The sequence below is a fragment of the Salinispora sp. H7-4 genome (genome assembly GCF_013416675.1).
Classification (GTDB): Bacteria; Actinomycetota; Actinomycetes; order Mycobacteriales; family Micromonosporaceae; genus Micromonospora; species Micromonospora vitiensis.
Genome location: NZ_JABZED010000078.1, coordinates 1 through 44,053, shown reverse-complemented (window position 1 = coordinate 44,053; position 44,053 = coordinate 1). Strand labels below are relative to the sequence as shown.

29 protein-coding genes are annotated in these 44,053 nt (G+C 69.0%); 15 read left to right on the top strand and 14 right to left on the bottom strand.

Annotated elements, in window-relative coordinates:
* Together H0524_RS24220 and H0524_RS24215 are read left to right on the top strand one after the other, a co-directional pair.
* The coding region (locus tag H0524_RS24220) for an SDR family NAD(P)-dependent oxidoreductase (protein WP_180200717.1) at positions 1-4,427 on the top strand (4,427 nt) is incomplete at its 5' end.
* A gap of 216 nt (positions 4,428-4,643) precedes the next feature.
* The gene (locus H0524_RS24215; RefSeq protein WP_018219215.1) at positions 4,644-4,910 is read left to right on the top strand and encodes a hypothetical protein; all 267 of its coding nucleotides are present in this window, start codon (positions 4,644-4,646) and stop codon (positions 4,908-4,910) included.
* A 113-nt stretch (positions 4,911-5,023) separates the two neighbouring features.
* On the opposite strand, the gene H0524_RS24210 is transcribed toward H0524_RS24215, so the two are convergent.
* Positions 5,024-5,611: a TetR/AcrR family transcriptional regulator gene (locus H0524_RS24210; RefSeq protein WP_180200716.1), complete on the bottom strand. Its 588-nt coding sequence runs from the start codon at positions 5,609-5,611 to the stop codon at positions 5,024-5,026.
* Between the two features lie 83 nt (positions 5,612-5,694).
* On the opposite strand from H0524_RS24210, the gene H0524_RS24205 reads away from it, so the two are divergent.
* The 5 genes from H0524_RS24205 to H0524_RS24185 all read left to right on the top strand — a co-directional run bounded on the left by H0524_RS24205 (position 5,695) and on the right by H0524_RS24185 (position 16,095).
* Positions 5,695-7,476 carry an MFS transporter gene (locus tag H0524_RS24205; RefSeq protein ID WP_180200715.1) on the top strand — a complete coding sequence of 594 codons (1,782 nt, stop codon included), beginning with the start codon at positions 5,695-5,697 and terminating at the stop codon, positions 7,474-7,476.
* A 387-nt stretch (positions 7,477-7,863) separates the two neighbouring features.
* Complete coding sequence (locus H0524_RS24200; RefSeq protein ID WP_180200714.1) at positions 7,864-8,640, top strand: thioesterase II family protein; 777 nt, start codon at positions 7,864-7,866, stop codon at positions 8,638-8,640.
* 1,108 nt (positions 8,641-9,748) lie between these two features.
* Positions 9,749-12,589, top strand: a complete 2,841-nt coding sequence (locus H0524_RS25520) for a LuxR family transcriptional regulator (protein ID WP_180200713.1) — start codon at positions 9,749-9,751, stop codon at positions 12,587-12,589.
* Positions 12,590-12,727: 138 nt separating this feature from the next.
* Positions 12,728-13,531, top strand: coding sequence for an ABC transporter ATP-binding protein (locus H0524_RS24190; RefSeq protein WP_026323121.1), 804 nt, complete (start codon positions 12,728-12,730; stop codon positions 13,529-13,531).
* On the top strand, positions 13,531-16,095 hold the full coding sequence (locus H0524_RS24185; RefSeq protein ID WP_180200712.1) for an FtsX-like permease family protein: 2,565 nt from the start codon (positions 13,531-13,533) through the stop codon (positions 16,093-16,095). Before H0524_RS24190 ends, H0524_RS24185 begins: the two co-directional genes overlap by 1 nt.
* Positions 16,096-16,193: 98 nt before the next feature.
* Here the strand turns inward: H0524_RS24185 and H0524_RS24180 are convergent, their stop codons facing one another.
* Both H0524_RS24180 and H0524_RS24175 read right to left on the bottom strand, forming a co-directional pair.
* Positions 16,194-16,856 carry a response regulator transcription factor gene (locus H0524_RS24180; RefSeq protein ID WP_018728887.1) on the bottom strand — a complete coding sequence of 221 codons (663 nt, stop codon included), beginning with the start codon at positions 16,854-16,856 and terminating at the stop codon, positions 16,194-16,196.
* Positions 16,820-18,223, bottom strand: a complete 1,404-nt coding sequence (locus tag H0524_RS24175) for a sensor domain-containing protein (RefSeq protein ID WP_180200711.1) — start codon at positions 18,221-18,223, stop codon at positions 16,820-16,822. The genes H0524_RS24180 and H0524_RS24175 overlap by 37 nt, the downstream gene beginning before the upstream one ends.
* Before the next feature lie 289 nt (positions 18,224-18,512).
* Between H0524_RS24175 and H0524_RS24170 the strand changes: the two genes are divergently transcribed.
* Positions 18,513-19,352 (top strand): metallophosphoesterase, encoded by an 840-nt coding sequence (locus H0524_RS24170; RefSeq protein ID WP_180200710.1) that lies wholly within the window; start codon positions 18,513-18,515, stop codon positions 19,350-19,352.
* A gap of 186 nt (positions 19,353-19,538) precedes the next feature.
* On the opposite strand, the gene H0524_RS24165 is transcribed toward H0524_RS24170, so the two are convergent.
* The gene (locus H0524_RS24165; protein ID WP_180200709.1) at positions 19,539-20,018 is read right to left on the bottom strand and encodes a VOC family protein; all 480 of its coding nucleotides are present in this window, start codon (positions 20,016-20,018) and stop codon (positions 19,539-19,541) included.
* A 51-nt stretch (positions 20,019-20,069) separates the two neighbouring features.
* Positions 20,070-20,870 (bottom strand): glycine betaine ABC transporter substrate-binding protein, encoded by an 801-nt coding sequence (locus tag H0524_RS24160; protein ID WP_180200708.1) that lies wholly within the window; start codon positions 20,868-20,870, stop codon positions 20,070-20,072.
* A gap of 542 nt (positions 20,871-21,412) precedes the next feature.
* On the opposite strand from H0524_RS24160, the gene H0524_RS24155 reads away from it, so the two are divergent.
* Together H0524_RS24155 and H0524_RS24150 are read left to right on the top strand one after the other, a co-directional pair.
* Entirely contained in the window at positions 21,413-21,823 is a 411-nt protein-coding gene (locus H0524_RS24155; RefSeq protein WP_255436216.1) for a hypothetical protein, read from the top strand.
* Between the two features lie 208 nt (positions 21,824-22,031).
* On the top strand, positions 22,032-22,445 hold the full coding sequence (locus H0524_RS24150) for a nuclear transport factor 2 family protein (protein WP_180200707.1): 414 nt from the start codon (positions 22,032-22,034) through the stop codon (positions 22,443-22,445).
* 483 nt (positions 22,446-22,928) lie between these two features.
* Here H0524_RS24150 and H0524_RS24145 read toward each other — a convergent pair whose 3' ends face one another.
* The 8 genes from H0524_RS24145 to H0524_RS24110 all read right to left on the bottom strand — a co-directional run bounded on the left by H0524_RS24145 (position 22,929) and on the right by H0524_RS24110 (position 39,381).
* Positions 22,929-23,102, bottom strand: a complete 174-nt coding sequence (locus H0524_RS24145) for a hypothetical protein (RefSeq protein WP_180200706.1) — start codon at positions 23,100-23,102, stop codon at positions 22,929-22,931.
* Positions 23,103-23,151: 49 nt separating this feature from the next.
* A complete protein-coding gene (gene mraY / locus H0524_RS24140) occupies positions 23,152-24,255 on the bottom strand; it encodes a phospho-N-acetylmuramoyl-pentapeptide-transferase (RefSeq protein WP_180200705.1) in 1,104 nt (367 codons plus the stop codon).
* Positions 24,256-24,616: 361 nt separating this feature from the next.
* The gene (drmC, locus tag H0524_RS24135; RefSeq protein ID WP_180200704.1) at positions 24,617-25,327 is read right to left on the bottom strand and encodes a DISARM system phospholipase D-like protein DrmC; all 711 of its coding nucleotides are present in this window, start codon (positions 25,325-25,327) and stop codon (positions 24,617-24,619) included.
* Positions 25,317-27,383, bottom strand: a complete 2,067-nt coding sequence (locus H0524_RS24130; RefSeq protein WP_309225221.1) for a DUF1998 domain-containing protein — start codon at positions 27,381-27,383, stop codon at positions 25,317-25,319. Before H0524_RS24130 ends, drmC begins: the two co-directional genes overlap by 11 nt.
* Positions 27,380-31,081: a DISARM system helicase DrmA gene (gene drmA / locus H0524_RS24125; protein WP_180200703.1), complete on the bottom strand. Its 3,702-nt coding sequence runs from the start codon at positions 31,079-31,081 to the stop codon at positions 27,380-27,382. Before drmA ends, H0524_RS24130 begins: the two co-directional genes overlap by 4 nt.
* Positions 31,078-35,142: an Eco57I restriction-modification methylase domain-containing protein gene (locus H0524_RS24120; protein WP_218942553.1), complete on the bottom strand. Its 4,065-nt coding sequence runs from the start codon at positions 35,140-35,142 to the stop codon at positions 31,078-31,080. The genes drmA and H0524_RS24120 overlap by 4 nt, the downstream gene beginning before the upstream one ends.
* Positions 35,142-38,282, bottom strand: coding sequence for a DISARM system SNF2-like helicase DrmD (gene drmD, locus H0524_RS24115; RefSeq protein WP_180200702.1), 3,141 nt, complete (start codon positions 38,280-38,282; stop codon positions 35,142-35,144). The genes H0524_RS24120 and drmD overlap by 1 nt, the downstream gene beginning before the upstream one ends.
* A 361-nt stretch (positions 38,283-38,643) precedes the next feature.
* Entirely contained in the window at positions 38,644-39,381 is a 738-nt protein-coding gene (locus tag H0524_RS24110; RefSeq protein WP_180200701.1) for a class I SAM-dependent methyltransferase, read from the bottom strand.
* Between the two features lie 48 nt (positions 39,382-39,429).
* Between H0524_RS24110 and H0524_RS25230 the strand changes: the two genes are divergently transcribed.
* The 4 genes from H0524_RS25230 to H0524_RS24090 all read left to right on the top strand — a co-directional run bounded on the left by H0524_RS25230 (position 39,430) and on the right by H0524_RS24090 (position 42,226).
* Positions 39,430-39,621, top strand: coding sequence for a hypothetical protein (locus H0524_RS25230; RefSeq protein WP_255436215.1), 192 nt, complete (start codon positions 39,430-39,432; stop codon positions 39,619-39,621).
* Positions 39,618-40,160 carry a DUF6817 domain-containing protein gene (locus H0524_RS24100; RefSeq protein WP_180200700.1) on the top strand — a complete coding sequence of 181 codons (543 nt, stop codon included), beginning with the start codon at positions 39,618-39,620 and terminating at the stop codon, positions 40,158-40,160. The genes H0524_RS25230 and H0524_RS24100 overlap by 4 nt, the downstream gene beginning before the upstream one ends.
* A 129-nt stretch (positions 40,161-40,289) precedes the next feature.
* The gene (locus H0524_RS24095; RefSeq protein ID WP_180200699.1) at positions 40,290-40,880 is read left to right on the top strand and encodes a helix-turn-helix domain-containing protein; all 591 of its coding nucleotides are present in this window, start codon (positions 40,290-40,292) and stop codon (positions 40,878-40,880) included.
* Positions 40,877-42,226, top strand: a complete 1,350-nt coding sequence (locus tag H0524_RS24090; protein ID WP_180200698.1) for an MFS transporter — start codon at positions 40,877-40,879, stop codon at positions 42,224-42,226. Before H0524_RS24095 ends, H0524_RS24090 begins: the two co-directional genes overlap by 4 nt.
* Positions 42,227-42,392: 166 nt before the next feature.
* Here the strand turns inward: H0524_RS24090 and H0524_RS24085 are convergent, their stop codons facing one another.
* Entirely contained in the window at positions 42,393-43,076 is a 684-nt protein-coding gene (locus H0524_RS24085) for an alpha/beta fold hydrolase (protein WP_180200697.1), read from the bottom strand.
* Positions 43,077-43,179: 103 nt separating this feature from the next.
* Between H0524_RS24085 and H0524_RS24080 the strand changes: the two genes are divergently transcribed.
* Positions 43,180-44,053: IS982 family transposase (locus H0524_RS24080; RefSeq protein WP_180200696.1), on the top strand; the 874-nt coding region annotated here is incomplete at its 3' end.

Sequence of the window (44,053 nt, the reverse complement as noted above, 5' to 3'; positions counted from 1 at the left end):
CGCTGCATGTTGATGAGCCGTCTCCGCAGGTCGATTGGTCGGCCGGGGAGGTGCGGCTGCTGACCGAGGCGCAGCAGTGGCCGGTGCTGGACCGGCCTCGCCGCGCTGGTGTCTCATCGTTTGGCATCAGCGGCACCAACGCCCACGTCATCCTCGAACAGGCACCCCCGGCCGACGCAACCCCGGCCGACGCAACCCCGGCCGACGCACCCCCGAACGATGCCACCACCGTCGAAGCACCTTCGACCGGCGTCGCCCCGGCCGACGAGCCGCTGACCGACGCGCCCGCCGTCGAAGCACCTTCGACCGACGCCACCCCCGCCGTCGCGCCGCCCGTGCTGCCCTGGCTGCTGTCCGCCCGCTCGGCGGAGGCGTTGCGTGCCCAGGCCGACCTGGTCGCCGGCACCGCGGGTGCGCTCGACGTGGCCTACTCGCTGGCCACCACCCGCACGGCCTGGGAACGCCGGGCCGTCGTGGTCGCCGCGGCCGGGGACGACGCGATCCGCGCCCTGCGCGCCGTCGCCGAGGGAGCCGACGCCGCCGAACTGGTGCAGGGCTCCCCGTCCGCCGGCAAGCTGGCCATGCTCTTCACCGGGCAGGGCGCCCAGCGTCTCGGCATGGGCCGCGAGTTGGCCGCGGCGTACCCGGCCTTCGCGGAGGCGTTCGCTGAGGTCTGCGGACACCTGGACGCACAGCTCGAACGGCCGCTGCGGGAGGTGCTCTACACCGAACCGGACGTCGCCGACGCCGCGCTGCTCGACCAGACCGCTTACAGCCAGAGCGCGCTCTTCGCCATCGAGGTGGCGCTGTTCCGCCTGCTCGACTCCTGGGGCATCCGACCCGAGCTGGTCGCCGGGCATTCCATCGGTGAGATCACCGCCGCCCACGTCGCCGGGGTGCTGTCGTTGCCCGACGCTGCCACCCTGGTCACCGCCCGGGGTCGGCTCATGCAGGGTATGCGCGAGGACGGCGCGATGGTGGCGGTCGAGGCGTCCGAGGCAGAGGTACGCCGGGAACTGGCCGGTCGGGAAGCGGAGTTGGGCATCGCGGCGGTCAACGGCCCGCTCTCGGTGGTGATCTCCGGCGATGATGACGCCGTCGGCGCGGCCGCCGACGGCTGGCGGGCGCGGGGCCGCCGGACCAAACGGCTGCGGGTCAGCCACGCGTTCCACTCGCCGCACATGGAGCCGATGCTGGCCGAGTTCCACCAGATCGTGGCCGGCCTGGCCTTTGCCCCGCCGAGGGTGCCGGTGGTGTCCAATCGGACCGGTCGGCTCGCCGACCCCGACGAGATCTGCACCCCCGAATATTGGGTGCGGCACGTGCGGGAGGCGGTGCGGTTCAGCGACGGCATCGCCACCCTGCAGGCCACCGGGGTCACCACATTCCTGGAGGTTGGGCCGGACGCCGTGCTCACCACGATGGGTCGGGACTGCGTCACCGACATGGCGGACGCCGCCCTGGTGCCGGTGTTGCGCAGTGGCCGGCCGGAGGCGACGACCCTGTTGACGGCCGTCGCCACGCTGCACACCCGGGGCGTCCCGGTCGACTGGCGAGCCTGGTTCGCGCCCACCGGAGCCCGGGTCACCGACCTGCCGACGTACCCGTTCCAGCGTCGCCGGCTCTGGCTCGACGCTCCGGCGGGCAGCGGGGGCGATGTGCCCGGCCTCGGCCAGCGCGCCGCCGCCCACCCGTTGCTCGGCGCGGTAATCGGGCTGGCCGGTGCCGACGGCACGGTGCTGACCGGTCGGCTGTCGTTGCGGACTCACCCGTGGCTGGCCGAACACGCCCTCGCCGGGACGGTGCTGCTGCCCGGCACGGCGTTCATCGAACTGGCCGTCCGCGCCGGCGACCAGGTCGGCTGCGGCCTGGTGGAGGAGCTGACGCTGGAGGCCCCGCTGATCGTTCCCGCGCAGGGCGGTGTGGACCTCCAGGTGGTGGTCGGGGTGCCCGACGAGGCGGGGCGCTGCCCGGTCACCGTGCACTCCCAGCCGGACGACCGCGTCCCGGGATGGACCCGGCACGCCAGCGGTGTGCTCGCCCCGGTGGCCGCCACCCTCCCCGCCGTGCCGGCAGAGGGCGCCTGGCCACCGGCCGGCGCCGTCCCCGTCGATCTCGACGGGCACTACGACCGGCTTGCCGACTCCGGCTACCACTACGGCCCGCTGTTCCAAGGGCTGCGGGCCGCCTGGCGTCGGGATGACGAGGTGTACGCCGAGGTGGCGCTCCCGGAGGACGTCTGGTCCTCGGCCGAGCGGTTCAGTCTGCACCCGGCGCTGTTCGACGCGGTGCTACACACCCTCGACCTGACAGGGAGGGACCCGAGCGACGACGACCTGCTCCGGCTGCCGTTCGCCTGGCGAGGTGTTGCCCTGCATGCCACCGGGGCGGCGGCGCTACGGGTGCGGTTGCGCCGGATCGGGCCGGAGGAGGCCTCCTTCGAGCTGGCCGATACCGCTGGCGTACCGGTCGCCTCGGTGGCCTCGCTGGTGGTCCGGCCGCTGGCCGCCGACCAGCTTGCCAGGGCGCGGACCGGCCATCGCTCGTCGTTGTACCAGGTGGCCTGGACCCCGGTGCCGGCCCCGGAGACCGCCACGAACGACGCGACGGTGGTCCTCGGCGACGACGACCTCGGCCTCGGGGTGCCCCGTCACCCGGATTTTGCGGCGCTCGCGGCGGACATCGAGCGGACCGGTGCCGCGCCACGGACCGTCGCCGTCGCCTGGCGTACCACGTCGGACTCGACCGTGGCGGCGGCGACCGGGGCGCTCGCCCTCGTGCAGGGGTGGCTCGCCGACGAGCGGTTCGCCAGCAGCCGGTTGGCGGTGGTAACCACTCGGGCGGTCGCGACGGCCGAGGGCGAGGACGTGCCCCGACCGGTGGACGCCACCGTCTGGGGTCTGGTCCGGGCCGCGCAGGAGGAGAACCCGGGCCGGTTGGCCCTGGTCGACCTGGACGGGGCGGACCCGACCGGGCTGCAGGCCGCGCTGGCCGTTGACGCCGAGCCACAGCTGGTGGTGCGCCGGGCTGAGCTGTTCGCGCCCCGGCTCGCACCGCTGCCGGTACCCGACGGCGAACTGCCGGTCGATCCGGACCCGGAGGGCACGGTGCTGGTCACCGGCGGCACCGGAGGGCTGGGCCGGCTGGTCGCCGAGCACCTGGTCACCCGGCACGGCGTACGGCGACTGTTGCTGGCCAGCCGGCGGGGCCCGGCGGCCCCGGGAGCGGAGGAGTTGGTCGCCCGCCTGGCGGCGGCCGGTGCCCAGGTCACTGTGGTGGCCTGCGACCTGGCCGACCGGGCGGCGGTGGCAGCCCTGCTCGACGGGGTGCCCGCCGCGCACCCGCTGGTCGGGGTGATCCACGCGGCGGGTGTGCTCGACGACGGGCTGGTGGCCACGTTGACGCCCGAGCGGGCGGCGGCGGTGCTGGCCCCCAAGGCGGAGTCCGCCCGTCACCTGCACGAGCTCACCCTGGATCGGTCGCTGCGCTGGTTCGTACTGTTCTCGTCGGTGGCGGCCACTCTCGGCGGTGCCGGCCAGGCCAGCTACACCGCTGCGAACGCCTACCTGGACGCCCTGGCCCAGCACCGGCGAGCGCACGGGCTCGCCGGCATCTCACTGGCCTGGGGCTTGTGGGCCGAGCCGGGTAGCGGGATGACCGGCCACCTCGGCGAGGTGGACCTGCGCCGGATGGGCCGATCCGGGGTGGTCGCGCTGTCCACCGGGGATGCATTGGCGCTGTTCGATGCAACTGTCCCGGCGGGACCGGCGCTGGCCCTGCCGGTCCGGCTCGACCTGGCCGCGGTCCGGGCACGAGCGGAGGGCGTGCCGCCGCTGCTGCGGGGCCTGGTCCCCGCCCCGACCCGGCGGACGGCGGCCGGTGCGGCCGGTCCGGCCGCCGGTGAGCGGTCACTGGCCGACCGGCTGGCCGGGCTGACGCCGGATGACGCGGACCGGATGGTCACCGAGCTGGTCTGCGCCCGTGCCGCCGAGGTGTTGGGGCATGACCGTCCGCAGGCGATCGATCCGGACAAGGGCTTTCTGGAACTCGGCTTTGATTCCCTCGCGGCCCTGGAATTTCGTAACAGCATCGGGGCGGCCAGCGGGCTGCGCCTACCGGCGACGCTCATTTACGATTATCCCAGTCCGGCGGCGGTGGCTCGCTTCGTCCGGTCGGAGTTGACCGGTGTCCTGGGGGGCACCCCGTCGTTGGAGGCCGAGTTGGCCCGGCTTGAGGCGTTGATGGACGACACCGTGCCGGACGAGGGGGAGCGGGGCCGGATCACCGTCCGGCTCCAGGCGCTGATGTCTCGGTGGAACGCCACCTACGGCGCGGCCGGTGCGGAGCCGGCCGCCGGGGACCTGACGTCGGCCACTGCGGACGAACTGTTCGAGATCCTCGACGACGAACTGCAGGGGTCGGACTGATCATCCGATCCCGGGATCTGAGGTCCGTTGGCGCCCACGGGTGGCCGGCAGACCTCGGGTCTCCCTCGCGCGGATGGGTGGGCCTTGGTCCACCTTCGGCGTGGGTCCATGACCGTATCGCGTAACCGTTCGACATCATACGGTAGTGGCCAGCTGGGTGAACGTCAGATTCGCCGGTGGCCACCACCAGGGGTGGACACGGGAGAGGCAGGGAGGATGCGGGTGCGACTCGAAGAGGGGATCGTCGCCAAAGTCACCCGGAACGGACAGCTTGAGCTTGTCTCCGAACGCAGCGGGTTGCGATACCGGTTCGGTGCGACCGCCGCCGCGATGTGGATCGCGCTGCAGCAGCAGGGCGGCTCGCTGGAGCGGGCGGCCGGCGTCCTGGCCTGGCAGTGGTCGGCCGATCCGGCGGCCACCCGACGGGACTTCGACGTCTGGCTGGAGGACATGCTCCGCGCCGGTCTGGTCCGGGTGGAGTGACGCGGTGGCACCAGGCGGCTCGGCGGTGGGGTGACCCCTATCGAGCCCCCTGTCCCTGCGCCGGGAAGGTCGTCTGGTCGGGGAGCGGCGGAACCCCTGGCCGGTGGGCGGCGTCAGGCGCTGGCCGTGTGGTTGACCGCGCTGATGATCAGCCGGAGCGCCTCGGCAAGCTCCTCGCCGGACGGGGCGGCCTCGGGGTCGAGCAGCCGCTGCACCGTCAGCCCGGTCATCAGTGCCAGCAGGAATGAGCCGACGGCCTTGCGGGTCTCGTCCGCGACGTCCTCGCCGCCGTCGCGGATGACGAAGGCGGCCAGGGCCGGGCGGGCGCGGGCGTAGCTCTCCGCCAGTTGCTCCCGTAACTCCGGCAGGCGCTCGGCCAGCGCGAACGCCTCAATCCCGGCGACCCAGAGCGGCCGTTGCGTGGCGAACGACTCGACCAGGCCGGTCCACATCGATTCCAGTCGGTCCATCAGGTCGGGCTGGGTGCCGTCGCGCAGCACCCGGTCAATCTCGACGCCCCACTCCTCGAAGGCCTGCACCAGCGCTGCGGTCAGCAGCGCCTCCTTGGAGCCGAAGTGGTAGCCGATCGACGCCAGGTTGGTGTCCGAAGCGGCAACGATGTCGCGGGCGGTGGTGTGCGTGTAGCCGCGTTCGTAGAGGCAGTTCCTGGCCCCTACCAGCAGACGTTCCCGATGACCCACGGGCGTCACCCTACTCGGAACCACCCCCTTATTCACCCCACCAGATCTATACGCGCGTATAAAACTCGGGGTAGCTTTCGGTCATGGCTACAGCGCAGGCAAAGGCCGGCCGCCGCGAGTGGACCGGTCTCGCGGTACTCGTCATGGTGACACTGATCATCAGCATGGACATGACCGTGCTGTCGTATGCCCTGCCGTTCATCACGGCGGACCTTGAGCCAACCAGTAGCCAACTCCTCTGGATCACGGACGTCTACGCCTTTGTACTGGCTGGCCTGTTGATTCCGATGGGGACGCTGGGGGACCGGATCGGGCGTCGGCGGCTGCTGATGATCGGCGCGGCGGTGTTCGGTGTGGCGTCCGTGGCGACGGCCCTCTCCACCAGCCCCGGCATGCTGATCGGCACCCGGGCGGTGATGGGCGCCGCCGGTGCGACGCTCATGCCGTCGACCATGTCCCTGATCCGCAACATGTTCCACGACGAGAACGAGCGACGGGCCGCGATCGGGGTCTGGGCGGCCGGCTTCTCCGCCGGTGGGGTCATCGGCCTGGTGGCCGGCGGCGCGCTGCTCCAGTACTTCTCCTGGGGCGCCGTCTTCGAGATCAACGTACCGATCATGCTGCTCCTGCTGATCCTGGCACCGTTGCTGCTGCCCGAGTTCCGCAACGCGGCCACCGGGAGACCCGATCTGCTGAGCACGGTACTGGCGTTCGTCGCGGTGCTGCCCATGATCTGGGGTGTCAAGCAGTTCGCCGAGGACGGCATCAACTGGCCGCCGGTGGCTGGTGTGGCCGCCGGACTGATCTTCCTGGCCGTCTTCGTGCTGCGTCAGCGACGCCTCACCGACCCGGTGATCGATGTCCGGTTGTTCCGGGCCCCGGCGTTCAGCGCGGCGGTGGTGATGAATGTGCTCGCCAACTTCGCGCTGGTCGGGTTCATGTTCTTCATCAGCCAGTACCTCCAGTTGGTGCTCGGGCTGCGCCCGTTCACCGCCGGCCTGTGGTCACTGCCGGCCGCCGGTGCGGCGGGCATCGGCGCGGCCGTGCTGGCCCCGATGCTCGCCCAGCGCTTCAAGCGCGCCTACGTCGCCGCCGGTGGCCTGCTGGTGGCGACCGCCGGTTGCGTGGTGCTCGCCCAGGTCGGCGACGAGTCGGGCCTGGCCCCCGCGGTGCTCGGCCAGGCGTTGATGGCGGGTGGCGTCGCCATGGTGCTGACGCTGAGCGCCGAGCTGATCGTCTCTACCGCGCCCCCGGAGCGGGCCGGCGCCGCTGCCGGACTCTCCGAGACCGGCAGCCAGTTCGGTGCGGCGCTGGGCGTCGCGATCCTCGGCAGCATCGGCGCGTACGTCTACCGGCGGGAACTCTCCGGCGAAGCACCGGACGGGGTGCCATCGCAGGCATGGGCCGCCGCCCGGGAGACTCTGGGTGGCGCGGTGGTGGAAAGCCGGACGCTCTCCACCACGGCAGCGGAAACCCTGGTGACGCTGGCGCGGGCGGCCTTCACCGACGAGCTGCGGGTCGCCGCGATCGTCTCGGCCGGCATCCTGCTGGTGACGGCGTTCCTGGCGGCCGTGCTGCTGCGCAACGTGGGCGTATCGGTGCCCGGGCCGGGCCCGTCCGACGGGTCCGGCGACGCGACCCCCTCGACGGCCGACTGCGCGACCCACGTCGAGGGACCCGTGGCCGCCGCCGATGCCACCCCGGTTGACGACGAACCGACAGCGACCGACGTCCTGCCGGCGGAGGCGGCCGCCGACGCTGAGCCGGGCCCTGCGGTCCAGATCGGTCTGGAGCCGCCGGCGGCCCCGTCGCCACCCGGCCGGCCCACCCGGTGGCCTGACCGCACCGGCCCGGTCGGGCGGTGACGTCCCCGCCTCCCACGGAAATATCAGCCCTGTGCGACGGGTTCAGCAACTCGCAGTGGTGGTGGGGCTAGGGGGTCCGGTGTTGCACATAGGGGTTGTCCGGTATTCCGGGCGTTCCTACGCTCGCTTCGTCAGAGGACACCGGTGCCGTACGGCGGTGCCGCGCGGCATGCCGGCCGGTCCGCCCGGCAGGGAACGATGATGGACGATCAGGGTGCGGCGCGCTTCGTGCGGACGCGCGATGCGCTCGGCGTACCGCTGGTCGTCCCGGTCAACGTCCCCGGGTACCTGCCCGGTGGCAAGGAGGGGAGGTCCGGTGCGGGAACGTCTCGCTTCAGATGTCCCGCTGTGGAGGTACCCGCAGCGTCGATCCGTAAGGGACCAGTGATGACGGCAACCCTCGAGAACGACCTTTGGGTGCGGCGGTTCCATCCGGCGCCGTTCAGCGCGATCCGGCTGGTGGCACTGCCGCATGCTGGTGGTTCGGCCAGTTACCTGTTTCCGGTCTCCAAGGCCCTGTCGCCCACCGTTGACGTGCTGGCGATCCAGTACCCGGGCCGGCAGGACCGCCGGCATGAGCCGGTGCTGGATTCGGTTACCGACCTGGCTGACGGGGTTTTCAACGCGCTGCGGCCGTGGCTGGACCGGCCGCTGGCGCTCTTTGGCCACAGCATGGGTGCGGTGCTCGCCTACGAGGTGGGGCTGCGGCTGCAACTGCGGATGGGCCGATCGCCGCTGCGACTGTTCGCCTCCGGTCGTCGGGCCCCGTCCCGGGTTCGTGATGAGCGGTACGTGCACACCCGGGATGATGCCGGGGTGCTGCGGGAGCTGGCCAGGCTGAGCGGCTCGGATCCGCGGGTGTTGGGCGATCCGGAGCTGCTGCCGATGATCCTGCCCGCGGTGCGGGGGGACTACAAGGCGGTGGAGACCTACCGGGCTGACCCGGACCAACGGCTGGATGCCCCGATCACCGTGCTCACCGGCGACGCCGACCCGATGACCACCCTGGACGAGGCGCACGACTGGTGTCGGCACACCACCGGTGAGTGCGACGTCAAGGTGTACCCCGGCGGGCACTTCTATCTCAACGACCATGCCGGCGACGTGATCCGGCTGATCCGGGCCGAGCTGGAGCGGCTGTTGCCCAGCGAGCCGACCGGGTAGTCGGGACGACGGTGACAGGGGGATGCCGGTAGCCGGTGTGCCCCGGCTACCGTGCCGCCAATCGGCGATCTTCGTGGGCATGTTCCTGCGGTAGACCACGACCCGCGAGGTGTCACCGTTGCCGCCGTCACAGTTTCCCAGGTGTGCCATTGAACTGTCGTTGCTGTTCATCTTTTGTGTGTCCGTCCACCCGGAGGGGACCCCACTCCTCGGTCGGCAGCCGAATTTCAGCGGCTGGCCAACCTGCGGCCACTTCCTGGCTCCGGGAGTAGCATTTGTGATGCCTTTGTCGCCAGGCCAGCACGGCTGATCAACACCGGAATTGATTTTGTAATATTGCTGTCTTCCCCGCGTCTGGCGGCCCAAGACGGACACGCTTCACGTGCGAAACGCCCGAGGTGACCTGCCCGGTCACCTGCGGGGTGACGTTCCCTCCCCCTGGGGGTCCGGCCGGCCGGATCAGGGCGACCGTGAGGTTGCGGAGTGCGGCGGCCATGGGGTGGGTGACGACTGTCACGGTGTCGTGCGCGGGCGGAGACAGCTGTACGTCCACTCCGGTCGGTCCACCGATGTGCGGATATTCTCGCCGTCCAGGGCCGGTGTGCACCCCGTCGGCAGGTGCGACGAGCCGGGCGGCCTGCCACGCACCGACGCGTGCTCTACCGCGGCTGCCCAGGCCAGCCGACGCAACGTGTCGAGCCCTTGGTTCGCGGTTGGTAGCTGGCGTGGGAGCTTGTCGTCTACTGAGGAGGAGCGCGCTCGTTTCACCACCCCTGCGCTGTCTCGCAGGTGCTGCCTCAACAAGCCGAGCCAAGGTCAACCGAACCTTACTGTCGCCGTGGCGTGATATTCGGTGACGAAGTATCACCATCCCACTTCCAACTTGTACGCGTGTCTAGGTATGCTGTGGTCGCCGTCGAGGCGCGATGAAAGCGTCAACCTAATTGGCGATCATCATTGCAAATCATGGTTTTCAGGTTGACCTGCCCAGTGGCCGGGTGGGGCTCGGCGGACCGCATGGCATCGAGCCGAACCTTTTCGTCGGGGGGTCTGTCCCGGTAGGCGACAGCGCTCCGTTCGATGCGTCATCGCTGACATAGGGAGACGGGTGGAACTCGTAGAGAGAAGCCGCGAGCTCGACATCTTGCGGGACCTTTACGCCGGAAGCGCCACGGGCAGGGGACGGGTCGTGCTGGTCAGTGGTCCCGGTGCCACGGGCAAGACCGAGCTGCTGCGGGCCGTAGCCGATCATGTCGACACCGCGGGTGGGCTGGTGCTGAGCGCCACCTGCTCGCGGGCGGAGCAGATGCTGCCGGCCGCCGTGATGGGACAGCTGTTCCACAGCGTGCCGCTGCCGACCGAGGTGATGCGAGGCGTCGGTGCGTTCATCGACCTCGGGGCCGCCACGACCGAGGGCGACGCTGACATCAGGGCCGTGCGGGTGATGTGTGCCAAACTGCTCGACATCGCCCGGGACCGGCCGCTCGTCCTGCTCGTCGACGACGTCGAGTTCGCCGACAGGACCACCCTGCAGACCCTGCTCTACCTGCAGCGCCGGCTCACCGCAGCGCAGATCCTGGTGGTCCTCACCGAGTCGCCACAACCGCAGCCGGTCAACCCCGAGTTCCGCGCCGAGCTGACCCGGCAGGCATGCTTCCACACCATCCAACTGTCACCGCTGTCCGAGGCGGGCGTCGCCGAGGTGCTTCGTGGCTGGACCGACGACGAGATGGCCCGGGCGCAGGCCCCGGCGTACCACCGGATCAGCGGCGGCAACCCGCTGCTGCTGCACGCGCTCGGCGGGGACCGGCGTGCCGCCGGGCCGACCGGCGCCACCGAAGCGATCGTCGGCGACCAGTTCCGCCAGGCGGTCCTGGCGTGCCTGCGGCGGTGGGACCCGGTGATCCTGGAGACGGCTCACGGGCTGGCCCTGCTCGACGACTTCGCCACCCCGGCACTGCTGGCCCGACTACTCGACACCAAGCCGGCCCGGGTCCAGTGGGTGCTCAACGCGCTCACCCTGTCCGGCCTGCTGGATGCGGGGCGGTTCCGACACCCGGCGGCGTGCGCGGCGGTGCTGCACGACCTGGACCCGGACGCGCTGTCCGAGATGCACGCCCGCGCCGCGGCGCTACTGCACTCCGAAGGTGCCCCGGTTCCGGCGATCGGGGGCCACCTGCTCGCCGCCGGGGGTCTGACCGAGCCGTGGGCGATTGCCCTCCTCCAGGACTCGGCGACGCACGCGCTCGCCGAGGACCGGGTCGACGACGCCGTCGAGTCGCTCAAGCTGGCCCACGAGATGTGCCACGACGCACCCCGTCGGGCAGCACTGACCGCAATGCTGGCCGACTGCCAGTGGCGGGTCAGCCCGGCGGCGGTGAGCCAGCACCTCCAGTCCCAGCGCGATGCCCTGCGGGCTGGGCACCTCTCCGAGCGGCACGCCGCCGCGCTGCTGCGCTACCAGCTCTGGCACGGCCGCCTGGAGGAAGCCCAGGAGACCTTACGGCACCTGCGGGACGCCCGACACCAACTGGACGCCACGACCGCCGCCGAGTTGGACGGGTCCGCCGAATGGCTGCGGCTGTACTTCCCGGTCGCCTTCGCGGGGCTCGACGCCGCCCCCGGCACCACGGCGACGACGACGCCGGTCCACGCCATATCCCGCACCGACGGCTCGCTCGGGTGGGTCACGCCGTCCCTGACCACCGTGCTCACCGAAGGGGTGACCGACGAGGCGATCGCCCGAGCCGAGCAGGTGCTCGGCAGCCACATGCTGGTTGATGTAGGCCCCGAGTCGGCGCTGTGTGCGTTGCAGACGCTGGTCTACGCCGACCGGATGGACCAGGCGGTGCACTGGTGCGACGCACTCGGCGCGGAGACCGGCTCCCGGGGCGCCACCTGGCACGCCATCCTGTCCGACGTCCGGTCACACATCGCACTCCGGCAGGGTGACCTGCCGCTCGGCGAGCGGTTCGCCCACGAGGCCCTGGACGCGATGTCGCCGCACAACTGGGGCGTCGCGATCGGTTCACCGCTGTCCAACATGCTGCTCGCCAAGATCGGCCTGGACAAGCTCGATGAGGCCAAGGCCCTGCTCCGGTACGTCATCCCGGACGCGATGCGGGACACCTGGTTCTGGCCGCTGTATCTGCGGGCCCGGGGCCATCTGCACCTGGCCGGGAGACGGGTGTACGCCGCGCTCGCCGACTTTGAGACCTGTGGGCACCTGGCCACCCAGTGGGGGATGGACCTGCCGACCCTGCTGCCCTGGCGCGGCGACCTGGCCCAGGTCTACCTGCGCTCCGGCCGGCCCGATATGGCGCGGAAGATGGTGACCGAGCAACTCTCCCGGCCCGGCGCCCAGAACATTCGTACCAGGGGCATCTCGCTGCGGCTGCTCGGCTCAGCGCTGGACGTGAAGCAGCGGGTCAACACCCTGCGCCAGGCGGCCAACCTGCTCCAGGAGTCCGGTGACCGGTTCCAGCTCGCCCTGGCCCTCGCCGCCCTCAGCAGAGCGCACTACGGCCGGGGGGAGTTCAACACCTCACGGGTGGTGGCGCGCAGCGCCACCCAGCTCGCCAAGGACATCCAGGCGCAGGCGCTGTGCCGCCGGCTGCTGCCCAGCGGCGACGCGGTCGGGGGCGACGAGGCGGACGCTGGCCCGGAGCACGAGGAGATGTCCCGACTCAGCGACGCCGAGCAGCGGGTCGCGACCCTGGCCGCGCTCGGCCACACCAACCGGGAGATCGGCAAGAAGCTGTACATCACGGTGAGCACCGTCGAGCAGCATCTCACCCGGGTCTATCGGAAGCTGAACGTCCGGCGCCGCACCGAACTGTCGTTGGGGCTGCCGATGGACTCCACTGGGGCTGGGTTGCTGGCGGTGGCGTCGAGCGGCGCGGAGCAGCCCTGGTCACAGTGGGAGTCAGCGGCGGTCCAGGCGAGCTGACCCGGTGTGGTGGACCCGAATAGGTGGGCCTAGGCCCACCTATTCGGGTCATTAGCTCCATAGAATGGCGCCTGCTTGATTCATACCGTGAATATGTACCCACCGCCGTTCGGCGACTTCTTCTGCGGGGAGCATGAGGTGAACAGGAACAAGGACCGGCGGACCTCGGTTGACGGCGCGAACGCTGTGTGGCTGGACGACGTGCGTAAGGCGTACGGGCGTGGCGGGAACCGGGTTGAGGCACTGCGGGGCGTGACGATGAGCTTCTCGCGGGGCAGCTTCACGGCGGTGATGGGGCCCTCGGGCTCTGGCAAGAGCACCTTCCTGCACTGCGCGGCGGGGCTTGACGTGCCCTCGTCCGGGTCGGTGGTGCTGGACGGCAAGGAACTCAACGGGATGGACGAGAACCAGCTCACCCGGCTGCGCCGGGAGCGGGTCGGTTTCATTTTCCAGGCTTTCAACCTGATGCCGGCGCTGAACGTCGAGCAGAACGTGGGTTTGCCGTTCCGGCTGGCCGGCCGGCGGCCGGATCGCTCCTCCGTGGTGGAGGTGCTGGGTCGGGTGGGGCTGGCCGAGCGACGCAAGCACCTTCCGAGTGAGCTCTCCGGTGGTCAGCAGCAGCGGGTCGCGATCGCGCGTGCGCTCATCATGCGGCCGGCGGTCATCTTCGCCGACGAGCCGACCGGCGCGCTGGACACCCAGACCAGCAGTGAGGTGTTGCAGTTGCTCCGGGAGACGGCGGCGAGCGGCCAGACGATCATTATGGTGACCCACGATCCGGTTGCCGCCTCCGCTGCGGATCGGGTGTTGTTCCTTGCCGACGGGCAGTTCGTCGGTGAGCTGGAGGCCCCGACCGCCGACGTGGTGGCGGAGCGGATGACGCACCTGACCGCATGGCAGCAGGGCCGCGCGCCGCAGTCCACCGGCCGGGGTGGGTTCTGATGATGTACCTCGCCTGGCGCACCCTGCGCTACCGCAGGCTCGCGTTCATGGCGACCTTCCTCGCGGTCTTCTTCGGCGTGGCGCTGATTGTCGCCAGTGGCGGGTTGATGGAGACCGGCGTCCGGCTGGCGGTCCCGCCGCAGCGGCTCGCGGCGGCCGACGTCGTGGTCAGCGGCAAGCAGACCTATGGCGTGCCCAAGGAGGACCCGCAGGACACCAAGGACATCAAGTCGGTCCCGCTGGCCGAGCGGTACTGGATCGATCCGGCCTTGGTCAGCAAGATCCAGGAGGTGCCCGGGGTCGAACGGGCCATCGCTGAGTCGTCCTTCACCGCCACCGTGGTCCGCGACGGGGCGCCGGTGATCGTCGGGTCCGGGTCGCTGGGCCACACCTGGGAGTCGGCCGAGCTCGGGCCGTACCAGCTGGACGGGAGGCCACCCACCCAGGCTGGTCAGGTTGTCCTGGACCGGCGGGTGGCGCGGCTGGCGCAGGTCGGAGTCGGCGACCGGGTTGACATCGTGGTCGGTGGCGCCACCTCCTCCTTCCAGGTGACCGGCATCGCCGCCCCGCCGGGTGAGACGAGCCAGTCCGCGCTCTTCTTCTCCGGCGACGACGAGCGGCGGCTCAACCCGCACGCCGGTGGCGCCGACGCGATCGGTGTGCTGGCGAAGCCCGGCACCGACGTGGCGGATCTGCGCGACCAGATCGAACAGACCCTCGCCGACCGTAAGCTGGTGGTCCTCACCGGCGACGACCGCGGGGTGGCCGAGTTCCCCGAGGCGGTCGGCGGCCAGGCGCAGCTCATCCCGCTCGCCGGTGTCTTCGGCGGGATGACGGTCTTCGTGGCGATCTTCGTGATCGCCAGCACCCTGGGCCTGTCGGTGCAGCAGCGGCAGAAGGAAGTCGCTCTGCTGCGCTCCATCGGCGCGACGCCGCGGCAGATCCGCACAATGGTGCGTCGCGAGGCGCTCGTGGTCGCGGTCGGTGCGGCGATCCTCGGCTGCGTCCCGGGGGTGTTCCTGGGGCCGTTGCTCTACCGCCTGGTCTCGGCGGCCGGGGTCATCTCGCCGGTGGTCGAGTTCCACCAGGGCTTCATTCCCTACCTTGCCGGGCCCGCCATCGGGATCTTCGCCGCGCTGGTGGCCGCCTACGTTGCCGGTCGACGCCCCTCCAAGATCCGCCCGACCGCTGGCATCGCCGAGGCGGCCCTGCAGCGCAAGTGGGTCAGTTGGCCCCGGGTGCTGTTCTCCCTCCTCTTCTTCGCCGGCGGATTCGCGTTGATCCTGGTGACGGCGATCGTGATGGAGGGGCCGGTGGCCTCGGCCACCGCCGGGCCAGCGGTGATGTGCTGGGCGATCTCGATCGCATTGATCAGCCCGGGGCTGACCCGGCTCCTCGCGGCCGTACTGAGCCTGCCGGTGCGGGCGTTCTTCGGACTCGCCGGCTACCTCGGCACGATCAACGTGCGGACACGGGCGGTCCGGGTGGCCGCTGCGGTCACCCCGATCATGCTGGCGGTGGCGCTGGCAGTGGCCAACTTCTACCTCCAGACCACCCAGAACGAGGCCGCGGAGCGTTACTACTCCGAGAACCTCCGCGCCGACGTGGTGCTCAGCTCCACCACCGGCGGCTTCCCCGCCGACACCGTCGAGGCGATCCGCTCCGCGCGCGGCGTCGAGGCGGCGTCGGCGTACGTCACCAGCGCCGGTTGGATCAACAAGCCGTACGACGGGTCGCACGTCGAGTCACCCTGGCCGTTGCAGGGCGTGAGCGGGGCCAGCGCCGCCACCATCACCGGCGTCCGGACCACCGCCGGAAACCTGGGTGACCTCACCGGCGACGCGGTGGCGCTGCCCGAGGTTGCCGGGAAGAACCTCAACATCGGTGTCGGCGACCAGATCACCCTGCGGCTCGGCGACCGGTCGGCGGTGGACCTGCGGGTGGTGGCGCTCTACCCGGCCAAGGAGGGGTTCGAGACGATCCTGCTCCCCGCCGACCTGCTCGCCGCGCACAGCACCACCGGACTGTCCCGACAGATCCTCGTCACCGCCGAGCCCGGTACCGACCGGGAAACACTGGTGGCCAATCTGCGGGAGGAGGTCGTCGGCCAACCCGGCACCATGATCGAGGGACGCGAGGCGATCACCACCTTCGCCGAACGCACCAAGACCCTGGCGTGGGTCAACTATATGCTCGTCGGGTTGGTCGCCGGTTACACCTTGATCTCGGTGGCGAACACCCTGATCGTGGCGACCGCCGGTCGCCGCCGGGAGCTGGGCATGCAGCGCCTCATCGGCGCCACCCGACGGCAGTCCCTGCTGATGCTCAGCGTGGAGGCGGGCACGGTCACCGTCATCGGGGTGGTGCTCGGCACCATCGCCTCCATCGCCACCCTGCTACCGTTCAGCATCGTGGTGCTGGGGCGACCGGTACCCTCCGGGCCATTCTGGATCTACCTGGCCGTGGTGGCGGGCGCGGCGGTGCTGGCCTTCGCCGCCACCCTGCTGCCCGGACGCCGGGTGATGCTCGCCCGGCCCGCGGAAGCCGCCGTCGCCGTGGAGTAGCGAGCAGCGTAACGACCAGTGGTGCCCCGATGGCCCGACCGGGGCACCACTACCTGCCGTCGTCGGTAGGGTCGCTCGAGGCCCGGTCCGGCGTGCCGTCAGGAGACGTCGACGCGGGTGCTGTTGAGGTAGGCCAGCACGGCCAGCACGCGGCGGTTGCTGTCGTCCGCCGGTGCCAGATCGAGCTTCGCGAAGATGCTGGTGGTGTATTTGGCGACCGCGCCCTGACTGACGATGAGGCGCTGGGCGATGGCCGTGTTGGAGCATCCCTCGGCCATCAGCTCCAACACCTCCCGTTCGCGCGGGGTCAGCATCGACAGTGGTTCCCGGCGGGACCGGACGGCCAGCAGCTGCGAGATCACCTGCGGGTCCATCGCGGTGCCACCGTCGGCGACCCGTCGAATGGCGTCCACGAACTGGTCGCTGTTGAGCACTCGGTCCTTCAGCAGGTAGCCGATGCCGCCGCTGGCGTCGGCGAGTAGCTCCTTGGCGTACAGCTGCTCGACGTGCTGGGAGAGCACCAGGATGGGCAGCCCGGGGCATCGGCGCCGCGCCTCCAGAGCAGCCTGGAGACCCTCGTCGGTGAACGTCGGCGGTAGCCGCACGTCCACCACCGCCACCTCCGGGCGCAGGGTCACCAGCGCATCGAGCAGGGCCGGACCACTGTCAACCGCCGCGACGATTTCGAAGTCGTACGATTCGAGGAGCTGGACCATGCCCTGTCTCAGCAGGAAGAGGTCCTCGGCGAGTACAACGCGCACGGCAGCTCCAGGGTTGCGATGGTCGGCCCACCTTCGGGACTGCTGAGGACGAACGTTCCATCGAACGTAGCACAACGCCGTTCGATGCCCCGGATGCCGGTGCCGGTGCCGGCATCCACGCCGCCCTGGCCGTTGTCGACCACCACCGCGCGCAGGGCACCATCCTGATGACGCAGGTCGATACTCGCCCGGTCGGCGTTGGCGTGCTTGACGATGTTGGTCAACAGTTCGGAGATGGCGAAATAGACGGCGGACTCCGCCGGTGCGGCCAATCGACCGGGCACGTCGGCGGTGACGGCGACGTCGATCGGGCTCTCCAACGCGATCGCCTGGACGGCGTCCGCCAGGCCGCGTTCGGCGAGCACCGGCGGGTGGATGCCGCGAATCAGGCAGCGCAACTCCTCCAGCGCGCTGGCGGTAGCGTTGCGTGCATCGACCAGCAGCGTCTCCGCGGCATCCGGGTTGGTACGCAGCTGGCGGGTGGCCGCGCCGAGCTTCATGCCGATCGCCACCAGCCGTGCCTGCGCGCCGTCGTGTAGGTCGCGCTCGATCCGGCGTAGCTCGGTGGCCTGGATGTTGATGACGTCCGACCGGGTCTCCGAGAGGTGCCGCATGCGGGAGGCGGTCAACGCCCGCTCGCTCGGCCCGAGCAGTGCCCTGGCGAAGTGTGCGTGCCCGGCGACCAGCCTCGGAGTCGCGGCCAGCCAGACGACGAACACCGTCAGGCTGACCAGGGCCCCGAGCGCCACCCGTGGCCAGGTGTCCATCGGGGTGAAGCCGTACCAGAAGTCCACCCCGGACTCCCGTATCAGCATCCAGAACCCGGAGGAGAGCAACAACCCCTCCACCGCATACACCAGCAGGGTGGCTGGCAGCAGCCCGAGCGCGAAGCCGACCGCGGCGTTGAGCAGCAGGAATAGTAGGTCACGCCAGCTTGCCGGGTCGGTGAGGATGAACCGGCAGCGCTGCACCCAGCCGACTACCCCCGGCTCCGACGGCCTGCCGGGAAGGTACGGCGTGGCGATGGTGACCCCGGAGCGGGCGGCGAGTTCCCGGCACAGCCCGGTCAGCCGGCGGACCAGTGGAGTGAGCAGTGGCAGCAGCAGCATCCCGATGCCGAGCAGGATGAACGCCGTGGCGAGGGCGGTGGCGACGAAGAGGACCAGACTGAGTACGGCGGTGGCCGCGATCAGCACGCCCCGGCCGGTAGCCCGCAGGGCCACCGACAGGACCGGCCGGATGTGCGCGATGGTGACGGCGTCCACGCCGAGCAGGCGGCGCAGCCAGCGGGGTCCGACGCGTTCCGGATCAACCGGGCGGAGTTCTGACCCCGGCTCGGCTACCGCGTCGCTGGTCAACTCGCCCATGTAGATGAGTGTCCCACGTCGGGGTGAGACCTTGGCCCTGAGTACTCCTCGCTGGACCGGCCGACGGCCTGCCCAGCGGCGGCGTGGCGGTGCGTTCGGGGTAGGGGCCCGTTAAGGGTTGGCGTGGCCGGCGGTGGAGCCTAGCGTGTGGGCCACGCGCTTCATCGACGCCGGATGCCGTCGACGCCGGATGCCGTCGACAACGGTGCGATGTTCCGGGAACCGGTGCGGTACGGGGCTAGCCCGGACCGTCGTCACCGTACCGGGCCGAATGAGGGGGACCGCGCTGATGAACGCCGGCATTTACGCCGTCAGCGACCTGCACGTGGCGTACCCGGAGAACCGGAGGATCGTCGAGAGCCTGCGGCCCCACGCGGCGGGCGACTGGTTGATCGTCGCCGGTGATGTCGGCGAACTCTTCGCCGACGTGACCTGGGCGTTGACGCTGCTCAGCGAACGGTTTGCCAAGGTCATCTGGGCGCCCGGCAACCACGAGCTGTGGACCCACCCCCAGGACCCGGTCCAACTGCGGGGCGACGCCCGCTACCAGGCCCTGGTGCGGCGGTGCCGGGACCTCGGCGTGACCACTCCCGAGGACAGCTACCCGGTCTGGACCGGCGTCGGCGGGCCGCTGCTGGTGGCGCCGCTGTTCGTCGGCTATGACTACTCGTTCCGCGAACCGGGCGTCACCAGCAAGGAGCAGGCCCTGGCCCGGGCCCACGCCGCCGGCATCGTCTGTGCCGACGAGGTCTTCCTCCACCCCGATCCGCATCCGAGCCGGGACGCCTGGTGCCGGGCCCGGGTGACCAGGACCGAGGCCCGCCTCACCGACTGCGATCCGGCCGTGCCGAAGGTCCTGGTCAACCACTATCCGCTGGTACGCACGCCCACCGACATCCTGCGGTACCCCGAGTTCGCCCAGTGGTGCGGCACCGAGCTCACCGCCGGATGGCACCGCCGCTTCCACGCGCGCACCGTGATCTACGGCCACCTACACATCCCCCGTGTCACCTGGCACGACGGGGTGCGTTTCGAGGAGGTCTCCGTCGGCTATCCCCGGGAGTGGCGTCCCCGTGGCCACCCCGACTCGTGGCTGCGCCCGGTGCTGCCCACGCCCGCGCCGGTCTGACCTTCGCCCCGACGAGGCAGCCGCGGTCGACCGTCGATCCCCAAAGATCGGAGCCGGCGCAGGCTGGGGCCCGGCGCCGGCTCCGATCGGCGCTCTCGACGACATCCCGATCCGGTCCGAGGGCGGCCCGGACCGGGATATCCTCACGTCGCTGCCTGGTCTGGCCAGATCAACGCCGCCCAGCGGTCAGGACTGCGGCGGGCGCGGCCGCTTGATGAACTCGATGACCTCGCCGTTGGGGCCGTACACGAAGCTGACCTCGAGGGTCATGGCGGTGGCGCCCTTGGTCTCGATCCGCGCGGGCGCCATCAGCGGACGGGCGCCGGCGGCGACGGCCCGCTGGAAGAGCACGGCCGGATCCTCGGTACGGATCGCGAAGTGCACCAGGGTGGCGGCGTGCGCCCGCTCCTCGTCGCTCGGACGGGGCTCGGCGTCGAATTCCCGCGCCGAGCCGCCGGGCGGGGTGGAGGCGGCGTCGAAGAGCTCGATCACCCGGTCGTCGCCGGCGTCGAGGAATACGCAGCGGTTGACGCCGGCCTCGGGCGCGCTCCACTCGTGCGCGACCCGGAAGCCCAGTGCCTCGGTGTAGAAGCGGACGCTGGCGTCGATGTCGTAGGTACGCAGGGCGATGTGGTCCAGGCCCAGGTTGGAAACGGGGGCGGTCATGCTGGCTATCTCCTTGGGATGGTGTGGTGCGGGATGGAATAAGGGGCGGGATCAGCCGGTGACGTCGGCCCCGCGGCCCAGGTAGCGGTCGGCGGCGTCCGGCGGCGCCAGTCCGTCGACGTTGATGAGCTTGTCGATCGCCTCCACCCCCTCGTTGCCGAGGTGAAGGCCGGCTAGACGTTCCAGCGCCACGGGGGCGATGACGTCCATGGCCCGGTTGGTGATGACCGGGCTTGCCGAGTCCACTCCGCCCAGCAGGCCCTTGGGCTCGGACAGCGGCCGCAGGCCGTGGAGCAGATTCAGGTACTGGGGCCGCCAGAGCGGAATCACGAACCATTCGCGCTCGGCGATTCCACGCTCCACCCGGCTGATGAAGGAAGCTTCGGTTCCCGGCCGGAATGCGTAGCCGTGCCGGTCGAGACCGTATTCACGGACCATCTGGGCGGAAAAGCGGCTGATGCCGGCTCCGGGGTTGATGCCGTCGATGGTCCCGGACATCCGGTCGACCACGTCGGGGCGGGCCAGGTCGGCGACCTCGCCGAGGGCGTCGGCCGGGACGTACGGGGGTACCGCCCATACGCAGTACGGCTCGTAGTGCGGGGGCAGGACCTGCACCTGGTCGCGGTACGGGGACAGGTACTCCCCGTGGCTGGAGGGCAGCCAGGCCGAGACGAGCACATCGACCTCTCCCGCGGCCTGCAACTCGAAGAGCCGCTGGTGCGGTGCCTCGATGGTGCGTACTTCGTGCCCGGAGTCCTCCAGGACGCGGCGGGTGACCGCGGCCGCGGCGCGGTGGAACGACAGCGAGATGTTCCCTACCGTGAGCGCCGGCCGGCGAATACCCGTGTCCATGAGAGGTTTCCTGCCTTTCGCATCGGGTGTCAATGAGAAACCGGGAGGACCGGAGTTCCCCGCGGTGGAACCCAGCCTGCACCCACCACGTCCCATGCGTCCAATGACAGAATATTCCTGACTCGATAAGCTGGGTGCATGGCTACGCTGCGTCGCCTCGAGTACTTCGCGACGATCGGTGGTGAAACCGGGCCATGAGGTTGCTGCCCCGTCGTCCTGGCCAGGCTCCGTCGACCAGATGGGCATGCTTTCGGCGATGTAGCGAGATTCCTCCGAACCTGACGGTGAACAACCGCGCGACCCCGGACGTGACCGCAGAAAATCGCGGCGGAAGGTCCGGCCGCGATGACAAAGCACCACGGCCGAAGACAACCTGGCACTCACCCGCCACCACGCGCACCTGCCTGACGCTCGGACGCGGCGATTGGGGCGGGCAGTCGGTGCCCGTCTGGTTGTAGCCCGGGTTGTGTTGGGACGAGCAGGCCGGTCCGGCGTCCAGCTGGCCGGTGGCCCCCGCTTTCGGGTGGGCAAGGATATGGCACATGAGGCATACGCATCATGTGTTCCACAACCCGCCGTCGGCAACGCCCGCTGCTGTGCGCGCGGCGGTTGATCGCGGCGAGCTCTTTAGCGCGCTGGATGCCATGGTCGGTGCCGCCCTGTACGGCGACGGGGACTGGAAGGAGCTGCAGGAACTCTATCTGGAGCTACTCGATCACGAGGATTGCCAGGTGAAGGCCCTCGCCGCCACGTGTTTGGGTCACCTGGCGAGGGTGTACGGCCAGTTAGATGAACCTCGGGTAGTTGCTGCCCTTCACCATGTTAGGTCGGTCCCCAATTTTGGCGGGGCCGCCGCCACTGCGCTAGAGGACATCGAGCTCTTCCTCCATCCTCGGCGTGCCCGGTGGCGGGAGCGCCTGTGGCGGGCCCTCCGTCCTTGGACCTGGATCTGAATCCAGCCACCAAGGCCACGCCGACGGATATGTAGCACCCCTCCTACCGCAGCCGGTACCGGTTTCCTACTAGTGTTCCGGTAGTTAGCCAAGCTCCAGACTGCATTCTGGCACTGGCCACCGACAGGACCCACGACGAGAATTCACGGGCGGTGGCGCACGGTTCCTGCGGTTGGTGCGCTGACGCTCGTACGGCGGCCTGCCGGAGATGTCCCTGCCGGATGCTACGTTCCACGCCGTGGACCGTACCTCGATGTCCCGGCAGGCTGCACAGAGTTACGTCGATCATTTGGAGCGCCGGGACTGGCCCGGACTGGCCGCCCTGCTCACCGACAGTGTGGTCTACGAGATGCCGCAGACCCGTGAGCGTATCCACGGCGTCGACGCGTTCCTGCGGTTCAACATTGAGTATCCAGGCGATTGGCATTTGCGCCTCCGACGGGTGGTCGCCGATGGCAGCTTTGCTGCTCTATGGCTGGACATTCGGGTCGGTGTCGAGCAGCAGGACGCGTGCGTCTGGCTCGAGGTGTCTGAGCATGGACTCATCAGGAAGATCGTCGATTACTGGCCCGAATCATACGATCCGCCGTTGGGCAGGGAACACCTCGTGGAGCGGTGGTGATCCAGACGAGTTGTTCCGAATGTCAGCCGTCATTGGCGATCCGGGACCGGCTGACGGGTTTGCTGGTGTTGTAGTGGTGCCAGATCGCGGCGGTCATGGCGAGGAAGCGTTGGGCGACTTTGAGTGTGGGTTCGTCGTACGCAGGCTTCTCTTTGCGCGGCGGACGCTGCAGTTCGATGCCCCGTTCGTCGGACTGGTCGGCTCGAATCGGTGGGACGGACGACGTCGCTGTCGGGTCGGCCGCGTCCGTGCGGAATTTGACACGCCACGATGAACCTGCGCGGAGGCGCCGCCATCTGTCTGGACCGGGTCATCAGCGGTGACCAGGTCTACCACCGGACTATCCGCCCCGTCGACAACCCCGACGACAGCCAGACCGGCAGGGCCCAGCAGCCGGGTCGTATCCTCAACCATGCCTGTGGCTCTTCCGTGGTGATCAGCCTGCTTCGACGACAAGATGATCAACCAAGAGCCTCGGGCGCTTCAACCAAGGTCCACCCCGGACAGAGTAACCGCGTCGGCGAAACCCCCATCAACTTCGTTGACCCGCGATGCGGCGGCGATCAGCGGGACCTGCTCCAGGCTGACCGCGGAGAGCCTGCACCGGCGTAGCTCGCGTGCTGCGGTACTGCTGAGGACGAACGTCCTGTCGGACATGGGGATACGAGGCCCAATTCATGGTGTGTTTCGATGAGGTCGCGTGGCTCTATCCAGCGGCCGCCAGGTAGTCCGAGTAGAACAGTCCCAGGCCAATCGCCAGGCAGATGCCGGCGATGGTCCAGAATCGGACCACAATGTTGACTTCGCTCCATCCGGCCAGTTCGAAGTGGTGGTGCAGCGGCACCATCCGGAAGACCCGCTTTCCGGTGGTGCGGAACGAGACAATCTGAATCACCCAGGTGACGGTGATGATGACGAAGAGGCCGCCGATCAGGATCGACAGCAGCGTGGTGCGGGTTGCCACCGCGAGTCCGCCGATCAGGGCGCCGAGCCCGAGCGCGCCGACGTCGCCCATGAAGATCCGCGCCGGGGACGTGTTCCACCACAGGAAACCCACGCAGGCGCCGGCGCCCGCAGCCGCGATGATGGCTATTTCCAGCGGATCGCGGACCTGGTAGCAGTAGTCGTTCGCCCGAGCGTAGGCCTCGTCGGCGCACCAGTGCCGGTATTGCCAGAACCCGATCAGCGCGTATGTGCCGAGCACCAGGGCTGACGCGCCGGTGGCTAGGCCGTCAAGGCCGTCAGTGAGATTCACGCCGTTTGACATGGCCGTAATCACGAATACGAACACGATCACCGAGCCAACCTTGCCGACGTCCAGCCAGCTAATGTCCCGAATGAACGAGATGTGCTCGCTGGCCACGGTCTGGCCGTTGGAACTCGCCACGTAGAGTGCGGCGATGCCAAATCCGGTGCCGATGACCGCCTGGCCGAGTAGTTTGCCCCTGGCGGACAGTCCGTCGGAGTTGCGCTGGCGGACCTTGAGGAAGTCGTCGACGAAGCCGAGCGCGCCGCAGAAGACGAAGAGGCCGAGCAGGACGAGGGCCGTCATGGTCGGTTGCACCTGCGCGATTTGCCCCTCGGGCAGTGTGACCAGGGCCAAATGCCCGGCGACGTAGGCGATGACGGTCGCCACGATGAATACGACGCCACCCATCGCCGGCGTACCCTTCTTGCCCTCGTTCGAGGCGAGGCCGAGGGAACGGATCGGCTGTCCGGCCTTGAGCGCGGTGAATACTCGGATCGCCACTGGCGTGCCGAACAGGGAAATAATGAACGCGACCGCAGCCGCGACAACGACCGCCCTCACGGGCGAGCCTCGACGAGATCAGGGTCTCTCACGACATGCCACCGCACGACGGGCGAAGTCGTACTCGGACAGTCCATCGAGCTTGCACCCCAGCGCTTGGCGAATCAGCCAAGGCCTGCCGCGCCGGCAGTTCTTTCCCAAAGTTCTCGGTCACGGGACACGAGCTTGCCATCCGACAGCGAGCGAAGAACGCTCGGGACCTCCGCGGGTGAGAAGTGGGCAAACGACTTTGGTCGTTTGCCGAGCCCGCGCCGCGTGTTTGCGCCGCTCGACGGCCAGCGCTTCCGGGAGCCGGAGCCTGGCCGGTGGCGGGATGGTGCTCCGCGGCATCGGGTGATCCTGTTGAGTCACGTGGGGCCGGTCAGCTCACGTGCTCGTAGAACACCCCGTGCTTGCTCCGCATGAGGGCTTCGATTGACGTGGCGAGGTTGGTGTCGTGCACCAGCAGGCCCAGTTCGATGTTGGTGTTCTCGGCGCTGTAGGAAAAGTTCGCGCTGGTGAGCAGCGTGATCATGCGGTCGACGACGATGAACTTGGCGTGGCTGACCAGCGGCTGGTGGCCTCCGGGTGGGGTTAGCGTCCGGAGTACGGTCGCCTTCGGTAGCTGGGCCGCGACGGCTGTCGGGGAGCCGGCGTGGGCATCGAGGTACACCGTGACGCTCAGGCCGGGTCGCACTGCTGCGCTCTTGAGGGCAGTCCACATGCCCGAGTGCGGAGTGAAGTTGAAGCTGGAGCAGACGATCGACATCCGTGCGTCGTCGATGATGCGTTGAGCTTCGCTGGTGAGACGGCCGGTCGTGGCTTCGGCACCAGGCATGGTCCAGACGGGGGAGATGGCGGTTCGGACGGATCGTGCGCCGGCGATGGCTCGGAGTATGGCGACCGACTCGTCCCGGTGTTCCGAATCGAGCTCGGCCGCCTGGAGTAGGCGCTTCACCTCGCCACGGCGGGCGGCGTGTACTTCTTTCAGTGCCTGACCCGTGGTACCGCCGGCGTGTAGGACGCTGGCGAGTCGCTGCGCCTCGTAGGCGGTGAGGAAGGCGCCGAGCGCAGTACAGGGATCAGTGGACATCGATGGTGCCGAAGAAGCCGGGGACTCGCTCGTCGTCGATGCTGGGCAGGGTGAGCAGAAATCTGCGGTCGAGGAACCGGTTGGCGCGTTCGCATGAGGTTTCCGAGGAAAAGCTGCAGCAGTGGCAGGCCGCGCCGTGCAGGAAGTCCTCGCCGTGCCGTGGTGTGCGCTGCCCGCAGACAGGATCGGAGGAGCAGCGGGCTGCTCTGCGCAGCGCGTCGAGCAGGAGTCCGTGCAGCCGGTCCGGGTCGCTGAGCGCGACCAGTCCGCCGAGGGTTCCCTCGCTGTCGGAGGCAGTAGTGCAGATGAGCAGTCCAGCGGCGGCGGGCCGGTCAGGGGTGGCCGGCCAGGCGTATAGGCGTTCGCTGAGGCTGGCGGCGCCGTAACCGCAGGACATCGCCATCTCGCGGATGAGGATGTGCGCCAGGCTGTGGATTAGCCAGTAGCGCGGGGCGGGGAAGCGGGTGTCGGGGTCGATTTGGGCGGCGGTGGCGGAGAAGCGTCGAGAAAAGTTGTGCCGGTGGGCTTCGCGGTGCGCCCGCCACAGGCCGGTCGGCAGGATCTGTGCTTCCCAAGCGGCGATGGCGGTCTCGTCCAATTGGAGGAAGATGCCCTCGCCGCGGTCCTCGGTGGCTGGCACCCAGGTGGGGCGACCGTCCCGAGTGAGCTTGACGAGCCGGCTCGCGAGGTCGTTAACCCGGTCCATCTCGTCGATGCGGGTGAAGCCGATCACTGCGTTGACCTTCTTCATCCGGTTCACAGCGATTACCCGGTGCACTTGTTTCGGGAGTTCGGCGGCGGTGGGCATCTCGGTGACCATCAGTCCGCTGGAGTCCGGCTGTTGCGCAAACAGGCTCGGCTTCTGCAGGTAGTCCCACTCCGGCACCAGCAACTCGACCGGGTCCCATTCGCGTAGCCGCTCCCGGCGTTCCTCTTCCGACGGCGGTGGGGCGAGTCCTTCGGCTGCCGCTGCGGTCAGCTGCTCGTCGGTGACGCCGGCAATGGTGCACTTGTTCGCGACCAGCAGCGAACGAAGCACGTTCGGCAAAGTGGCGTAGTCGGCCAGTTCCGTCGGGGTTAGGTTTGTGCGTAGCTTGGTGGCGAGTGCGGTCTGCTGCTGCTCCTCGCTGCGGGGCATGACGATGATCGACTGGGTCGAGGCGAACCAGAGGTTGGAGGCGCCCATCATCATCAGCGAGACGTCCAGCCTGCACGTGGAGTCGAAGGCGTTGAGGTGCGGGTGCCGGCCCCGGCAGGGCGGCAGCTTTTGCTTGCCGATCTCGCCCTGAGCTTCACCCATGCGGCGTTGCTGTTGGCAACGTTCGCAGGTGATGACCGCGCCGGCGCCCTGGCCGATGTTGCTGTCGCGCAGTTTGAGGTCCGGGTGCGGGGCGGTGGGGCAGGTGCTGCCGCGGTGAACCCACAACGCGTACGGGAACTCGTCGAGGTGGCCGTTGGCGCAGGCGAGCAGGTAGCGAGCGGGCACCGCCGGGCTGCGCCTAGCCTTTCCCTTCGCGGGCGCCTTGGCCGTTCCCTTCGCTGCCCCAGCGAACGTACGGCCAGGGCAGCTTGCGTGTTCGAAGGTCGCCAGATCGGGCCGGAACGGGTGGGCGTTGGTGTAGCTGAACCGCGAGAGCGGCCCGAGGTAGTCACAGCCGGTGCAGCGCAGCCACTGCGGGAACACCCGCGCTGGAATGCCGAGGTCGGAGCCTTCCTGTGACATCGCGCGGGCCTTCGGCTGCCACGGGAACGGCCGTAGTTGCTGCACCCGGGGCCCGAGGTGAAGCTGGACCACTTTGAGTAGCCGTGGTTCCTCAATCGTCGGTACGGTGGGCCGCCGCCGCCAGATTGGCTCCCAGTCGTCAAGGCCGGCCGGCATGATCGAAAACTGTGGCAGGTCCATGATCGAGCCCACGCCGTAGGTGTAGAGCAGTGACGACGGGCGGGCTGAGCCGACCTTGGCCCGGTTTTTGACGTGTGACTGCTCGCTGTCGGCGAGCGGGTCCAAGGGCTCCGCCGACTCATAGATCATCTGGGCTGCGTCGTCGTCCGTCACGTGTCTTCTCCTTGCGGCAGTTCCCATGGCGGCGCATCGTCGGGTTCGACGACGAAAAGGCGCTCGGGTATGGGGCTGACCAGCAGGTTGATTTCCGGCTGGACCTCCCGCATCGAGTGTGCGACGACGAACGGTGCACGGTCCGGCTGACCCCGGTGGGCCTTTGCGTTCTCCGGGCTGATCAGCAATGGCAGGTAGCTGTCGTTGTCGCCGGTGCGCTCGTACACCAGGGTCTTGCTGAGCTTGCCGGCATATTTTCCCCGCGCCTTCCACTGGTCCCATCGGTTGGTCAGCCGCTCGTGCGCCTGCGCCATCAGGTCGTCCAGCTGGGCCGCTGGCCGAATTCGGGCGTCGAGCCGATTGATCAGGGCAGCGAGAGCGTCCTGTTCGTCCCGGACCCGCCAGGCGGCCCGCTCCGGCGACAGCCCGTCGTCGCGGTGCGCCTGCAGCACCCGTGCCGCGCTGACCAGCACCCCATCGATACCCCGGTCCAGGGCCGTGGGCGAGAATGGGGTGACCGACAGCGCCTCCACCTGCGCGTAGAACGTCTCGTGGTAGTGCCGGAACTGCTCGTAGTGGGCCAAATCGCGGGGCCGCGCCCAGTTCCCGAGCGCCACGACCAGACCGGGCCGGCCGCCGTCCTCGCCTGGACGGCCGACGTCGCGGCCCACCCGCGAGGATGCCTGAATGTACTCGGCGGTGTTCTTCGGCTGCCCCACCACCAGCATCAGCCCGAGCCGCTGCACGTCCACCCCGACCTGCAGCATCGAGGTAGCCAGCACCACGTCGAACGGGTCGGCCTTCGGCCGCTCCACCCGCTCGCCGGCCTTCTGCTGCTCGAGCCGCTGCCGCATCGCCGCCGTCGTGGCGTGGTCCGGGTCGAACTCCAAGGCCAGGTTGTCCAGGTTCCGTCCGATGTCGGCCGAAGCGATGCGGGAGGTCAGCTCGCCGGTGACCAGCCGCCCGTACGAGCCGAGCCGCCGTGGGAAGCCCGATCCGGGGCGGGGCTGCCGGACCCGGTTCTGCACGTCGTCAGCCACGTAGCGGGCCATCCCGGCCAGTTCCCGGGTCGCGTTGAAGTAGCCCACCAACGTCAGGTACGGATCGGCGGCCGAGCCACTGCGGTCGAACAGCAGCTGCCCGGCCAGCAGCAACACCTCGGCGACCCGGATCTCCGCGCTCGACAGCCGTACTCCCTGCGCACTCACCCCGAGGTAGCGTCGGCCCGGCGTGGTCGGCCCGATCGGCAGCTCCTGGGAGAAGTACGTGTCGGCCACATCCAATACCTGCGGCGGGAAAATCTGGACGCCGCGCCCGTACAGCCCGCGCACCTGATCGTCCGCGCGGCGCACGGTGGCCGTTGACGCCACGATCATCGGGCGGACCGCCTTGCCGGCTGCGGTCTCCCACGACGCGAGGGTCTCCACGACCACCTCGAACAGCCCCACGGCGGTGCCCAGCGCCCCCGTGATCAGGTGCAACTCATCCTGAATGATCAGATCCGGGGGCCGGAGCCGTCCCACCGGCCGCACGGTCGCGGCGGGCAGACCGGGCTCAGCCTGGTGACCGGTGCTCACACTGCAACCGGCGTAGTCCGGGTGCACGTAGCCGTGCCGACCGCAGTACCGGCCGACGTAGCCGAAGAGCGACGCCGCCTCGCCCTCGCGCGCCAACCGAGCGAACTTGTCGACCGTCGCGATCACGAACGCGGGCGGCATCCGGTAGATCTCCTCGTCCACCGTCAGCATCGGCAGGCCCTCATCCACCGGACCACCCTTGGCGAACGGACACTGCCCCATATCGTCGCCGCAGAAGACCAGCACCCGCCGAGTCGCCTTGACCGGCTTCACGTTCGCGGCACCGATCGGACTGCCGCACCACGGGCACCGCTGCACCTGCAACACCGTCAACCGGTGCCCGCCGTACGCGTTGGCCTTGCGCAGCTGCTCGTCCGCCTCGTCCCACCGTTTCGGGCTCACGTCGGTGCCGACCCACAACCCGATCCGGAACGGCGTGCTACCCCACGCTTCCTCGTCCCGGCGGCGGACCAGCTCCGCCGCACAGACCAGCGTGGTGGCCCGCTGGAACTGCTGCGCGGTGAGCAGGCGCAACGTGTACCGCATCAACACGGCCACCCCGTCCCGCCCGTCCAACGGCCCGTCGGCGGAGGCCACCACCTGCTGCCGGCGCCGGATCGCGAACGTGTACGCCGCCAGACCCAAATACGCCTCGGTCTTGCCACCACCGGTCGGGAAGAACAACAACTCCACCCGGGACAGTTCGCCACTGCGCGCCGCCGCGGTGGGATCGGTCAACGCTGGCAGCTGCATGAGGATGAACGCCAGCTGGAACGGCCGCCACGATGACGGCTTCTCCCGCTCGTCGGCTTCGACCTGATCGCGGGCGTCGTTGAACGACAGGCTCGGGTCGGAGCTACGCAACGCCCCGATCCGCGAGTGGACCCGCTGGTCCCGCATGACCTCGTTCATGAACCGGAAGCATGCGAATGCCTCTGGATCAGCCACCATGTGCGCCAGCCCGTCCGCCAGCCGCTGCTGCGCCGTACGCGCCTCGTCCACGACCTCCTCGGCCAGCTCCCGCAGCTGCTGGGGGAGCTGAGCTGCCTTCGCGGCCTCACCGTCGAGCCAGGCCCGGTAGCCATCCACCAGGGGGAGGAGCCCACCACGAACCTGGTCCTGGCTGGCCTTGGCCAGTGCGTCCATGGACAGCACCGCGTCCGTGACGGACCGGGCCTGCGTCTGCGGTGTCTCCGCGACCGGCAGCCACGTCGTCCACACCGCCGTCGCCCGCCGCGCCCCCGGCCCCACCCGCCAATCCACCGAGCAGGTCCGCCCGACCGCGAACTCCAGCCGGTTGCGGTACTGCAGGTGCAGCCGGCGCAGTTCGTCGTCGTGTTCCGGCCATTCCTGCTCCAGGACGTCGTGCACCGGCAGGAACACCGCCGCATCGCCCGCCTCGACGTGCAGCTTCGTCTGGAACAGCCACTCGTGCACCGGGATCGTCGGCGGCGTCTCCCGGTCATTGACCAACGCAATCTCAATCAACCGCCGACCGAACCGGGTGTCGTCGTAGGTGTCGATTCGCAGACAGACCTGACCGGTCAGCATCCGGGTGTACGTCCGCCCCGGTGTCAGCTCGGCCACCGCGATTTTCTCGATGATCCCGACCGGCGTGCGCTGATAGCGTCGCACCGCCCGGTTTCGCTTGTCGACCTCACCGGTCTTCACGCTCTCGTACGTGCCCCAGGACGCGGTGACCGTGAACTCGGCCAGATCGTTCGGCACCTGGAACCGCAACCCCATCGACGACGGAATCATCAGCCCCTGCTTCGGGGCCTTGTCGTCGGCGTCATCCTCCTCACCCTCGACGTCGGTGCCGTCGGCGGATTCGACCGGAATCCCACGCTGGGCATGTAGACCCGCCGCATCAGAACGGATGCCGACCAGGCCATACCCGTCCTCCGCGCCGGCTGGATCAGCGTCCGGCTCAGTAAGCTTCACCGGCGCGATGTGCCCCACCAGGTAGAGCTGACGCGGGCTCACCGCCAACAGCTCCTCCGGACCACCTGATGGCCCGAGCAGTTCCCGCTCCAGGATGTCGACCAGGTTCTCCCGAACCGTGTACGAGGTGCCGTCCGGCTCACAGGCGAGCCGGTGACCCGGCGCGGAGTCGGTCACAGCAGCGCCTCCTGACCCTCGTGGACCACCGGCTTTCGCTGGCGAGCCGGCGCCTTCTTCGCCGCCTTCGGCTGCTGCGCCGCCGCGCGCCGCAGATTCTCCGCCAACAACCGGTCCAGGATCTCCACCCGCGCCGTCGGACTCACTGTCCACCGCGTCATCTGACGGTACGAGTGAAAGCCATGCTCCAGCGGCACCTCCGACCAGCCGTACGCGGCCATCACCGCCTCGTCCAGCTCGACATGAATCCGCCGCAACCGGGCCACGTCCGCATCGTCGCCGTCAGCGACTCCAGGGTTGTTGACCAGGTTGTACAGCTTGGTCAACCCGAGCCCGCGCCGCAGCATGATCTCCCGCCGCTCGACGTCCAGCATTCGACCCGCCTCATCCAACTCTGCCGATTTCCCTGGCAGCGGAAGGCTTGAGAAGACGTCCGAGGGCGTGTAGCTGACGTCGGTCCGCAGGGTCGAGCTGTACTTCACCGCCCATGCCTGATGGACAATCGATGACAGTACAGCCTGTACCGAGAACGATTCTGTCGCGAAAACGCACGTTTTCTCGTTGAAGACGAATCGGTTCGGCACTCGAAGCGGCATGACAGTCTTGCTGATCCTGGCGATCACCAGCACCTCGTCAAGCCCGGCGATCGCTTCCCGCATCGCCGGGCGTGTCCTGAGAAACTGCCACCAGTTTGATTCTGCAACAGCCTTGGCAGCCTTCGCTCTCTCAGGCTGGACAAGTTCTTCAATGCGGCCGAACGGCCGGCGGAGCCGGGCGGCACAGATCACGCAGTAGCCGGTGAAGTCGATCACCCAGCGGGAGGCGGAGCAGTCCGGCCGGGAGTTGAGGTCCTCGCCATTGAGATATGGGAAGAGCACCTCCGTATTGCGCTCGTCCTCGTCAATCCACGCCTGAGCTTCCTCGGGATCGAGGACGAAGCCCTTACCGAGCACAATGCAACCCTGGAAAGCGATAGCTTCGTTCTCAGTTAGCCTGGTCGGAGTGCCGTCTACCTTCCCGGCCGGTTCGAGCAGCGTGGAGATGCGCGGCACGACCACGCCGTCCGCGACCCGGTCGGCGGCATCGGCGACCGGGCCGAGGCTGCCCCAGACCGCCGCGTACTCCAGGTTGGCGCTGGCCGACGGCCAGGCGGCGCTCTGCACCGCGCGGGTGATGGTGAGTCCGCCGGCGACGACGCGGTCGAGGCCGACCTGGCGGGTGTCGCCCTGGGCGATGGTGTTGGTGGCGATGAGACCGAGCGTCCCGGATGAGCGCAGCAACTCGACCACCCGGAGCAGGAAGTAGGCGACCAGGTCTGCGCTGCCCCGGGTCCCCCCGGCAGTCTGGTGGACGAGCCAGTCCCGGACGTTGGTGCCCATCGCGCCGGTGAGCTTCTGGCCGCCGAGGAAGGGTGGGTTGCCGAGGATGGCGTCGAAGCCGCCGTGGTCGACCAGCACGTCCGGGACCTCGAGCGCCCAGTGCAGTGGCTGCCAGCGTTCGTAGTCCGTCACGACGGTCGGCGTCAGCCCCGCCTCGAGGATCGAGTCAAGGGGCTCGTAGTCGACGGCCGTGCCGTCGGCTGGCATCGCCGCGGCCACCGCCTCGGCCAGGTTCTCGTACGCCTCGTCCAGGGCTTTGCCGGGTTTGCCGCCGAGGCGGAGCCCAGCGGCGATCACCCCGTCGGCCACCTGGCGGAGTTGGGCGGTCAGCTCGCGCGAGCGGTTGAGCTGGCGGCGTTTGGCGGTGGCGCTGCGCATCGGGTCGTGCTCGCGTACCTCGCTGGCGAGGTCGCGGCGGATGTCGACGGCCCGCCGGATGGTGCCGTCCATGTCCTGGGCGGTCAGTCTCGCCTGCTGATGGGTGGGCGCCTCGATGTGCAGGGCGCGGAGCTGGCGTAGGTCGGTGAGGCCGAGCAGGGAGTTGCCGTGCAGGATCTTGTCGTCGACGAAGGAGAACGGCAGGTCGCGGTCGAGGGAGACCAGCCAGAGCGACAGCTTGCACATCTCGACGGCCATCGCGTTGATGTCGGCGCCGTAGAGGCAGCGGGCGACAACTTCGCGCATCGCGTGTTGGCCGAGGTCCTGCCGGTGGGCGTTGGCCGGCTCCTCGGCGATCAGTGCCTCGACGAGACGGGCGGCGAGGTAGCGGGCGGCGGCGACCAGGAAGGCGCCGGAGCCGACGGCGATGTCGGCCACCTTGAGGTTGCGGATTTCGTCCGGGCCGCGCAGCTTCCACGCCCCGCTGCTCTCGGGGACCTGGTGTGGGCCGGGGGAGTAGCAGAGCGGTTCGAGCGCGTGCCGGACCACCTCCTCGGCAAGATCTTTCGGGGTGTAGTGGGCGCCGGCGTTGCGCCGTGACGGCGTCTCGGCGACCACCAGGCCGCCGGCTAGGAAGACGGTGGGGCGGTCGCGCAGGTCGGGCCGGATGATGGGGGCCCAGGGGAGCAGGCGTGCGCGCAGCTCGTCGTCGTCGGTCACGGCGCGCAGCATGCGGTCCGCGTCGTCGCCCGGCGTGGCGGCGAGCCGCTTCGCCAACGCGGTCGCGCTGGGTGGGGTGGCGGCGGGCTGGTTCTCCTTGAGCCAGGCGATGATCCCGGTGGCCAGTTTCGCCGGAGTCGCAGTGGCGTCGGCGAGCTGTTCCAGCACGGTCAGCGGGAGCTCCGGCTCGGCTCCGGTGGCACCGAGGAGGCCGACATGAGTGTCGCCGGTGACCCGGGTGCAGGAGTAGCCGAGCAGCCCTTCGTAGATGTAGCCGATCTGTTCCACGTCGACGTCCCGGAACGAGATCCGGCGGGCGTCACCACCCTTCAGTAGGGCGACCTGTACCGAGCGCAGGACATGCAGCATGACCCGGTCGGAGACAGGTAGGGCGAGGGTGCCGTTGTCGTCCGAGGCGGTCAGGAACGGGTACCGGTCCGGGTCGAACAACGATCCGCCGTACGCGGGCATGCGCATGTTTTCGAACGACGCGCCCCGGTAGAGGGCCTGGCTGGTGGCGAGCAGCCGGTGCCAGGCCAGGTAGGTGCTGTCCAGCGACTCCTCGCCGTCGTGCAGCCGGCGCTGTTCGAGGCCGTCGAGTTCACCGCTGATGCCGTACCCCTGTAGGAAGAGCTCGCTCTGCGGGAGCAGGCCGCGCTCCTCGGCGAAGAGCAGGAAGACGACGCGCATCATGACCGTGACGGTCGCGGAGTAGGTGTCGTGTGGATCGTCCGGGAGCGGATCGCGTAGGCCGCGTCGGTGGTGGTCGGCGGCGGTCTCGGCGAACGCCTGGATCAGCAGCTCGACGGCGCGGCGGACCTGGGCGCCGAGAGCTTCGGTGATCTCCTCGGCGGCGGCCACGGACTCCTCGAACAGCTTGGGGAGCCGTTCGTTGGGGTCGCCGCCGATGATGTACTGCCGGGCGATGACGGTGAGGAAGGCGTTGCGGGTCAGCGGTTCCTCGACCCAGGTCTGGGCGTCAACGACGCCGACGGCGACCATCGCGTCCGGCCGGGCGCAGACCAGCGCCCACCAGCGGCCGTCGGTGACGATGCCGGTCGCGATGCCGGCGCCGCGCAGCATCGCCTCCATCCGGTCGATTGCGGTGGCGGCCCAGCCGTCGGTGCCGGTGGCGTGCAGGCTGTCGCCCTTGTCGACCACGCTGACCAGCGCGCCGATGCCGTCCGGCCCGTGCAGCGCGGCCTGCGGGGTGATGGAGATCCGCCGGTCGGGCGAGTGCGCGGTCACCCCGGGCGCGCAGTCGGGGCCCCAGGCGAGCGAGGTACGCCAACCGGCGATGTCCCGCAGGACGGTCTGCACCCAGCCGTCGCGTACTTCGGCGTACTTGGCCTGAACGGTCCCGTCGTCCGGGTCGATGTCGAGGGCCTCCCAGGCGTGGTCGAACGCGGGCCTGGCCTCGCGGAGGACGTCGAGACGTTCGGGGCCCAGGGCGGGCATGCCCTGGGGCCACACCCGCTTCAGCGGCGGGACGGCCAGGAAGGGGCCGTCGGTCTCGACCAGTTCCAGCCACGCCCGGTGCAACTCGGTGGCCGTCTTCGGACGGAAGGTACGGGTGGTTCGCATCAGCGGGAACCTCCTCGTCGGGCGTCGGCCGGGGTGAGCGCAAACAGCACCGCTGCGGCGGTGGTGTGTGGCTTGACATCGCGGTACCGGTCGGTGATCGCCGCGATCTCCCGCTGCTCCTCGTCGCCGAGTTCGTTCCGCCGGCGGCGCATCGTCTCGATGTCGTGGCGGCGCTGCCGCTGCTGATTGTCGGGGAAGAGGGCCAGTTGGTCCTGCATCTCGGCGCTGGTGAGCTGGTCCAGCGATTCGTTCAGGTTGCGGCGGAACGCGGCGAAGATCTCCCGGGCCCGGGCGACGTCGGCCTGCTCGCGTGTGGTCAGCTGGTCGCTGACCCGTTGATGACGGGACTCGGCGCGGCGCGTCATCGAGTCGAGTAGCCGGGCCCGTAGCGGGGATCCCGGCTCGTTCCACTCCCCGGCCAGGTCGGCCCGGACGTCCGCAGCGGCCAGCTTCAGCCCGCCGGCGTCGAGCGCCTGGTCGAGTAGCTGTTCGGCGCGTTCCTCGGCGATGGTTCGGCGACCCCGCAGACGTACGCCGGCGAGGAAGATCTCTTCGTGTAGGCGTAGCCCGCCCCGGCCGACCAGCACCATCCGGGTGACGGCCGCGACGAAGGACTCCTCCAGCCCATCCACCACGACTGCCGTGACCCGGTGCAACGACGTGTCCGCACTCCACAGCGACCGTCGCAGCAACCGTTGAGCTTTTTTCACCAGCGGATGACCCAGGTGGACGTAGACCAAGTCCTTCCGCCCTGAAGCTGCCTTGTCGTCGAACGTGATCGGTCGCAACACGCCGGGCTCGGAGCGGGTGTCCAGGCCCTTCAAGGTCGGCTGCCAGGCGGGGCCGAGCGGCGGTACGGTGAACACGGCGGCGTCGGTCCGGTCGTCGCCAGCCACCATCAGGGGCGGCTGGTGGCTGATCCGCAGGGCGGTGTCGACCACCCGCCGTAGGTTCTCCGGCTCCAGGTGCAGCTCCGTCCGACTGTCGGTGTAGCCCCTCTCCAACTGGGTCAACCTGCTGTTCAGGTCTAACCCACCGGCCAACGCCTTGTTGATCACGGCGTTGCCGTTGAGCGGGGCCTTCTTTCGCCGTCGGGCGGACGATCGGGTGAAGTGGTCTTGGATGTCGTCGGCGATGACCTGGTTGACTGACCCGAGGTCACGTCCGACTGTCATGACCTTGCGGGCGATCCGGCCCATGAACTCCAGGTCCGCGCTGTACATGGTCGCCGAGCGGTCCGGCGAAAACTGAAACACCAACGGTGTCTGCTGCTGCCCGTACCGGTCGATGCGGCCGATGCGCTGCTCCAACCGGGACGGGTTGAACGGGATGTCCAGGTTGATCAGCCGGTAGCAGTGGTCCTGCAGGTCGATTCCTTCACCGGCCGCGTCGGTGGCCAGCAGTACCCGCACGGGGTTCTTCGTCGACGGTTCGGTGGTGAAATGTTCGCGGATCAGTTCGCGCTCGTCTGTCGGTGTCTGTCCTTGGATGACTTCCAGCACGTCGCCGTAGCCCTGCTGCACCAGTACCCGGTGTACCCACTCCAGGGTGTGCGCGTACTCGGTGAACACCACGACGCGCTCGTTGGACCAGAATCCACCCGGTCGGCAGATTGCGTCCAAGGCGGTGATCAGCTCATCGAGGCGGGAATCGGGTCGACTTTCGAAGCTCAGCCCCCACTCGGCCAGCCGTTGCAACTCGTCCGGCGTGGCGGCGACCAGCGGATCGGTGGCCTTGCTGCGCCGCAGGGCCGTCGCCTCGTCCTGCTCCCATCGGCCTTCTTCTTCGTCGGCCTGCCCCTCGCCGAGGATGTCGTCATAGTCCCAGTCCGTCGGCGCCTGACCAACCGACCGCGCGGCGAGGTACGACTGCAAGGTCATGCCGAATGCCCAGGGGCTCGACAGGAACCGCTTCTTGAACAGCATCGCGGTGATGTCACCGGACTCGCCGGTCCCGTTCGCCTTCGCGCTCTCGGTGAGAATCCGATCCAGCAGAGCAAACGATTCCTGTTCGTCGCCGTGCGGCGTGAACGGGATGATCCGCAACTCCCGGGGCTGGAAGCCTTTCTCCGGCAGGTCCGACTTCAACCGTCGAACCGTTACCTCCCGCAACGCCCGTTCGTCCAGCAGCGCACCGCGGCTGAACCGGCGCGAATCGATCATCTCCAACAGCGCGGTGAACGACTCCGGATGCCCGTTGTGTGGAGTGGCGCTGAGGAAAAGGCGGTGCTCACACTTGTCCGCCAGATCCCGGACCGCAATCGTGCGTTGCGTGTCTACAGCGTAGCCCCGCCCGCCCCCGATCGCCGACGGGCTGGCCGGTGCCACGTGGTGCGCCTCGTCCACGATCAGGATGTCGAACGCGTACCGTCGGGCGGTCTTCGTGCTCGCCGCCTGCGCGTAGACGTCACGCAGCATCCGCTGAGCGCGCACCTGCGGCAGCCACGCCATGCTCACGATTACCCGAGGATAAAGCTGGAACGGGTTTGCGTGCAGGCCGTAGCGACGCCGTACCTCGCGCATCATCTCGCTGTTGACTATCGTGAAATCCAGACCGAACTTGTCCCGCATCTCGTCCTGCCACTTCAGGGACAAGCTCGGCGGACATACCACGATCGCGGTACGTGCGCGGTGCCGTAGCAGCAGCTCCTGCACCACCAAACCGGCCTCAATGGTCTTGCCCAGGCCGACATCATCGGCCAGTAGAAGGTTCGTCCGGGGCAGGGACAGCGCTCGCCGCAGCGGCTCCAGTTGGTACGCCTCCACGGCAACCCCACTGTGGAAAGGCGCCTGCACGCTTCGGTCGTCCGCTGAAGTCACCGCACCCCAACGCATCGCGTCTACGAATCCAGCAAGGGTGTTCGGGTTATCGAAGGCGTCCGGGTTGACCTGGGTCGGTAGTCCCTGAGCGGGCGTGACGGTGTGGCCGACCTCCAGTTCCCAGACCACTGTCAGTTCTTCACCCAGCCGGTCCTCGTCGAGCGCCTGAAGGGTCACCGCATGGTTCAGTGAGGCCACGGCTTCGTCCGCCGGGCTGCGCGGCAGTCCTTGCGGCTTGACCTGCGCTACCGCCCAGGTCGACCCGCGAACTTCAACGACCTGACCTGACTCGGGAATGGCAAGTGGGGCGACACCTGACATGGTGGTCGCCCTAGTGGACGAGAGTGTCACCGAAAGACCCTAACCCGTACGCCTACGCGATCAAGTCAATCACCTGTCGGCTACCTGACTGAAGATTTCCATTCACATCTGGACGTATCAACCAGCCGTTTGGATTTAGCGGAACAATTCGGGCAGCTCAATGGGGCGTCCGCGCTCACCCTGAGACAGCCGGGGTGAGAGAAGTCGGGGCAACGGAGATTTGCCCCCGCAGTGGCGTGACGTCCGCACGGCAAGCCCGCAACGTGGCAGGGGAGTTGTTCGGCGACGGGCCCTCTTGGCTATCAGCCGGTCCAGCATTGCGGAGCGGTATTGCCCCTACCGGTCTAACCGATACTCCCGATCATGCCCTGCGCAGTACGAGCAGGTCCAGGGCGTCGATCACCGGCCCGGCGTCCGTGAGCGCTGCCTGACGCAGGCGGCGTACGCCGGTGTCGTACTCCTGGTCGGTGATCAGTTGCAGCGGGGTGTGTGCCGCTCGGCGCAGGGTGCGCGCCGCTTCGGGTAGCGATGCGGCGGTGATCTGCGGGATCTGCTCCAGGCCGACGGTGGAGAAGCCTGCACCGGCGAAGGCTGTTTCGACCTGGGCGATGCTCGGGTAGGTGTCCAGAACCCGGACCGCCTCGGGGAAGTAGCGGAACAGGGTGATCGCCTCGTGCCGGCCGGCGAACGCGGACCGGATCAGGACGAGTGCACCGGGGCGCAGGACGCGGCGTAGCTCACGTGCTGCGACGTTCAGGTCGGGCACGTGGTGGATGACGGTGGAGATCCAGGCAGCATCAGCGCTTGCGTCGGTGAGCGGGATGTCGGCGGCGTCGCCCGCGAGGACGGGTTGGTAAACCGACCGTTCGCGCATCGCCGCTGACGGCTCGACTGCGGTCACCTCGAGGCCGGGGAACCAGGAGGAGAACGCCTTGGCCCAGCTGCCCGTGCCGGCACCCAGGTCCAAAAGCCGCAGGCCCGGTCCCGGGTCCAGGTGCCGGGCCACGGCTGTCCGCCACTCGGCGGCCGCCTGGTCGCCGAGGTGCCGGGTCGATGCGAACGCGTCGGCGTCCGTGTGGTCGAACGCGATGCGAGCCATGTCGATGAGCAAACCGTGGCAACAGGGCGTGAGGCAAGGAGCCCAATTGTGACAGTTCACATACGTCAGTTCCGATGGAACGACTACGACGCTGTGGTCGCGATGTGGACAGCGGCGAGTCGAGATGTCCTGCCCCGCGCTGAGCTGGAAGCCAAACTGACCCGCGACCCGGAGCTGTTTCTGGTTGCCGAGCTGGGTGGCGAGGCGGTGGCCGTGATCATGGGAAGCAGCGGGATATGACGTCCACGAGCGCCGTTGCCGACGTACGTGCCTGGCTGCGTCAATGCGGAACCGAGTCGATCGAGCATCCCGGCGGAACCCTCTACGCTCACCTGTGCCGGGTCCAGGAGCGCCTCGCGGACCTGGGTTACGGACTCACGGTGCAGTCAGCCGGCCTGACCCATGCCGCCTACGGCACCGACGGCTTCGACCTTGCCCTGCTCGACTGGAAGGACCGCGCCACGCTTCGCGCGCTGGTCGGCGAAGCCGCGGAGAAGCTGGTCTACCGGTATGGTGCCTGCGACCGGCGGCGCAGTTGGCGCGGGCTCGCGACCACCGGCGAGGTTGTCAACCGCTTCACCGGTCACGTGATCCGGTTCGACGCCGATCAGCTGACGCCGTTCATCGATCTGACTGTCGTCAACGAGCTCGATGTGATCGCGCAGGATCCGGCGCTTCTGGACAAGTATGGGGAGTACTTGTCCACCTTGTTTCGCTCGTGGACGCCGGCCATGTCGGCGTCGCTCGTTGCCGAAGTTCGCCGTATTTTCGACCACTGATGCCGCGGCGGTGCTCGCCACCGGCGTAGGCAATTCGGGTTCTTCCGTGGTCGGGCTGCGGCTGTTGCCCCGGAGACCAGCTAGGACAAAAGATTTGCACAAAATTATTTGAGCTACTACGGTCGATGCATGTCACCTGGATCGAGCCGGCGACTCAAGAACGTAGCCGAGCTACGGATGCTCACCCACCCGTTGCGGCTACGGTTGTTCTACGCGTTGACCGCAGCGGAGGAGGCGACCGCGTCCCGGCTCGCCGAGTTGGTTGACGAGTCGCTCTCACTGGTCAGCTATCACCTGCGGGAATTGGCCGCGCACGGATTCATCGAGGAGGCGCCGCGTCGCTCCGGTGATCGGCGGGAGCGCTGGTGGCGCAAGACCCACGAGGGCTTCAGCTTTGCGGGGTCGGAGTTCGCCCGGGATCCGCAGGCCCGGGGCGTGGCCGTCGCCGCCAAACGCCAGCTGCTGGCCCACCAGATCAGCCGGCTCGAACGCTGGATCGACGAGGATCACGCCTGGGGAGAGGAGTGGACCGACGCCTCACTCGCCAGCGAATCGTTGCTCCGGCTCACGGCGCCCGAGCTGGCCGAGCTGAGCGCGGAGCTGACGGCGGTGGCGCAGAAGTGGGCTGAGCGCGGGCGGGTCGGTGCCGAGGACCGACCCGACGCGCCCGCCCGGGAGCACGTTCTGATGTTCATGCACGCCTTCCCGTTCCCGCCGTGACGCCGCAGGCGGCCGCGGTCCGACAACCGCCTCCCTACCGGGACGGGAACGTCCTGCGCTGGCTCGCTGGTTTCGGCGTGTCGCTGGTGGGCGATCAGGTCTATTTCGTGGCGTTGGCCTGGACCGCCGCCCAGGTTGCCGGCGCCGGTGGGGCCGGATTGGTCCTGGCCACCGCGTCGGTGTCCCGGCTGGGGCTACTCCTGCTGGGTGGGGCGGTGGTGGACCGATGGGGTGCGCGGCGGCTGATGCTCGGCAGCGACGCGCTGCGCTGCGCGGTGATGGCCGCTGCGGCGGTGGCCACGGCCGCCACCGAACCGGCCCTCGCGGTGCTGATCGTGGTGGCGCTGGTGTTCGGGGCGGTGGACGCGGTGTTCCTGCCCGCCGTCGGGGCGCTGCCGCCGTACCTGGTGGCAGCGGAGCACCTCGCCCGCCTGCAAGGCATGCGGATGGCGCTGGCACGGGGCGCGATCGTTGCTGGTGCGCCGCTCGGCGGGGCGGTCGTGGCCGCAGCCGGGATCGCGGCGGCGTTCGCGCTCAACGCGCTCACCTTCGCCGTTTCGGTGCTCGCCCTCGCCGCGGTCCGACTCCGCCCGGGGGCAGAAACCAAGCCCACCGAGGGAGCCGGCCGAGCAGCGGGGATGGGGAGGGAGGTCCGGGCCGGGCTGGTTGTGGCCGCGCGGTCACCGCTGCTGCGTACGACTCTGCTCGTCTCGGCAGTCGCCGAGTTGGGCTTCACCGGCCCGTTCAATGTGGGCATCGCGCTGCTGGCCCAGGAACGCGGTTGGGGCGCTGCGGGGGTCGGTCTGATCGTCGGCGGTTTCGGTATCGGTGCCGCAACGGCAGTGGTGGTGGTTTCGGTGCTCGGCCACCTTCCCCGAGCTGGCCTGCTCGTTGGCCCGCTCGCCGTGCTGACCGGTGGTGCGCTGGTCGCTGTCGGTTCTGCCCCAACCCGGCTGTGGGCGGTCGCCGCGTCGTCACTGCTCGGCGTCAGCGTCGGTCTGGCCGGCACGCTCGGGACAGCCCTGCTGCAGGCGTACACACCGCCGCAGTATCTGGGCCGGGTGATGAGTCTGAGCAGCCTGGCCGGCTTCGGTGGCATTCCGGTCAGCTATGCGCTCACCGGTCTGGTCGCCGGGTTATGGGGGCCGGCGGCGGCGTTCCTGGGCGGGGCTGCGCTCGCGGGAACTGCCGGGCTCGTTGCTCTCTCGAGCCCGGCACTGCGCCGGGCCGCGCTCGCCGCCACGCAACGTCGTACCGATGCGTTTAGCCGAAAAGAAGCAGGCCGGCTGAAGAGTCGCTGCCACGGTTTCGTCAGATCTCGGAAGAACTGCAGGTCAAAGGCGTGATGCAGCGGCTGCGATCGGCATTGGTTCTACGGCGTAGCGGGTGGTCCGCGTGTGCGGTGGGGGCAGCCCATCGGTTGTTGGTAGCGCCGTCGAGGATCGTTGCTCATCCGGCGATACACCACCACAGGTGGTGTGGGGAAGTGTTGCTGCCTGGCCTCCGTGTTGGCTAGACCGTGGCGAGGATCCGGGCCAGCTGGGTCGGACGAGTCAGCATCGGCCAGTGTCCAGAATCGATGTCGATCAGGTCGACGTGCTTGGCTCGGGCCAGCTCGGGTACGTCTCCCGCAGCAATTGACTCCCACGCTGCGTCGGGCGTGAACTCGGGGCACACCACCACGACCGGGACCTCGAATCGTCGCCCGTCCGTCAGCCGTACGACGCCCTTGGCCACACCCTCGGGAACCGGGATCGCCGCCGCCGCGAAGGCCTGCCGGGCCTGCTCATCCAGGTCGGCCGCGTCCGCCCCGTCGAACGGTCGCCAACCCGGGAACGGCATGACACCGTCGCTGATCTCGAAGAAGTCGGCGTACGGCCGCCCATCAGTGGAGGGGAACCCGCCGATCAACACAACCGTGGCCACGCGTTCGGGCCGGGCGTCGGCCGCCATCCAAGCCAGGGTGCAGGCGGCGGAGTGTCCCACCACTACGGACCTGCCAGGACCACTGTCGACGACGGCCAGCACCGCGGCCAACTGATCTGCCAGCGTCGCCGAGCTGTTCCCGTCGCCCTGTCCCGGCAGGGTCACCGGTACGGCGTGGCGGCCTGCCTTCCCTAACTCGCACTCGACGGTGTTCCACACCGACCCGTCGAGCCACAGGCCCCCCAGGAGCACGATCTGTTCTGCAGTCATGGAAGCAACCTAGACGATCTATTCCAAGGGGTACGGGGACAGCGAAGAGAGGCGAGGGCGTCCATGATCGACGTTGCTGAGCAACAATGACCATGGAGGCCACGTGCACGTCGATCGGGACACCCTCGCCACCGCACTGTACGTGAAGATCGACGACGTGTTGAAGTCGTCGCCCCAGCTCACCCGGTGGCGACCCGCAAACGGGATCGCCCCGAAGATCACCGACGCCGAACTGATCACCCTGTCGGTGTTGCAAGCCCTGCTCGGCTACCACAAGGAAGCCCGCTGGATCCGCCACGCCCGCATGAACCTGACCCACCTGTTCCCCTACATCCCGAAACAGCCCGGGTACAACAAGCGGCTGCGGACACTCGGCACGCAGATCACCCACCTGATCCGGGTTCTGGCCCTGGACACCGACCTGTGGCAGCACCCGGTGCGCATCGCCGACTCCACCCCGGTGGAGTGCGGACGCTCCCGCGAGACCGTCAAACGCTCTGATCTGGCCGGGTGGGCCACCTACGGCTACTGCGCCTCGCACTCACGTCGCTTCTGGGGCCTGCGTCTGCACCTGGTCACCACCGTGCACGGACTACCCGTGGCATTCGCCCTGGCCACCGCCAAAACCGACGAACGCGAAGCACTCATAGACCTGTTCGACCTGGACACCGGCCTGTTGACCCATCCCGACGGGCTGATCCTGGTCGTGGACAAGGGCTACCGCGACGCTGCCACCGAACAACAGCTGACCGAACGCGGCGTCACCATGATCCGCCCCGCCTACCGCACCGAGCAGCCACGCCCCGGACGGACGCTACTACGCGCAGTACGACAAGGCATCGAGTCCGTCAACCAGACCCTCAAAGGTCAACTCGACCTCGAAAGACACGGCGGCCGTACCGCCACCGGCGTACTCGTACGCGTCGCACAACGCATCCTCGCGATGACCGCCGCGATCTGGCACAACTGGACCACCG

Coding starts and splice junctions, on each gene's coding strand:
- H0524_RS24215 (WP_018219215.1), top strand. CDS start 4,644: ATGCGGGTGCGACTCGAAGAGGGGATCGTCGCCAAAGTCACCCGGAAC.
- H0524_RS24205 (WP_180200715.1), top strand. CDS start 5,695: ATGGCTACAGCGCAGGCAAAGGCCGGCCGCCGCGAGTGGACCGGTCTC.
- H0524_RS24200 (WP_180200714.1), top strand. CDS start 7,864: ATGACGGCAACCCTCGAGAACGACCTTTGGGTGCGGCGGTTCCATCCG.
- H0524_RS24185 (WP_180200712.1), top strand. CDS start 13,531: ATGATGTACCTCGCCTGGCGCACCCTGCGCTACCGCAGGCTCGCGTTC.
- H0524_RS24175 (WP_180200711.1), bottom strand. CDS start 18,223: ATGGGCGAGTTGACCAGCGACGCGGTAGCCGAGCCGGGGTCAGAACTC.
- H0524_RS24170 (WP_180200710.1), top strand. CDS start 18,513: ATGAACGCCGGCATTTACGCCGTCAGCGACCTGCACGTGGCGTACCCG.
- H0524_RS24165 (WP_180200709.1), bottom strand. CDS start 20,018: ATGACCGCCCCCGTTTCCAACCTGGGCCTGGACCACATCGCCCTGCGT.
- H0524_RS24160 (WP_180200708.1), bottom strand. CDS start 20,870: ATGGACACGGGTATTCGCCGGCCGGCGCTCACGGTAGGGAACATCTCG.
- H0524_RS24155 (WP_255436216.1), top strand. CDS start 21,413: ATGAGGCATACGCATCATGTGTTCCACAACCCGCCGTCGGCAACGCCC.
- H0524_RS24150 (WP_180200707.1), top strand. CDS start 22,032: ATGTCCCTGCCGGATGCTACGTTCCACGCCGTGGACCGTACCTCGATG.
- H0524_RS24145 (WP_180200706.1), bottom strand. CDS start 23,102: ATGTCCGACAGGACGTTCGTCCTCAGCAGTACCGCAGCACGCGAGCTA.
- drmC (WP_180200704.1), bottom strand. CDS start 25,327: ATGTCCACTGATCCCTGTACTGCGCTCGGCGCCTTCCTCACCGCCTAC.
- H0524_RS24120 (WP_218942553.1), bottom strand. CDS start 35,142: ATGCGAACCACCCGTACCTTCCGTCCGAAGACGGCCACCGAGTTGCAC.
- drmD (WP_180200702.1), bottom strand. CDS start 38,282: ATGTCAGGTGTCGCCCCACTTGCCATTCCCGAGTCAGGTCAGGTCGTT.
- H0524_RS24110 (WP_180200701.1), bottom strand. CDS start 39,381: ATGGCTCGCATCGCGTTCGACCACACGGACGCCGACGCGTTCGCATCG.
- H0524_RS24100 (WP_180200700.1), top strand. CDS start 39,618: ATGACGTCCACGAGCGCCGTTGCCGACGTACGTGCCTGGCTGCGTCAA.
- H0524_RS24095 (WP_180200699.1), top strand. CDS start 40,290: ATGTCACCTGGATCGAGCCGGCGACTCAAGAACGTAGCCGAGCTACGG.
- H0524_RS24085 (WP_180200697.1), bottom strand. CDS start 43,076: ATGACTGCAGAACAGATCGTGCTCCTGGGGGGCCTGTGGCTCGACGGG.